Here is a 57671-nt window from a genome sequence, read left to right on the forward strand (position 1 = left end):
TTCTGGGCAATGGTTTGTTCTCCCGTCACGACGGGACCGCAGTCAAAATCTATCACATCCGACATTTTTTGGGCCAAAGTAGAGTTGGTTGCCACTTTCATGACAGGACAAATCGGATTGCCCGTCGGCGTTCCCAAACCAGTTGTAAACAGAATCACCGTGGCACCGGCGGCTGTTTTACCAGTAGTGGCTTCAACGTCATTGCCGGGCGTGCAAACGAGTTGGAGGCCTTTTTCGGATGATATTTCAGTATAATTGGTTACGTCCTGAATCGGAGCCGAGCCACCTTTTTTGGCCGCACCCGCTGATTTGATGGCGTCGGTGATGAGTCCGTCTTTGATATTGCCCGGCGAAGGATTGAACGCAAAAGCCGACCCGACCGCATCGGCCTTGCCCGAATAATCGCGCATGAGCCGCTCAAACTTGGCCGCCTTTTCTTCCGTAACACAACGGTTTAACAATTCCTGCTCTACGCCGTGCAGTTCAGGGAACTCAGCCAGTAAGGTTTTTCCTCCAAGGGCTACCAAAATATCCGAGACTTGCCCTAAAACGGGATTAGCCGAAATGCCCGAGAAACCGTCCGAGCCGCCGCATTTTAAGCCCACGACCAGCTCGGTAATGGGCACCTCTTCGCGCTCGTATTTGTCAGCTTTTATCAAGCCCAAAAACGTCTGCTTGATGGCCATCGACATCATTTGCGCTTCCGTACCCTGCTGTTGTTCAAAAATGTACAACGGTTTATCAAAATGAGGGCTGCGCTTATGAATTTCGTCCATCAGAATCTTCTCTTCGGAGTTTTGACAACCCAAACTCAACACCGTAATTCCGGCCACATTGGGGTGAACAGCATACGATGCAAACAACGAGCATAGGGTATGCGCATCCTGCCGCGTACCGCCACAGCCGCCTTCGTGCGTGAGAAATTTGATGCCATCGACGTTTTTGAAAGGTCTTTTCGTCATGCCAGAGGCTTCTGTACTTGGAGCAGCAACGCTAACAAAAGGTTCTAGTTTCTTGATGACATCCATTTGCCCGTTTTGGTACAAGTGCAAAAGCTCCCGTACTTGGTCGCGGTACAGGTCGGGTTGAGCATAGCCCAGTTCACGCTCAAAAGCATCTTTCAGGGTCAATACATTTCGGTTTTCGCAAAATACCAATGGTATTACCAACCAATAATTATACGTCCCCACCTTACCATCCGAGCGACGGTAGCCTTTAAACGTTCTACCTATCCACTTGCTTACGTCAGGCGGCGTCCAGCTGTAGGGTTGGCGCTTGGCCGTGCTGTACGGCTCAGAATCATGCTTTAAATTATAAGTAGTAACTGGCTCACCCCGCTTGATGGGTTGCGAAGCACGACCCACCAACACACCATACATCATGACGGCATCGCCGATGGCTAGGTCGTGGGTCACAAATTTATGTTTGGCATAAACGGTATACGGCAATACGTAGCTTTCTCCCTCAAAATCAACCACTTCCCCCGCAGACAAATCGCGCAGGGCTACAATAACGTTATCATTTGAATTTACTTTTAAGACTTTATGTAACATACCAATTAAGTTATGGGAAAAAGCGATAAATCTCTTTTCGGGGCAAAATTCGGGCAAATACGAGTACATCGCCTTCTAAATAAAGGCCAATGCGGTATTCTCCTATCCTGATTCTGTAGGCATTTTTATAACCCGAAAGTTTTTTGAGATTGGGGATATTTTGAAGTGTTTTGGCTTCTCTGACTGACAATACCACGTCTTGAAGCAATAACCTTAGGGCTTCAGGCAACTTTTTGGCATCTCTCAAATAGGCATTCTCATAGTCGTATTTCATACTGTTATTTCTGAAAAAGCCATTTTTCAAAGTCTTCTTTCTCTTTCTCAGTAGCTCGCCCCTCTTTCTTTCCCTCCTCCATTGCCAAATACAGGGCAGTATCCTCTTCTTCTTCCGTAAGCTCGCGTTGCTTTATTTCAATATCCAATGCTTTAAGTACACTCATCAAAGCCTTCTTTTGTTTTGGAGTTACCTGTATGTCCAGCATAAGGCGTTGTTTTCGGAGAGTTGCTGTTGCAGCCATTGCCTTTTGTTTTTTTGGTAAATTTAGAGAGATTATGATTTCTATCAAAAGCGATTCAGCGTTTTGTGTTTACTTTTGCGCTACCAATCTTGATTAAGATTCCCATAATCTCAAATCCAATCAACCACAATAATGGAATACCGTATCGAAAAAGACACCATGGGCAAAGTAGAAGTACCAGCCCATGTGTATTGGGGCGCACAGACCCAGCGCTCTATCATGAATTTCCCGATTGCGCAAGATATTAACAAAATGCCCAAAGAAATCATTCGGGCGTTTGCCTATCTCAAAAAAGCCGCCGCCATCACCAACTTTGAGGCAGGCATTCTTCCCGAAGACAAGAAAAACCTGATTGCCCAAGTATGCGACGAAATTTTGGATGGCAAACTCAACGACCAATTTCCGTTGGTGGTGTGGCAAACTGGCTCCGGAACCCAGTCAAACATGAACTGTAATGAGGTGATTGCCTACCGTGCGCACGTCATCAATGGTGGGTCGCTTTTGGATGAAAAGAAATACCTAAACCCCAACGACGACGTCAACAAATCGCAATCTTCAAATGACACCTTCCCGACGGCGATGCACATTGCGGCGTATCAGATTCTGACTGAGGTAACCATTCCCGGCATCGAAAAACTCCGTGATACGCTCCAAGCCAAGTCGGAAGCCTTCAAAGACGTGGTAAAAATCGGTCGCACCCACTTTATGGATGCTACGCCGCTGACACTCGGTCAGGAATTTTCGGGCTATGTTTCGCAATTGAATCACGGACTTCGCGCCATTAAAAACACCTTGGCGCACCTTTCAGAATTGGCACTGGGCGGTACGGCCGTAGGTACAGGAATCAACACGCCCAAAGGCTATTCGGAAAATGTAGCAGCGCACATTGCTGCTTTGACGGGCTTACCTTTTATCACGGCTGAAAATAAATTTGAAGCACTCGCCGCCCACGATGCCATCGTTGAAGCCCACGGTGCGCTCAAAACAGTGGCCGTAAGTTTGATGAAAATTGCCAACGACATCCGGATGTTGTCGTCAGGCCCGCGCGCGGGTATCGGCGAAATTCACATTCCCGACAACGAACCAGGCAGCTCTATCATGCCGGGCAAAGTAAACCCTACGCAGTGCGAAGCCATGACCATGGTGGCTTGTCAGGTGATGGGCAACGATGTTGCTATCAACATTGGCGGCTCCAACGGTCATTTTGAATTGAATGTATTTAAGCCAGTAATGATTTATAACTTCCTGCACTCAGCGCGTTTGATTGGTGATGTATGCGTGGCGTTTAACGACCATTGCGCAGTTGGTATCGAGCCATTGACCGAAAATATCCGCAAGCACGTCAACAATTCGTTGATGTTGGTAACGGCCCTTAACCCCAAAATCGGGTATTACAACGCCGCCGCCATTGCCCAAGACGCACACAAACGCGGTATTACGCTCAAACAGGCTTCTCTCGAATTTGAACTCAAAGGCTTAGATTTCACGCACATGACCGAAGAGCAATTCGACGCGTGGGTACGCCCCGAAGATATGGTGGGAGGTTTGAAGTAAATGCTTATTTAGAACCGAGAAACGTTAAATGTAAAACCGAGAAATATAAAAGCTCGGTTTTACAACCTAAGGAAGTCGGCTACCAACGTAGCCGACTTTTTTTGTTTTAGCAGTCGCTCGGCTCTGACGACGCGGCGGCCTGAGCCATGACGCCTATTCACACGCCTCTGGACTTACAGTAATTTACCTTGATGATGTACGGTTTTAAATGACCTGCCGCTTGCCTCGCATCCTTTTCATTATTTTTTTGGTGGGGATGATGGCCCATCTGAACGTTCTTGAATATCGACGATTGGTAGGGTATTTGCGGTTGGGCGTGAGGTTGTTGAAAACAAGCGCCACCGCCAGAAGTATAAACACTCCCGAAGCCACGGGCGTTAGCACAAACCAATAACCAAGGTCTTTTATTTTTTCAGAACCAATGACGGCTATCAATGCCGTAGCACCACCCGGCGGATGCAGCGTCTTGGTGATTTGCATACTGATAATGGACAACCCTACCGCCAATGGGGCGGTAAGCCAGATAATATTAGGGAAAAGTTGGTAAATGGTCACACCCAGCAGCGCAGAAATAAGATGCCCTCCCACGAGATTACGGGGTTGGGCCAACGGACTTTGGATGGCACCGAAAATGAGTACAGCAGACGCTCCAAACGAGCCAATCAAGAACAAATTGTCAGTTTCGGAAAGGGCGCTTTGTAGAAAGGCAATCAATCCTACCCCCAAAAAAGCACCTACAAATGACCAAAAATTCTCTACCGAATCAACGAGCGTTTCTTTATAAACGATGTACTTGGCTATCCTGTAGCCTCTTCTAATTTTTGACTTTACCATTTTTGGAATACAGCTTCTCGCGCGCCTCTCGGTGTGTGGAATAGGGCAGATACGCGATTTGTACTACAAATATCCAAAAGTTATACCGTATTTTCAGCGTTTTTTGATAGGAAAGATACGTAAAAACAAAGGAGGCTTTTCTCCGCATACAGGCCGTCGTCCCGCTCCAAGTGGTAAACCTACCGCCTCAGGGTTATAGAACCGCACTTGAGTTTTTCTTTTTGGAAAGTAGACACGTAACAAAATAGCTTTGTGTAAACAATACAAGTTTTTAGTACTAATGCTATGAACGTCTTCGGAAACCTCGCACTTCTGTTAGCCCTTATTGGGTATTTTAGCCTTGCATCTATGGCGGGCAAACCCACCCCAGGCGGGGACTACGGCGTAGGGCACGCGTTTGCACTGCTATTTGCGTACGCCGCCGTGGCCGTGGGCATCAGCATCGCCACCGCCATTGTCTTATGGAAAGGGGGCTTTGACTGGGTAACCGAAAAAACCACTTTACGCAACACATTCGTGATTTCGGGTTTAATTGCGCTGTTGATTTTCAGCTTTTTTGCCGCAATGATCAACGGCGGCGGCGCACCTTGGGTCATGCGGATTTTAGGAAAACATACCATTGTTTGGGCCTTGCCCCCGTTGTTGTTGGCAGGTTTTGTATTGGTCAATACTTCACTCCAAACCCTCGTACCCGCTGTGATTTGGCAATGGACACTGAAAGGCGTCGTGCTGATAAGCGCGGTAAGTTGCGTTTTGATGTTGGGCGAATGGCTCTTCAATATCCCGATTGCAGCAGCACAACATGCCGAAATGAGAGACGCAGAAGACGCGCGCCGTCAACAAGAATTTTTGGACCAAATTGAAAAGAATAACCCCAAGACTGAAATGGTCTTGATTCTGGTTTTTACCACCAAGTACCAAGACAAAGCCGTGCGAGAGGCCGCCCTTGCCAAAATAAAATCAAACCCTGAATGGCAGCAATATCTCGTTAGTCGTTTGGAAACACCGTGGGCAGGTGAGGTTTTTCCTTTTTTGGCCGACAATGACGTTGAAGACCGACGGCTTTTTGCCGAGCCTATCAAGGCAGGTATTTTGAAGATGGCCGAAAAATTTAAGGACTCTATGGAGCGCACCCACACTTTCTATGACGGTCAGTTTTATTCCGAAACGCAATCCATCCTGCAAACCATCGCCAAATTTCAAGACTTAGGCATCGACTACGCACCTGCCGTACGAAAACTACGAAAGGCGCTGGATACCCCGCTGAAAAGCTACCAGCAAGCGGCCAATTTAAGATGTATTCCCGTGTTAGACAGCTGGTTAAAAAAACATGAAAAAGAGAAATAGCCCTACCATCCCAGACACCGAGCGCTTTGCCGATAGAGGCGTTGCTTTGGGAGATCTCGCCACTCACTTTGTAGTCCATTGCCCCAAATGTCAGGGAAAAGCACAAATCAACCCCACCAAAGAGCCCGCTTCAAAAGCAGACTTTCGACTCATTTGCCCTGATTGTTTCCACGTCGAGAGCACAGGCCATTGGTATGGGGCCGCAACCGCACACGTTTCGGTCAAATGCCGGGAATGTTACCAACCGCTGAGCCGCTCGGCTCCGTGGAATGGGATTTGGAAAAAACTCGCCATGCACTGTACGCACTGCGGCGACAACTGCGAGTACGAAGCAAGTATCTCATACGGGTATTTTCACGAAAGCCGGATGACCGACCCCATCTTCGGCCTGCCGTTGTGGTTGCAAAAAGACTTTCGCGGTGAGTTGCTTTGGGCCTACAATTACGAACACCTAGAAATGCTCCGGGAATACATTACCGCAAAACTGCGCGAACGGGGTATTGACCCACGAAACACCATTCGTAAAAACAGCTCGATGGTCAGCCGGTTGCCGATGTTTATCAAAAAAGCATCCCATCGGGAGGAGCTTTTGAAATTGATTGCGACAATGCAATGAACTTTCGGCCAGTGGTACCTTCTCTATTTCTTTACACCAAAATAAGAAAAATACAGACCTTTTGTTGGTTCAGAATAACTCACCGACAACACTTTGGAAGTTACTTCTTTGTCTTTCGTATCGTCATACCAGCGGTCGTCCTGATAGCTGCCTATTTTGGTTTGTCCGTAGTATAGCTCAAACCCTTTTGTGGTGGTTTGGGCGGTAACCCCTTCCAGTTTTTGGGTTGATTGCTGAGGAATGTAGTTGGTCCTCAACAAGTTGAATGTGCCGTCACTTTTTTTGGTTATTTGTAGACTTGGCAGCTGATTGTCGTCCGTAATAGCAATGCAGAGCGGGTCCAAAAAAGCATTGGTACGGTAGATGCCTTCCAGTACGTTGGGGTCTTGGCTGATTTCGTCTTTGTTACAGCTCCAAAAGATACAGAGCGCAAGCAGAAAAATGGAGAGCTTTTTCATAGCAACAGTTGGATGATGGTTTTGTACAAAGACGCTCACTCATTCTCAATGGTTGGAATGAAAAACCAACTTCCCAACACTCCTACATGCCAAGAGCGCCCAAGGAATCTATCCCTAGGCGCTCTTGGTATATTTACTTGATTTACAAACTATACGTCGCAGATAAGGACGCATTTTTTGAGGGATTCCAACATTCCCGCTTTGTCTTTGGCTTTAGGCACAAATTCTTGTCCGATGTAGCCTTTGTAGCCCGTGGCAACGATGGCTTTCACGATAGCTGGGTAATAAATTTCTTGGGTTTCATCAATCTCATTACGCCCCGGATGTCCTCCCGTATGGTAGTGGCTGATGTATTTTCCATAACGCTGGATATTGCGAATATGGTCACCGCTCATGCTTTGCATGTGGTAAATATCGTACAGCATCTTGAATTTTTCGGAACCAACCATTTCACAAAGTACCGCACCCCACTCAATATTATCGCATTGATAATCAGGGTGGCTGGCGCGCGAACTCAGCAATTCCATGGTGAGAGTTACGCCGTATTTTTCGGCCAAGGGTATCAATCGTTTAATGCCTTTTTGGCAATTGAGCAAGCCCTGATAGTCACCCAAACCGTTGCGATTGCCCGAAAAGCAAATGACGTTGGTCACACCCGCCGCTTGTGCCTGCGGCAGCAACTCTTCGTAACATTTATAGATGGCATCATGGTTTTTGGGATTGTTGAGGAAGCTCGTGAGTCCTGTTTTTTCAGGCCAAGGATCGGCCCAGCCCATGGCGGAAGTGAGTCCGTATTTTTTCATTATTTCCCATTCCTTCGGGCCAGTGAGCTCTATGGACTCAATGCCCATGTCTTTGGAGGCTTGGCAAAGCTCCTCAAACGGAATAGAGGCATAGCACCAACGGCTGACGGAATGTTTGATATTACCTTTTAGTTTAAGCGGTTCGGCGGCCATGGCTTCATTCGTTAAAGCGGTAGATAAGGTTGCCGCCGACGCACCAAGCGTTTTGATGGCATCGCGGCGTGAAAGAGTTGGTTTCATTGGAGATATTATTTTTCTGTTTTAACAAAGGCACAACTTACTTATTTATAATGATTTTTGAAATTGTTCTTTCAATCCCAAAACAAGGAGGTTCCAAATAAAGACAGCCACCTACGCGAATAGATGGCTGTCTTTTTATTCAAATTATGGATTAACTCTCCCGCCCGACCAAAAACTCCGCAAATTCAATCAATGGTTTTTTACGGTCTACTGGCAGCGGCAGGTTTTCCAACGCCTCAAATCCCTTGGCGAAATACGCATCGGCCATCGTTTGGGCGAGCACATCAAGGCCGAGTCGGGTATAAATTTCCGTCACAGCAGCTACTTTTTCCGACGTGTCGTAGGTCCCTTGTTCGAGGCTCAGCCAGTAGTTCAAATCGTCTTTGGTTTTTCCTTCGGCCAGTAGCAGCGCTTCGATGAGCATGAAGGTTTTTTTATTGGCAATGATATCGCCGCCCACCTGTTTGCCAAACTTTTCGGGGTCGCCGTATACGTCTAATAAGTCATCTTTGAGTTGAAAACCTAGCCCCATATTGACGCCCGCGTCGTAGAGCAATTGGGTGGTAACTTCGTCAGCCCCCGCAATCATCCCCCCCAATTCCATCGCAAAGCCCAGCAGAACCGAGGTTTTGAGGCGAATCATGCCGATGTACTCTTCCTGCGACACGTCGGTACGGGTTTCAAAATTCATGTCTAGTTGTTGGCCTTCACATACTTCGGCGGCGGTGCGATTGAAGCGACGGATGACGCGCGGCAACTGCGCAGGTGCCACATCCAACAGCAATTCATAGGCATTGACCAGCATCACATCTCCCGACAAAATAGCGGTGTTAGCATTCCATTTTTCATGTACCGTAGGCTTGCCGCGTCGCAGCGGCGCACAGTCCATGATGTCGTCGTGCATGAGCGTAAAATTGTGAAAAACTTCAACGGCAATCGCAGGTTTGAGGGCTTTTTGCCAATCATCAATAAAAAGATTGGCCGATAAAACCGTCAGTAAAGGCCGTAAACGCTTGCCTCCCAAAGACATAATATAACGAATGGGCTCGTACAATTCGGCAGGCTCCTCGCCGTAAGCAGTATGTTGAATTTGTTTTGAAATTGCTTCCAGATAGGGTTGAAAAGTCATCAGAATTTCGGGTTGTCTGTTGTCGGTCTTTTGTTGTTGGTTATTATACGTTGATTAATAGAACTTTGCAAATAACGGGCAACAAATAATGATTAATTTTAATGGGTTTCGAGCCAAAAATAATGGAACTTATGGGTATAAACGGTCAGCCGGCGAAAAAGTTTTGAGTATCTTGCGCGAAAAGCCCGACTCAACCCATGCTCCTTATCATTTAAACCTTTATACAACTTCATCTTCCCACTACCCACAATCCTTAACCTCATGTTGCGCTCTTTACACGCTTACTTTTTTACCTTTTGCGGTTGTTTTTTACTGATTAGTTGTGCGTCTTCACAGCCCAAAACAGCCGCACCAACGCTTCAATCCACCAACAAATGGCGTGATTTAGTGGCCAATTCGCCCGTTTTTCGCCAAAGCCATGCAGGTTTTGCACTTTATGACCTTGAAAAACAAGAAACCGTAGCCGAGTATCAATCTGACCGTTATTTTGTCCCCGCTTCCAATACCAAATTGTTTACGTTATACGCAGGGCTGTGCCTTTTGGGCGACTCTATCCCCGCCCTACGGTACACCACCACGGGCGATTCCCTGATTTTTTGGGGCACGGGCGACCCCAACTTACTTCATCCAGACATGCCATCAAGCGGGGTTTTTGACGCGTTAAAAAACTGGAACGGACACCTGCTTTATTACCCGCACAACTACATCGGTAAGCGGCTCGGGCCGGGCTGGTCATGGGGTGATTACGCCGATTATTATCAGGCCGAACTCTCTGCACTTCCATTGTACGGCAATGTGGTGCGTTTTACCAATAGCAACGTCAGTCCACGGATTTTTAAAGATAGCCTGCGCACGGCGGGCTGGTCAGATGAGTTTAAACTGTCGCGCGATGAGTTCAACAACTCATTTTTTTCTACGGGCTGGCCCACTAAATCATTTACGGAAGATGTACCTTACCGAACTTCGCCAGGATTGAACGCTCGGTTATTGGCCGATACCCTAAAGAGAGAAGTGAGATTAATTCATAAGCTACGGCCCGGTGTTTCGTATCGCACTTTGAAAGGATTACCGATTGATACCCTCTACCGCCGCATGATGCACGTCAGCGACAATATGTTTGCCGAACAGGTGATGTTGATGTGCGCTTCGCAGTTGGATACCAACAACATCGGCTTTGAAAGCAAACAAAGCATTGACTACGTCAAAAAACAACTACTGATGGATTTGCCCGACGAACCCATTTGGGAAGATGGCTCGGGATTGTCGCGTTATAATTTATTTACGCCCCGTTCGATTATCAAATTATTACAAAAAATCTATGATAAAGTACCTGACCAACAGCGTCTCTTTGGGATGATGGCCGTAGGTGGGAAAGCGGGCACCATCAAAAACCAATACAAATCAAAAGAGCCGTTTGTTTTTGCCAAAACAGGTTCTTTATCAAATGTTTACTGTCTGAGTGGTTATTTAAAAACCAAAAAAGGCAAGATATTGCTATTCAGTATGATGAATAATAATTATATCGTTAAAACCGCCGAAATTCGTCGGGAAGTAGAGCGTATTTTAACAGAGATACACGAGAAATATTGAGTAAAACAAATAATCACGCAAAGGCGCGGAAACACAGAGGCTTCGCCAGAAAAATCATCCATAGAATCAGATACGAAAATGACGACCATCGAACAAATAAAACAATACAACGCAGGCCGAAATGCGCTGCTGTTGGCGCACAAATACGAGCGCATGACGGGAGATTTATATCGTTTTTTTCGGGCAACGGGCCATTTGTTTTACAATGATTTTGCGCAGCACTTTTCGACCGTCGATACCTCGCGGGTATGGGGGTGCGGTGATTTGCATTTGCAGAATTTTGGCACCTACAAAGCCGAAAATCGGCTGGTGTATTTTGATTTGAACGATTTTGATGAGGCCATGCAAGTGCCTGCCACCTGGGAGTTGAGCCGGATGCTGGTGAGTATTCACTTGGCCGCCGAAGAGCTGGACTTGGAAGAAACCGAATGTAACCTGCTAGTCAAGGCGTTTTTAAACAGTTATACCCAAACACTTTTGAGTGGGAAACCCATTGACATTGAGCGTCGTACGGCCACGGGAATGTTGCAGGCATTCATGGAAAAACTGGAAAAACGCCGAAGAAAAGACCTGATTAAAGAGCGCACCGTAAAAGTCGACGGCGAACGAAAGCTGAACGTTGACCACGAAAAGGTGGTGGGTATTTTGCCTGAACAAAAAGCAATGGTGGAGCAAATGGTAATGGAGTGGCAACAACAACACCCCAATCCGTTCTTTAAACGCATCTGTGACGTGGGTATTCGGGTCACGGGCACGGCGAGTTTGGGGCTAGAGCGCTACGTTTTGTTGGTAGAAAGTCCCAACGAAAAGTTGTATCTGCTCGACCTCAAAGAAGCACGACATTCTATTTTAAGTTCACATATTCAGTTGCCACAACCCCTTTGGGAAACAGAAGCCCAACGTATTGCAGAAATCCAAAAGCGCGTAAACAATGTACTTCCTACCCTGCTCAACTCCATTGCCAACGGCACCAAATCATACATTCTGAAAGAATTACAACCCGAACAGGACAAATTTGACTTTGAATATTGGGACGGAGAAATGGAGAGTCTGGAAAACCTGATTCGGACCATGGCCATGCTGACCGCCTCTGGACACCTGCGCAGTGCAGGGCGGCAGGGGTCGTCTATTGCCGATGAACTCATTGCTTTTGCGCAGGAGACCCAATGGCAGCAGGATTTAATTTACTATTGTAAAGCCTATCCCACCAAAGTACATCAGGATTATTTTGATTTTTGTGAAGCCTACGAGGAAGGTTTTTTTGAGGAATAACCCGGCAAGCAGGACATACCAAAAACCTCTTGCCTTTCGTTGGATGATAGCAAGCATACAATTCCTTCTTGAAAAAAAGTATTTTCGATTAAATTTGTTTTACTGCAAACAGAAAACGTAATGGATAGTACAGCAAGACAGGTAGGGAATCAGCTAAAAAAAGAGTTATTTCAACTTTATGGCAATAATCTGGCCTCATTGATTCTTTTCGGTTCTCATGCACGAGGTGATTTTGATGAAGAATCTGACATTGACTTTGCAATTGTTCTTCGTGACGAGACCATATCGCCTACGTCCGAAATTCTCCGTATCACACCTTTGTCTACGCCAATTCAAATTGAAAACAATGTCTTAATCTCTCTGCTACCTGTTTCAGAAAAACGGCTCCTAACCTCCCAACAGCCTGTTTATCAATCTATTCGATCTGAAGGCATAAAAATATGAGTCAACCGTACGAGGCACAACAAGCGCTTGACAAAGCAAAAGACTGTTTGGACGATGCCGCCTACAACTTAAAAGGTGGACGAACAATTGTGTGCGTTAATCGCTGTTATTATAGCTTTTATTATTGCCTTTGCTGTCTGTTATACCTTGAAGACATTACTGCCAAAACCCACAAAGGCGTTCAGCAAAAGTTTAATGAAGTTTTTGTCAAAACGAATCGTTTTCCCGTATATACTGCTAAATGGATAAGTGATGCTTTTAATCTTCGTCAGTTCGGAGATTATGATTTAGAAGCCGTCATCCCTGAAAACGATGCTCAACAACTCTTGCAACAGGGAATGTCCTTTCATCAAATGACACACAGGTATTTTGAAGATTTTATACGCCGCTAATCGCCCGCGCCATGATTTTTTACCGAGTATTATTGCTATTACTATTGGGCACTTCTGCGTTTGCGGGAGGGATTCGAGGCGTTGTTACAACCACAAAAGGCGAGCCACTCGCCTATGCCGCCATTGCCGTAAAGGGCACAAATTTAGGAACAATGGCCAATGCCGAAGGACGTTATGAGTTGACATTACAACCCGGACGGCATGAAATTATATTTCAGTATTTAGGGTTTAAAACCATTCTCAAAGTCGTTGAAATAACGGCAGATTTTCAAACCCTTGATGCTACTCTCGAAGAACAGGCGCTCAACATAAACGAAGTAAGAATAGGCTCCAAAAGCGAAGACCCCGCCTACACCATCATGCGGAGGGCCATTGCAAAATCACGTTTTCATGCCTTGCAGGTGGCTTCTTACAGCGCCCGCGCTTACATCAAAACGACGGGAGTAGCCACCCAAATTCCTTTTTTTGCCGAAAAAGCACTCAAAAAAGAAGGCATCGAAGAAGGACGCCCCATCCTGAACGAAAGTGTGAATGAAATTACTTTTCGGCAACCAAACAATTACCAACAACGCATTATCTCTACCCGTAATAGCCTGGATAACAGCGCACCTAGCCCCAATGCCTTTGTGTTGGCTAGTTTCTATGACCCTACCGTTGGCGATGCCGTGTCGCCGCTGTCGCCCAAGGCCTTTGGGTATTATAAATTTGAATACGAGGGTTCGTTTCGCGAAGGAGATTTGGAAGTAAACCGCATCAAAGTCATTCCGCGCTCCTACGGCGAAGGGGTTTTTAAAGGTAAGATTTACATCATCGAAAATACGTGGGCCATTCACAGCCTCGACCTCCAAACCACGGTTCAGAGCCTCGACGTAGACGTCAAGCAGGTCTTTAATCCCGTGCAGCAAGTGTGGATGCCCACCAACTTGCAGTTTCGGTTTGGCGGCTCTATGATGGGTTTTTCGGGTGAATTCAAGTACATTATTTCGATGACCTACAAAAACCTCATCGTCAATCCCGCCTTTAAGGAGTCGGTGACGGTATTGGACGAAAAATTTGAGAAACCCACCAACGACCTAACCAAAAAAGACCTGCGCACCAAGAAACTCAACGAGTTGGCCAAACAGCAAAAAGAAGTTTCGACCCAACAGATGCGCAAAATCATGAAGGAATACGAAAAACAAGAACGACAAGAGCGCAAACAACAAAAGGAAGACCTCAACGTAGTGCGGAATGATTCCATCATCATCGATTCGATGGCCAACAAACGCAGCGATACATTTTGGAATGAGATTCGCACGATTCCGCTCACCGAAATCGAAACAAAAAGCTACAAACATTCTGATAGTCTGCGGATTGTAAAACAAATCGAATATAAAGCAGACAGCACCAAGGCCAAGAAAGATTCTTCCAAAGTAGACTTTATCAGCATTCTGACGGGGCGCTCATTTCGGCTTTCTAAGAAATGGGTGCTGGACTATGAAGGGCCTTTTCAACCCCAAAATGCCACCTACAATACCGTCGATGGCTACGTGTTGGAAAGCAGTTTTAATTTCAAACGGCAATTCAACCGCGACAATACCTATTACATCAAACCGCTCGTGCGCTATGCCTTCGGCCGACAGGCCGTTTCGGGAATCATGACCACAGGTTGGGCGGGACGCCGGCGCGGTATTTCGTTGACGGGCGGGCGGTACGTGTCACAATTCAACGCCGACAATCCCATCAGTGCCAACGTCAACACGACTTCTACGTTGTGGTTCGAGAATAATTTTATGAAAATTTACGAAAAGGATTTCGGGAAATTATCTTTCAACTACGCCCGCTTGGCCGACGTTTTCAGCATCAAAGGAAACCTCGAATACGGTCGCCGCTACGAGCTAACCAACCTCGAAAACGCCCGCCCGTGGATTCGATGGAATCAATTTGCTTTTTCGCCCAATGCTCCTTTTAATCAAGAATACAGCAATAAATTTGCCGCCAAAGAATTGAATTACCGCTTCGAAACCCACGAAGCCCTCACTTTTGACCTTTCAATCACGTGGCGACCGGGCCAGCAATACCGCCTTTACAACGGCCGTAAACGTTATCTAAACAACAAAAACCCGTCGGTCATTTTGAAATACTCGAAAGGAATTCCAAACATTGCCAACAGCGTAGTAGATTATGATTTGGTGGAGCTGAGCCTTAAGCAGGATTTGCAGACGGGCGTGCGGAGCGAGCTGCATTATATTTTTTCGGCGGGTACTTTTCTCAACAATCGTAGTGTGTATTTTATGGATTATAAGCACTTTATGGGCAATCAGGCATTCGTGCAATACGGCGATGCTTTTGCGCAGTTCCGTGCCTTGAATTATTATCGATACAGTACTTCCGAGCGTTTTCTGGAAGCCCACGTCATCAACGAGTCGCGCCGCCTTTTGCTGACCCGCATTCCGTTTGTGCGCTTGGCAGGTTTGAAAGAAAACCTCATGGTGCATTACCTGCATACGCCCACTCTCCCCCATTACACCGAGCTCGGCTACGGGCTGGATGGTTTGATTCCAGGTTTTCCGTTTTTCAGGGTAGAAGCCGTGGCCGTATTTCAGGATTTCAAATACCAACGTACCGTTTTTAGAATCGGAACGACGTTGAAATTTGGAAGGCAGTAAGCACAAACCTCCCAGTTTGAGATGCTTACCGCATAACACATTTATTGGCTACTACCGCCATTACTTTCTCCGTAGCACCCGCATTTTTCTGCACGTAATCGCGGCAAATATCAGCTTTGTGTTTTCTTAACTCCTCATTTTCATACACTTCTGCAAATACCTTGGTAAATTCATCGGCATTGGCCACGGTCTGCGCGCCGCCAAGTTGAAGTAAATCCAGTGCTTCCTGAAACTTCTGATAGTAAGGTTGCCCGAAGAAAATCGGCATACCAAACACCGCCGGTTCCATCGTATTGTGCAATCCATCGCGGTAGCCCCCACCTACAAATACAAAATCAGCGTAGCGGTAAATAGACGAAAGCATACCCACGGTATCGAGAAAAAGAAGCGAAGAAGAATCCAAAGCACCTTGTGAGAAACTTCCGTTCTCCGTTTTCCTTTCTTCCTGCTCAAACAACTGACTGTAAATAAGCGATTTGACCGTCACTTTTTCTTGCCAACTTTTAATCTGTTCGGGGTTGATTTCGTGCGGAGCTACAATTACCTTGAGCGGTTGGTTAAAGTTATTCAGGAATGAAAAAATCACTTCTAAGTCATCGGGCCACGCGGAGCCGACGATGAGCAGCGGCGTATTGGATTTGAATTGTTCAATCAGCGGAAAAGTTTTGGCTTGTTTAGATATTTGTACTACTCGGTCCAAACGCGTATCACCCGCAAGCGTAACCTGCTTATAATCAATTGATTTAAGCAAACGCTCAGACTCCTGATTTTGCACTAAAATATGGTCGAGACAAAAAAGTACGTTTCGGTAAAAACTGCCGTAAGCTTTAAAAAACAATTGATTGGGTCGAAAAATGGCCGAAAACAAGATGGATGGGATGTTACGTTTTTTGAGTGCTGAAAGGTAATTTGGCCAAAATTCGTACTTGATAAAAAGCGCCATATCGGGCTTAACTAAGTCCAGAAAACGGGCAACATTGGAGGGAGTATCGGCGGGCAAATAGCAAACTACATCTGCTTGGTCGTAGTCTTTTTTGTTTTCATAACCCGACGGCGAAAAAAATGTCAGGATGATTTTGGCGGTGGGATATTGCTTCCGACACGCCTCAATCACGGGCCGCCCCTGTTCAAACTCACCCAAAGAAGCCGCATGAAACCAGAATGTGGGGGCAGATTTTCGAATGGCGATTGGTGATTGGTGATTGGTGATTGGTGGTTGTCGTTTTCCGTTCTCCGTTCTCCGTTCTCCGTTTTCCGTTCTCCAATCTCCAATCAACGTCCACGTCTGTTCCTGCCCTTTGACCCACAGGCGGGTTTTGGCGTGAAAAAGAGCGACTAATTTGGCAATGCCCTGCGCAAGATAAATTCCAAGGGTATAGATGAAAGCGAACAATTTTTGGATGAGTTACGTTATTTCCGTAAAAATAATCACTCAATCACTAATTTGCTCATAAATAAATGAATTGGCATCCACTCAATGACAGTGCCCAGTTGGAGGAAATCAAAAAAGAATCCCACCATTATCCCGTTTTGATTTTGAAACACAGCACCCGCTGTTCTATCAGTTCCGCCACGCTCGGGCGGTTGGAGCGCAGTTGGAAAAACGAGGAAGTAGGCGATTTAAAACCTTATTTTTTGGATTTGATTGCGTATCGCCCTATTTCAAATCAAATAGCCCAAGAATTTGAGGTAGAGCACGAGTCGCCGCAGGCGCTCATCATCCGCAACGGTGAAAGTGTCTATGACGCCTCCCATTTTGACATCTCTTTTGACGACCTCAAAGCGCAAGTAGCGGCTTTGGTCTAAGCCGTCCGCTTAATTACACAGAAAACCAAAGAAAATGACGGAGCGCCACGGAAAAAGCTGAAACACTTCTCCGTGACGCTCTTTTTATCTCTGAGGCCTCTGTGTCACTGATTTACAAATCACTGCTCTATCGCCGCAAAATACTCCTTGATTTTTTGGGCCTTGTCTTTGCCCACAAACTGCGCAATTCGCTCAACGTCTGCCTCGCGAATGGCCTTTACACCCCGAAATTCTTTGAGCAAATTAGCGGCCGTTTTTTTTCCGATTCCTTCGATATTTTCCAGCTCACTCACAAACGCATTGCGACTGCGTTTATCGCGGTGGTACGTGATGGCAAAACGGTGCGCTTCGTCGCGAATTTGTTGAATAAGGCGCAATGACTCTGATTTTTTGTCGATGTACAACGGCAGCGTATCTTCTGGAAAATAGATTTCTTCCAACCGTTTGGCAATGCCCACAATCGGAATTTTGCCGTAAAGTTTCAACGCCTTGAGCGCATCACAAGCCGCGCTGAGTTGGCCTTTTCCACCGTCCACTACAATCAAATCAGGAAGTTCGGCCTGTTCTTCGAGCAAGCGCGTGTAACGGCGCGTCACCACCTCGTGCATACTCGCAAAGTCGTTGGGTCCAATCACCGTTTTAATGCTGAAATGTCGATAATCTTTCTTCGACGGCCGTCCTTCCTTAAAACACACCATCGCCGCTACGGGATTGGTACCCTGAATGTTGGAGTTGTCAAAACACTCAATATGCCGCGGTAGGCTTTTGAGTTGAAGGTCGGCTTTGAGCTTAATCAACACCCGGTCGCGGCGGTTGGTGGTGGCGCTCGATTCAATCATCTGCCGCTCCGCTTTTTCTTTTCGGAAAAAGTGCACGTTTTTAAGCGCCATGTCTAGCAAACTGCGTTTATCGCCAATTTTTGGAATGGTGATTTCAGCTTTAAAATCGGTGGTAATATCAATATTAGAAATGATTTCTTTGGCGTCGCTTTCGTACGTGGTACGCATTTCAAACAGCACCAACGCCAGAATTTCATCGTCGGGCTCGTCGAGTTTTTTCTTCACTTCGAGCGTTTGAGCGGCCATGATGTACCCGTTCACGATTTTGAGGTAATTTACGTATGCTGCATCTTCATCAGACACAATCGCTACCACATCCACGTTACCGATTTTAGGATTGATCACCGTTGATTTGGACTGGAAACTTTGCAGCGTTTCTAGCTTCATTTTCCATTCATGGGCTTTTTCAAACTCCATTTTCTCGGCCGCCGCAATCATATTTTCCTTAAAATAGTTTTGCGGGATGCTCAGTTGTCCCTTCAAAATCTGGTGGATTGAGGCCACTTCGCGGTCATAATCTTCCAACGACTGTCGGCCTTCACACGGCCCTTTACAGCGCTTAAGGTGGTATTCCATGCAGACTTTAAACTTACCCGCTTCGATATTTTCGGGGGTCAGATTAAGGTTGCAAGTACGGAGCGTATACAACTCCCGAAACATATCGAGCAGGTTGTACATGGAGCGCGCATTGGCAAACGGCCCATAAAACGTCCCCGTTTTTTTATCAAGCCGTCGCGAAGTCTCCACCCGTGGAAACGGCTCATTAAACACCTTGATAAAAGGGTACGTTTTATCGTCGCGGAGCAAGATATTGAAACGCGGCTGATAGCGCTTAATGAGCTGGTTTTCGAGCAACAGCGCGTCAAACTCTGTATGTACAATGGTGTATTCAATGCGCCGAATCTGGCTCACCAAGCGTCTTGTTTTGCGGTCGGGATGGTTTTTAACAAAATAACTACTGACGCGGTTTTTGAGATTTTTGGCTTTCCCAACGTAAATAATTTCCCCTTCTTCACTAAAATAACGGTACACGCCCGGCTCAGTCGGGATTTTAGCTAACTCTGCTTTGGCTTCAAAAACGGACATATTGGCTCAGTTTTTACTAACGACAAAGTTCGCCAAAGTTTGGGGAAAGAAAAATTGGGGAAGACACATATCAGTCAGCATCTTTTGTAAGGCAAGCCCTTCGAGAAACTATTAATACGGTTGAATTATCTTTTCCCAGTTTTCAATAATCCTTTTACTACGCTTGTTGGTATTCGAAAAACCTAAATTAGCAACTACTTCTTCCTCTATAAAAGGCCGCTTTAAAAGTTGGGTTATTTCGTTGATGAGGTAGGACTGTACTTCATTGTTAGCTTGGAAAATATCTTGAACAATCGTTGTACAATTGTCGAAAATATAGACAATATCCTCAAAATCGCTATTGAAGCGAAAGTCGGCCCCATGCCGTTCCGATTTTAGTGCCTCTGTTTTAGAGGCCAGGAAATAAGGGGCACTAAAAATTTCAATGACAACTTTCTCCTCCAAAAATGCAGGGATTGTATTATTTATCCCTGCTTTGTACCAACGATTGGTAAACCCTAAGATTTGGGCATCTGTGGGCATAATGTCTACAATAATGTCATTGTATTTAAAACGGCAGTTAATACCTGATTCTATGTCATGACGAAAACCAATCTGCCGTAATTCGTATTCCAAATCAGCGTGTGAACCTCTACTTAAAATTTCAACCACGACATCAATGTCATCCGTAGGACGGGCCTCGCCTCTGGCAGGATCATCACAGTACAATTCAACCACCGAGCCACCCACAAAAACTACTTTTTGGCGCAATTGTGCCAGTGCCTCCGCTACAGTTTTGAGCGCTGCAAGGTTTACATATCTCCCCATGACGACAAGATTCGTTTTTCCAATTCTTCGGATGCTATACTTTCTATTCTGGCAGAACCAGTCCGAATGGCATCTGCCAAAGCCAATAGTTCATACAAGTTAGCGTCATTTTCTACAATACTCGGAAGGGTTGGGTAAAGCGGTTCAATTAATTGACCGCGAACAGTTCCTTCTTCGTATTCCCATACATAATGTTCTTCCGATAAAATGATGGTATTGAGAGGAGGTGCTGATTGTGCAGTAGGTACCCCTCGAACCAAAGCTCCCGGACGGGCAGGAAAGGCGTATTTCAGGCCATAACGCATAAAATCAAAAACTGCCTTTTTGTTGATAAGCCTTTTTGTTGCATCACGTATTAAACCCGCATAAGCAGACCTACGAAGTGATTCAGACACTTCTGACTCACTGATTCGGAGCGAAGAGGCAATGGTTTTATTGGTGGGCGGAAAGAGCCTTAAACTACTAACAAGTGAAGGTTGACTCTCTTCTACCCTATTTTTCCAAGCCCCCGGCCATTTTGAACCAGCTATAATTTTCAGAATGATAACGATATCCTGAGGCCTCATTCCACTGTGCTTTTTCATGACAATATAGATTTGCGATTCGCAATTTGCAAATTGCGAATCGCAAATCCAAACAAATTTTTCTACCTCTTTTTACTTTTATCACTTACTTTGCGTCTTCGTTCAGTACTAATTTCAATAATCAGTTTTCAAAACACAACAGCCAATCAAAATCCAGTATTATGAAAAAGTCTCTTATTGTCTTTCACTTCTTACTTTTCGCTTTCGGGGCAATTGCCCAAAACCAAGATTATCAGAACGTTGTTAGCGTTCAATCGGGCGTAAGTCTCTTTTCTCCCTTCCGGGGCACCATCACGGGTTCACAAGAATCGTCGGATACAACCGTCTCTTTTTCGTCGGGAAACGCCAGTAATTTCCCGCAAATCAACATCGCTTACGACCGTGGCATCAACAAGTGGTTTTCGATTGGCGGTGCCGTTAGTTACAATAAAGGCTCAATGGATTTGAAGAATGTAGTCTATAAGAAAACCGAAAACCTCGGCGATGTCACACTCAACGTATCGCGCATTACCATTGGAGCCCGTGCGTTGTTTCACTACGGCAACGCCAACCGCGTAGATATGTATTCGGGCGTTCGGTTGGGCGTCGGTATTTGGGGCGTAAACGCCAGTTCAAGTGCCGTCGACGGTAAACTTGACGAGGTTTTCAACGAAGCGGGCGGAAGCGGCATCTGGCGTACCGTACTTGGCAACAAGCTTAGAGGTGGATTTGTAATGCCTCAGGTACAGGTAATTCTATTTGGTCTGCGGGGCTACATTACCGAAAGTATCGGCCTAAACGGCGAACTCGCCGTAGGCAGTCCTTATTTTGCCTCGATTGGCATCAATTATCGCTTCTAATTAAAAATTCTGGCGTCAGACGGTTTAAAAACCGTCTGACGCCAGAATTTCACTGAGTTATTTTTTACGCCAAGCGGTTGATAAATTTACAACGCCTCCTTATTCTAATGAGAAACGAATAGGTAAAAAGTATCCAACGCGCATGTTTTTTCCACTTTGACGACCCGGTTTCCATTTCGGAAATTCATTAACAACTCTTAATGCTTCTTCATCACATCCGTATCCAAGACCGCGTGTGATTTCTGCGTTAGTGATACGACCATCTGCCTCTATTATAAATCTCAGATGAACCACTCCCTTAATTTTTGCTTCACGCGCCGCAGCAGGATATTTTAAATGGTACTTTATAAACCTCATCAAGGAATCTTGACCACCCATAAATTGCGGTGGTTCTTCCACAAGTACAAAAACCATTTCTTTTTCAGTTTGCTGTGCCCACCCTGACAAAGAAAAAAACAGCAGCGTTAATAGATACCATTTTTGATGTTTCATTGAGGAGCGAGTTCTCATTAATTATTTATTGTAACTACCTTAAAGTTGAACTGTACCTAAGTATCGGACGATTTAGACTAACACTTACTATTTACTCCAGTGCAAATACAATCGGCATCGTAAATTTTACTCGTACGGCCCGTCCAGATTGCTTGCCCGGTTTCCATTTGGGCATCAATTTCATCACGCGAATCGCTTCTTCGTCGCACCCAAAACCAATACCCCGAATCACGTTGATATTGGACAACGAGCCGTCTGGCTCTACCGTAAACGTCAGGTACACCCGCCCTTGGATGTTGCTTCGTTGCGCGGGGCTCGGATAATGCAGGTTTTTCATTAAAAAGGTCCGTAAGCCCTCATTACCACCTGCGAATTGCGGGTCAATTTCTACTTTTTCAAATATTTCAGGTGCTTTGGCTTCCACCTCGGCAGGTTTTGTATTTTCAGAAACTGGCAAATCTTCGGGAGGCGCTATGATGGCTACTTCCTCCGGGCCCGCTCCTTCAATGGTTTCCTGACCCGGGTTGGCTTTCGCCAAGTCTTCAACGGGAGGCGGCAGCTCTTCATGCGGAGGGTCTTTGAGCACTTCCAACATTCGATAACGCACGGAGGTCTGCTTCGGGAGTTCTTTGGGTTTCTCCAATTCAGGAAGCGGCTTTTCTTCTTTCGGAACAGGTTTTATGTCCATAACTTCGAATTCACTCATGGAATATTCAGTCTCCTGAGGGGCCAGACTTCCGTAGAGTATTGGCCCAATAAACAGCAACAGAAACAGGCCAATGCCCAGCAAAACGGCTTTTCGAAGCACTTCAGGATAAGATTTTCGGAGATCATACGCGCCGTAAGCACGGTGACGATTCATAAAAACGATGTCGTCCAACGTCATAGCTTCGCTACTCTCAGCCAAAGCTGGGAAGGGGTGTTTATAATTACTCATGGCTATTTTTAGTTTAGAATTAGTATTTTTCAGTTCTACAGAAAATGGCTTTTTATACCTAGCCCCTCATAATCATTTGATTTTCAACAACTTTAAACTTTAAAAAACGAGACATTGAAGAAAAAACTCTCTTGTATATACGCAGACGATTTACAGCTTTTGACAACGTATGTATTTTAGGTATAAGAACCGAGCTAACAAAGGAGTAAAAATGAAGGATAAAGTTACGAGCTATACGAACCAATGGCACAACACCTCGTGATTGGCGCAAGCAGGGCACTCAAAAAAAAATGATGGCTGTTAAAAGGCAATGCTACGCTAGAAAAGCCAAAATGGCTTTCTCATTCAGCGAAAAAAAGCTGTTTAATTCTAAAATAGATGGTGTACGCTATCAGGCAGGCACCGCATACCGATGGGGCGATTTCCTGAAAAACCACGTCCCCAATGAATACGCCACCCCGCATACGCCCAGCATCCACATCATTCCGGCAGTGGAAAGAAAACTCCACGACCCCTGCGCCATGCCCGACAGAAATGCCATCAGCATCATAAACAGCCCGACGCCTAATATCAGCGCACTGCGCAGGGCAAATGGATAAGATTGACGGAGGTCATAGGCCCCGTAGGCTTTGTTACGAAACTCAAAAATAATATCGTCCAACGACGCATTTTCGAGTTGTTCGTCGGTCATGGCCACTTCGTGTTGGTACGTTTCGCGTAGATATTTAACCGCTTTTGTATTGGCTTCCTGGGTGATTTTTTCCAGTGCTAAATCAAAGTTATACCCTTTCCAGAGGTATTCCTCGGCTTCGCAGGCTAAATGATCAAGCAATTCAGTAATCAGGGCGTCGTTGGTACTGTTGCCGAGAAGGTGGTTGTGCAACCTGCTTAATTGTTCGGGAGTTAGCTTTTTCATCTCAAAAAGTCGTTGGGTATTAGTCACTGATAATCATCCAATTTGTTAGGCCTTAACAACAAATTGAATAAAAAAATTGATTATTTCTTAACCTATTGACAGTCCTTGTTGGGGTTGAAGCAAAATTTGCATCGCTTCCACAAAACGCTCAAATTCAGAGACTTTTTGGATGGCAGTTGCGCTCCCGCTCGGTGTGAGGGTGTAGTACTTGCGCAACCGCCCATCTACTTCCTCTGATTCGGTTAGCAAAAAACCTTCCTGCTCCAATTTGTGTAATACCGGATACAACGCTCCGAAGGTCAGAGTGATTTCGCCGTTGGTTCGCTCCTTTACTGACTGGGTAATTTCGTAGCCGTACATACGTCCCTGCTCGGCCAACAATTTTAACACAATTGTCTTCAGAGTTCCCCGTAAAAATTCGTTACTTGTTGCTTCCATAAGATTTAAAGAGTGATTTATGAGAACAAATATATATAAGTTTTTTATATATTAAAATTCTACACTGATTTTTTTCAAATTTAATTTAAAACCTAACGAAAACTGCATCATTTTGATTTCATCCCACGTTATTATGATATAGGAGGGGAAAACTTTAACGGTCGTTTTCTCATACCACTCGAACAAAGAAAACAGGAAACCGTAAAAATTATGAAAAACATACTGCTGTACACAACAGCCGTCACTTTGCTGGTTCTGACTCAATCCTGTCACTCAAACCCCGACCCCACCGAGCTAAATTCACTCACCTTGGCGTTTGACCATCGCGTTGGAGATAAGGCACTTACGTTAGGAACAGACACGTATCAAAATACGTTGGGAGAAGACTTTTCGGTGACAACGTTCAATTATTTTATCAGCAATATTTCGCTCAAAAACGCCGAAGGCTCCACTTTTGTTTATCCGCAGGATTCGAGTTATTTTCTGGTAAGAGAAACATTTCCTGCGTCCAAACAAATTACGTTGAAACGAATCCCCGCGGGTGATTATACAGCCATTACCTTCACGATTGGCGTAGACAGCCTCCGAAACACGCTGGACCTCAGCCGCCGAAAAGGCGTACTGGACCCGGGCGATGCTTCGCACGAGGGAGATGGCATGTATTGGTCATGGAATTCGGGCTATATTTTCTTAAAAATAGAAGGCAACTCCTCCAAAATCACCCCAGACCCCGCCGGCAATCAGAAGTTTAGGTACCACATTGGGGGGTATGGAGGCTACAACGCCAAAACATTCAACAACCTCCGCACCGTGACTTTGCCGCTCGGAAACATTCCCGCCAAAGTTGGCCCCAACCAGCAGCCAGTTGTCACTATCACGACGGACGTATCGAAGTTGTTTGACGGAGCGCAGAAAATCAGTTTGGCTACGACCCCTACGGTTATGTTTTCGGACTATTCTACCACCGTTGCCAACAATTACGCTGCCATGTTTCGGGTTTCGGCGGTCAAAGAATAAAGGAAGTTGTTCATGAAAAAAACATTCATCATCGGGTTGTCGTTGGGTCTTTGGGGATGGGCCGCGTGTAATCGTACCAACGAACCTCCCACCCCAACCGACCCTGACCCCTCCACGGATAAAATCGAAGTTCCTCAGCCGAGTTATTTTCCTAACAAAGTGTACGATTTATCCTCCAATCCTGTAACATCCGCTGGGTTTCAACTGGGAAAATCATTGTTCTACGACGGAATTTTATCGCGCAACGGCACCATTGCCTGCGGCACCTGCCACCAACAAGCGGCCGCTTTTACCCACCACGGGCACGACCTCAGCCACGGCATCGACGACCGAATCGGGGCCCGAAATGCACCTGCCATTCAGAACTTGGCTTGGACCAAAGCATTTTTTTGGGACGGCGGCGTGCCACATTTGGATTTATTTCCAATCGCGCCCATCGAAAATCCCGTTGAAATGGACGAAAAATTACCTAACGTTCTGCGAAAACTGCGCGAAAGCAAAAACCCCAATTATCCCGAACTTTTCAAAAAAGCCTTTGGTAGCCCCGACATCACCACCGAACGATTTAGCAAAGCCCTCTCGCAGTTTATGTTGCTTATGGTTTCCAACAACTCCCGCTACGACATCTACTTACGGGGCACCACCAACGCACTTACAGCCACTGAAAAAGAGGGGCTTACGATTTTCAAACAGAAATGCAGCAGCTGTCATACGGGAGAACTATTTACGGATCAAAGTTACCGCAACAACGGGTTGAGCACCGACCGAAACCCCGACCAAGGGCGTTTTAATATTACCCAAAACCCCGAAGACCGTTACAAGTTCAAAGTTCCAAGCCTGCGAAATATAGGCTACACAGCTCCTTACATGCACGATGGCCGATTTACGTCATTGGAGCAGGTGCTGGATCATTATTCAAAAAATATAAAACAAACACCCAACCTTGATGGTTTACTTCAACAGGATGGAAAATTGGGCATAGCACTTACGGAAGAGGAGAAGCAAAAAGTCATTGCCTTTCTGAAAACACTATCTGACGAACAGTTTGTTCAGGATACTCGTTTTTCAGACCCCGGCTTCGGACATTCTTTCTAATCCCCAACCTATTGAGCGGATTATCTACAATCTTCAATTGTTCATTTATCCCCCCAAAACAGTTTTTTTGAGTTTTATTTTTTGAATTAAACAGTTAGTAAAAATGTATTCTACGTCTGCTTTTGCCAACATGATACGAAAGTCTTACGCCAAATCGGAGGGTGATTCTCCGCTGTTTTGCTGGGACATTGTTCAGCTGTACCGGGCAACGTCAACCAATACCCAACACGATGTTTCTACGTTGAAAACCCTTATGGCAACGCAGCAATGGTCATTGGACCTCAATTTTGATGAGTTGTTGAAAAATGAATATACAATTGTTGTCACCGATACGCGTCAAACCATCCAGTGGGTAAGCTCATCGTTTCAGCAAATGACTGGGTATAGCAAACACGAGGCCATTGGGCAAAAACCGAGTTTTTTGCAGGGTGCAAATACCAACCCACAGCAACTTGCGTTTTTAAGAGAACAACTCACGGCTGGTAACAAAACCCAGACCGAAGTGGTAAACTATCGCAAAAACGGCGAAGAGTATTTATGTTGGATTGAGGCCTTGCCCGTCATGAATCGCAAAGGCGAATTAGTCAATTATTTGGCCATCGAAAAAGAAGTAAAACAAGTTGGATAATCTTTCAACGCATCCCCTTCATTCTTGTCCCCGCTGTCATCGGTCGTTTGCATGTACGCCCTCATCGGCGGCGGGATGCGTGTGTTTTCAGTTTAAGATTCCCCCTCAGGTGGCCGAATATATAAAAGCGAATTTCGACAGTTGTCTGTGTCCAGCGTGCCTTACGGAATTGATTGAGGCGTCAATCCCCAATTAAACCATTTCGTGGAAGAATTGTCTCATTAGCAGCTTTCTGGAAAGTAAAAATAACGTATCTTCGACCGGTAAAATAGCCCTGCATCTGAATGAAGACCTTCAACACTTACTACGCCACATTATTGACTGCCATCACAACGGCGTTATGGGTAGGTTCCTGCCAAACCAAAGAGACCGACGTGCTTGAAGAAGGTTCCTTTAAACTCATTCAGACGCAAATTTTTGATAAATCTTGCGCCACGTCAGGCTGCCACGCTTCGGAGCAAGACGCCTCCTTCCGTCAACACGGACTGGTGTTGACCGCCGATGTTTCTTATACCAATTTGATTAATAAATTTGCCAAAAACACCGCTGCCAACGCCGATTCCATGCGTTTGGTGATGCCCGGCAACGTATCTAAGAGCTTTCTTTACACCAAAATCAATTGCAGCGCTGCGTCGCTTTTGGCGGGAAAACAGTACGGAAATCCCATGCCGTTGGGAGCCAACGGGCTTTCAGTGGGCGAAATAGAATTTATCCGTAAATGGATTGAGTCGGGAGCCGCGCGTTCAGGCGGCTCAGTCGACGCCTCGTTGATTACCAATTCGGTGCCGCTGTGCGGCTCTGGCTTCGGAAGTACATTTACGGCCCTCGCTCCGCCCAAGCCAAGCGAAGGCCTACAACTACATTTAGAGCCATTTGAGGTAGCCAACACGTACGAGCGTGAGATTTTTGTGCGTAAGCCCGTCGGCAATGCGTCCGAGCTTTACATCAATCGGGTTCAGACGCGTATGCGGCCCGGCAGCCATCATTTTATTTTATATAACTTTAAGAATACTACCAATTTACCCACTGAGGGGCAAGTTCGTGACCTCCGCAATTCCGATGGAACCAACAATCTGCTTACTTTCTTAAGTATGCAAAACCACGTTTTCTGGGCCGGAACGCAAACACAAGAGCACGATTATCAATTTCCCGAAGGTGTAGCCCTTCGTATTCCCGCCAATTATTCGTTTGACTTCAACTCTCATTACGTCAATAAAACCGCAGGAAAAATCCCCGGTGAAGTCTACGTAAATCTCTACAAACTAGAGAAGGAGAAAGTGAAAATTGTGGCCAATTCGCTCAATTTAGGCCACGAAAGCTTTAGCCTACCCGCAGGACAGCGCACGGTAGTGACCAAAACGTTTACCTTTTCTAAACCCACCAAAGTGCTGATGTTGACTTCGCATACGCACAAATTGGGCGAGAAATACGTCATCAAAATTGTGGGCGGTCCCCGCAACGGAGAGATTGTCTACGAAAGTACCGACTGGGAACACCCCCTTATCAAAACGTTTGTGCAACCCCTCGAATTTAACAAAGGCGAGGGCCTGATGTCGGAAGTGACCTTCAATAACACTACCACCAAAACCGTCAAATTCGGCCTTACCAGCGAAGACGAAATGGACATTATTTTCGGATATTATTACGAACAGTAATTACCCGAATCGAGACCTTATTTCCATCCAAGCGGTGCTCTCATATACCGTTGGTTGATGCACTGAATTTCGACTACGAAAAGCAACAAATATTTTTGCCCGTATTGTTGGGGAGGTTTGTGTTTAAACGCTCTTTTTGAGTTATTAAACAAAATCCTTACCAGCATACACCATGATCAATCGTCGTACTTTCATTCAAAGCACTGCCGTCGGAACGGCTGCTACTCTGTTTTCTCCCTACGGAATCGCCGCGCCACGCGCCACCAAGTACCGTACGGCACTCATCGGTACGGGTTGGTGGGGTATGAATATCCTACGGGCCGCCATAGCCGCAGGGCAGTCGAAAGTAGTAGCGATGTGCGACGTCGACCAAAATCAAATCGGCAAGGCCACGGCGGAAGTAGAAAAACTAAACGGTGATAAACCCAAACAATACCGCGATTTTCGGGAACTACTAGCGACCGAAAAACCCGAAATTGTGATTGTGGCTACGCCCGACCACTGGCATCCGCTGATTTGCATCGCGGCGGTGCAAGCGGGCGCACACGTGTACGTCGAAAAACCCATCAGTCACACCATCAACGAAGGGAAAGCCATGGTGGCGGCGGCCCGCAAAACTGGCAAAGTGGTACAAGTAGGAACGCACCGCCGCGTATCACCGCACAACATCTCGGGTCGGGATTTTATCCGTTCAGGCAAAGCCGGCAAAATCGGAATGGTGCGCACGTTTGTACACTATGGCGGCGGCCCTGGTCAAGTAACCCCCGATAGCGAAACCCCTCAAGGAATGGATTGGGACATGTGGTGCGGGCCCGCACCGCTCCGCCCCTTTAATACCAAAATTCACCCGCGCGGTTTTCGTCAATACCTCGACTACGCCAACGGCACGTTGGGCGACTGGGGTATTCACTGGCTCGACCAATTGTTGTGGATAATGGAAGAAAAATACCCGCGTAAAGTGTTCTCTGCTGGTGGACGCGCCATCAAAACCGACAATACCGACGCGCCCGACCATCAAGTGGCCGTGTATGAATTTGAAAACTTCACCGCAACCTGGGAACACCGCCAATTTGCGGGAAATAACGCCGAAAAAACCCACCCCCAACAGGCCGTAGGTTGCTATTTCTACGGAACAGAAGGTACTTTTCACATGGGCTGGCTTGATGGTTGGACATTTTACCCAACCGACTCCAAAAAACCCGTTATCCACGAAGATGCCAAACTTGATATGCCTGACCAGCAAAACATTGCCAACCTTTGGGCTGATTTTCTGGACTCCATTGAGAAAAAAAGAACTCCTGTTTGTGACATCGAAATCGGCCATCGCTCCAGCAACATGGCACTGCTTGGTATGCTCTCCATGAAGGCAGGACGAAGCATAGAATGGGACGGAGAAAAGGGAATCATCAAAAACGACCCGGAAGCCAACAAACTTCTAGAAAGAGCGTATCGGAAGGGTTGGGAATACCCGAAAGTGTAGTTGTTTTCAACTGAAAAACAGAGCAATAAGCAATGTAAAACCGCAAAAGTGACCGTCATTCTTTTGCGGTTTTACTTTTGAAGAAAGTATCCTAAAAAACTTTACAATTACTGATGAAAAAAATCCTTTTCTTCTTTCTATTCCATGTCTTTGCGCAAGCCCAAACCTTCAAAAACCCGCTGCTCCCCGCGGGAGCCGACCCGTGGTCGATTTACAAAGATGGCTTTTATTTTTACATGCATACCACTGGCAAAGATTTGACCATCTGGAAAACCAAGGATTTGTCGCAACTCGCCACGGCTCAAAAAACGGTTATCTGGACTCCACCCGCCACGGGCCCTTATTCAAAGGAAATCTGGGCACCCGAACTGCATTTCTTACAAAATAAATGGTACATCTATTTTTCCGCCGACGACGGTCGAAACCGCAATCACCGGCTGTACGTATTAGAAAACTCCTCCCCTGACCCGACCCAAGGCACTTGGATGATGAAAGGGCAACTCAAAACACCCCAAGACAAATGGGCCATTGATGGTTCGGTCTTTGAGCACAATGGCCAAATGTATCTTACATGGTCGGGCTGGGAGGGCGACGAGAATGGTCGCCAGGATATTTATCTGTGCAAAATGAGCAATCCGTGGACCTGTGTCGGCAAGCGTATCCGCATCGCTGACCCCCAGTTTGAATGGGAACACCACGGCTTACTCACTCGCCCCGGGCCTGACGATAAGCCCATTGTATTGGTCAATGAAGGCCCCCAGTTTCTCAAAAGTCCAAACGGCAGAATCAACATCATTTTTTCGGCAAGTGGCTGCTGGACAGACTATTATGCTTTGGGTATGATTCACGCTGCTCCCACTGCCGATTTAATGAATCCTGCGTCTTGGAAGAAGCATCCAACCCCCGTATTTTGGGCAAACAATATATCAGGAACTCATGCCGCTGGGCATAATAGCTTTTTTAAGTCGCCCGATGGAAGCCAAAATTGGATTCTTTACCACGCCAATTCGGAAGCGGGCCAAGGCTGCGGCAAACAGAGAGCGCCCCGTATGCAGCCCTTCACCTTCACCGCCGACGGCGTTCCTGTTTTTGGGAGTCCGCTCTCACCTGAGGTAGAAATGTCGATTCCGAAAGTAAATTGATCTAAAACAAAATAGGGGTGAGTAAGTCAAGCCTTATCCACCCCTATTTACGTCCCCCTACTTCACTGCGGGGGGTGTATAAAACTTCCAGTTTGACTTATAGTCTCGGCTTAGTTTTTTATTGGTCATCACGGCCCTGACCATGTCTACGGGCAGGGAGTTTTGTTGCATCACGGCGTCGTGAAACTCCTTGTATGTCATTTTTTTGGTATCGACCAGTTCCTTTTTCAACGCATAAAACTGAAACGCGCCCGTCATGTAGGCCAGTTGATACAGCGGCTCATAGCCGCCCACAAACGACCGACGCACTTCCCCTTCGGCATTGGCGCGCTCGTGGCCTACGCGGTCCACGAGGAAGTCAATACACTGCTGCGGAGTCCATTTGCCGAGGTGGTAGTTGAGCGAGAAAATAATCCGGGCGCAGCGGTGCATCCGCCAAAACAACATCCCAACGCGGTCTTCGGGCGACTGAGGAAAGTTCATATCCCACAAAATCATCTCCCAATACAACGCCCAGCCTTCGGTCCAAAACGGAGTGCGGAAACGGCGATAGGTTTTGTAACGGTTGTTCATAAAACCCTGTAAATGATGCCCTGCGATAAGCTCATGGTGAACCGTAGCGCGCGAAAAATGCGGGTTGTTGCCGCGCATACTCATCAGCTTATCTTCGTGCGACATGGCCGCCGTAGGGTACGAGATCAAAATCGTTTCGCCGCCCAAAAAGAACGGGCTAAACTTCTGCCGCTCGGCCGACATCATGGCCATGCGCCAGGTTTCTTCGGCAATGGGCGGAATCGTGATTAGGTCTTTTTGTTTCAAAAACGACACCGATTCGTTGTAGAGCCGCAAAATCATTTCGGGCTGTTTTCCCACTGGCACCATCGAGTTTTTGACTTTTTCCTGTGCTTTTTTCCAATCATCGCCAAAGCCCATCTCACGGGAGGCTTTCAGTAATTCGCGGTCGCACCACGCAAATTCTTTGTTGGCAATGTCGATGAGTTCTTCGGGCGTATAGGAAATAAACTCAAATTCCAATTGACGAATGAGCTCATCGCGCCCTACCGCTACCCCATTGATACCGCTGCCGTCGTCTTTGAAAGGAGCGCCAGACTTGGCTTTTTTTGCAAACAGATTGGCATACGAAGTCAACAGCGTATCCACTTTTTTGTACGGCTCAGGCATCCACCACGTAAAGTTGGGGTCATAGGCGTTGTAAAACTCAAAGACACTTTTCAGGGCGGATTTCAGTCCCGTAGCGGTGCCAGCGGCCCGTTCGGCCAACACTGGGTCGATTTTGTCCATTTTCGCCACGGCTTTACGCGCTTCGGCTATTTCCAGACCAAGGGCATTAAATTCCGTGGCCATCTGCTCTCCATTAACGGCCGCACCGCGGCGACGTGATTTCTCCAACGCATAAATCTTCTCCGCAAACGGAAACCAAGGCTGAATCTGCCCCACTTCCACCGCTTCTTTACCCAATTCTCGAATATCGACCTGTAAGTTTCGTTGAAACAATACATAATCCACTTGGCTATCAACGGGTAATTTGTCAAAGTCCATTTTTTGGAGCTGTCCCAGATAATCACTGGTCAATTTTTCCAGTCGCTGGCGGCGTTCGGGGGAGTTTTCGACCACGTAAAACCGCGTCAGACTGCCCCGGTCGGCGGCATAATTGGTCATCAAATGGTGGACTTCGCTCGTTTGTTTATACAACGAATTGGTGGGGGAAGGTTGAGCATACGCCGCAGACAAACCTGAAAAGGTCAGTACTGCACTCACCAAATAGTGTTTGGGGAATAGCATGAAATCAAAAGGGTTAGTTTCGAAATGAAAGGGTTTACGCGCGCTCATTGAAGTGGTATTTATCACCAATCCTGCACGTTAACAAAAGTAATCAAATTGTAACAAATGCCTTACAGCATCGTAGTCAGAGTTTTCTCTTCTTTGTAAATCCCTAAATAAAACGCCCCTTCCACAGAAGTCAGCGCATTTTGTTCTTGAGTCAGATAAACTTTTGGTTTATTTTATCCGTATATAACAAAACCCAGGCAATCTCATTGTTAATAAATAAAATATCCAAAAGAGACAAAGACGTCATTTATCGTACGGTATACAACTGTTAGAACATTCAGCTAATTTTACCGTTTGTAAATAGAGAGTAACTTTCAAAGACAAAAAAAGTCTCAACGAAAGAACTCTTGAACTGAAATCGAAAAAATGAGACTGAATTTTATATTAAAAAAAACGGCATTTTTCATTGTTACACTGCTTATCTCTGCATTAAACAGCACTGCACAAGTTCAATCTGGCTTTGTCGATGAATCGTTTAGGGGGATTTGGAATGGCACCTATTCTGAAGCTATCGTTGGGATTACATTTGACGCAAATGGACGAACTTTCGCGTGGACCAAAGACGGAAAAGTATTTGTATTGCCGTATGTACTGCCCAACACAAATAAAAATAATTATTCATGGTCGCTGATGCTTGACATTCGAGGCGATGTCAAAGGTAATTTTGATGGAGGAATGTTGGGTTTTGTGCTAGACCCTGATTTTTTTACCAATGGCTTTTTTTATGTGTATTATTCAAGTCACATTGTAGGGGGCAGCAGCGAAGATGCCGCCATTGGGAGGGTCAAACGCTTCAAAGCCAACAACCCAAATCACCCAACCCTTTTGCCAACGACCGATTATGGTAGTTCATTAAATAAAATCCTCATTGGCGAAAGCAACTCCACGGGAATACCCATCACAAAGCTATCGCACATGGGGGGTACGTTGGTGTTTGGAACCGACAATTCGCTCATCGTTTCGACGGGCGACGGCGCTTATTACTCCAACGATGATAATGGTTCACACCCCGAAACCGCCTATCAGGAATGTCTGAATAGAGGCGTAATGACCAACGCCGAAAACATCGGAGCGAATCGCTCTCAACTCCTTAGCTCTCATAGCGGTAAGCTCCTACGTATCGACCCCAATACGGGAGACGGCCTACCCTCCAATCCGTACTATAACGCCGCCAGCCCACGCACCGCCCAGTCCAGAGTTTGGGCGAGCGGATTTCGAAACCCTTTCCGAATCATGCACATTCCCCTCACCGGAAATCACACCGACGACCCTGGAGATTTTTTGGTGGGTGATGTAGGACAAGGTGATAAAGAAGAATATAATATGGTGGTAGAAGGCGGGCAAAACTTTGGTTGGCCACGTATTGAAGGAATGAATAAAACCCATAACCGCCCCTCCGCTTACTGGCCAGCCAATCCTATCAAACCCATTATAGACTACCGTACCACTCCTGAAAATACGCCAGGTCGCGCTATCAAAAATGACACTATATTTAACATCGGCAGTGCACAGGTACCTGGCATCAACCCCATGCAGGGCAACTCAGCCGTAGCTGGTGTGTATTATAATAAAGATACCTATCCTCCCGCGTACAAAAACACTTATTTTGTGGGTGATGCCAGCGGGATTGTTTATAACGTAAAATTAGATGCGAACTACAATGTCCAATACGTCAATCGTTTCAATTATAACATTGGCGGGGGTATGGTATGTATGGCCATTCACCCCATAGAAGGTACTATTTACTACGTTACGTATGGAAATCTGGAAATTCGTCGAATGCGCTATTCGCCTTTCAATCAACCGCCTATTGCCAAAATTAAAGCTGATACCACGGCGGGCAGCAGCCCTTTCATCACGGCTTTCTCGGCCCTAGACTCCTACGACCCCGACAACCAAACAATTACTTATCAGTGGAATTTTGGTGATGGTAGCCCCGTAGAAACCACCCTCGCCCCTCATCACGTTTTTACGAATGCGGGCCAAACATCGTACAAAGTAAAACTCACCGTAACCGACCCCAACGGCGAAAAAGGCTACGATTCTCTCTACGTAAGCCTCAACAACACCCCTCCCGTCATCGACAGCAGCAGTATTCACTCGCTAAATTCTATCGCGGCCAATGCCGCATACCCTATCACCCTCAGCGCCTTTGCCTCCGACGACCACACCGACAGCGCTCAACTTACGTACGTCTGGAAAATCATGCTCGCTCACAATGACCACGAGCACCTTTACACAACCTACACCAACAACGACCAGAACATCTCTCTCCCTTCTTTGGAGTGCGAAAAGGGAGTGGCTACGTATTGGATTCGGATTTATCTCATCGTCACCGACCAGCAGGGGTTATCAACAACTTATACCAAAGACATTAACCTCAATTGTGTCGGTTTACAACAATCCATTACTTTCCCCGCTATCCCCGACAAACTAACGACGGCTTCGGCGTTTGCCCTAAATGCTACCGCGAGTTCTACGTTGCCTGTTTCCTACTACTTGGTTTCGGGCCCCGCAACCATAGGCGGCTCAACCGTCACTTTAACGGGAAAACCTGGACAAGTAACAATTCGGGCTGCTCAACACGGAAGCACTCTCACTAACTATAATCAAGCCCCGATTGTGGAGCGGACTTTCAACGTCACGCGGCCCATTACGCAACAAACGGTTACGCTGGATTCTGTCCCGCCCAAGCTAATCACCTCACCTGCTTTTACGCTCAATGCCACTGCTTCTTCGGGGTTTGCCATCAAGTATTTTGTGGTAAGCGGGCCCGCCACCCTTTCCAATGGAAACCTCATCACGCTTACTGGGCAAGAAGGAACGGTACGGGTACGCGCCGTTCAGGCGGGGACTTATACCACCAACGGCGCGTTTGCCGAGCGTGAGTTTACCGTCACGGATCCTTGCCCACCCGCCCGCACGTTGACCCAAACCCTAGCGAACGGTGAACCCATGACGATTCAGGCGGGGCAAACCATCCAAGCCGCCAACCTCATTCAAAGCGGAGCGAATGTTGTTTATCAGGCAGGAGCTGCAATTGAATTAAACCCAGGGTTTCAGGCCGAAGCTGGTAGCGTATTTAAAGCTCAAATTCAGGGATGCAATTAAGAGAACGGGAAGAGCTTTGAGCAAAACTTTATAGGCTAAAAAAAACAAAGTGCCTTAAACGGGCACTTTGCTGAATAAAAACCATTATTTTTTCAAACTATCATTACTTACTTCAAGTATCTAAAATCCTCATCTCCTTTCAATTGCACCAACACTTCGTACATGAGGTTAATGACATTCTGCACGTCCTCTTTATGAACCGTTTCAACGGTGGTGTGCATGTATTTGAGCGGAAGTGAAATTAAAGCCGAGGCCACCCCTTCCGTTGCGTACGCAAAAGCATCGGTATCTGTTCCAGTAGAACGGCTGACGGCTTGGCGCTGAAACGGAATTTTTTTCTCTTCGGCTACCTGAATCAGCATATCCAATACGTTGTTTTGCACTGCTGGACCGTAGCACAACACTGGGCCGCTTCCGCATTTCAAATCCCCTTGCTCTTTTTTCTTATACATCGGCGATTGGGTATCGTGCGTTACGTCTGTACAAATGGCCAAGTCAGGTTTCAGACGACGCACAATCATCTCCGCGCCGCGCAGGCCGATTTCTTCCTGTACCGAGTTGACAATGTAAAGCGTAAAAGGCAGGTTGATGGCATTTTCGTCCAACAGGCGAGCTACTTCCGCAATCATAAATCCACCAATGCGGTTGTCCAACGCCCGTCCTACAAAATAACGGTTGTTCAATTCAAACAGGCCATCCGAGAAAGTAGCCACCGTTCCGACATGAATCCCCATGTCCAGCACTTCCTGCTTTGTGGTTGCGCCTACGTCAATCGTCAGGTCAGCCACTTTAGGAGCGGTATCTTTGGCGAGCTCACGCACGTGGATGGCAGGCCAGCCAAAAACGCCTTTGACAACACCTTTTTTGGTGTGTAAATTAACCCGCATGGAAGGCGCAATGACGGCATCAGAGCCCCCGTTGCGGATGACGTAAATATAACCGTCGTCGGAAATGTAATTGACAAACCAAGAAATCTCGTCGGAGTGGGCTTCAATCACGACTTTGTAGGGTTTTCCTTCATTGATGACGCCCACGGCGGTTCCGTAGGTATCCACAAAATAATCATCAATGTAGGGTTTTAAATAATCCAACCAAATTTGCTGTCCCGACGATTCAAAACCAGTGGGCGAAGCATTGTTGAGGTAGGTATACAAAAATTCGGTGCTTTTTTCGTTCATTTTTACTTTCGTTTATAAATCCGCGCGCCCTTTGGAGAACCATCATTTACTTGGGCTATCAGTTGATAATGTTGTTTTACAAAATTAGCAATCGGCGGGAAATACTCATGTTGGTGCTCGGTTTTTCCTTCCGTATTTATCAAACTCCCGTTCAAATCCACAAAAATGACGGGTTGATTTTGATTCACATCCGCCAAAAAGTCTTTCACCCGAATGTCATGCTGGGCGCTGGGCCAATAAATTCCGATGGTGTGCGGCCAGCGGTAGCCCATCGGCAGTCCCGTATAAACATAAAACCGATCTGCGTAGCCCCAGATAACCAGATGGTCAGTAGGTTTCGTATTTTCTTTGATAATTTTCACCACCTGTTGGTCAATTTCATCGTATCCAAGGGGCTCCAGCGGTTGGCGGTTGGTAAGGTTAAAAATCCCCTGCCCTATGGCACTTACCAATACAATTCCATATACCCAATTTTTCAGCGAGCTCCATTGGAGTGCTGAAGGGCGGCTCAACAGCACCCCGATGAGAAAAGTAAGCGGCATCGGTAGAAAGAGCGTGTAATGCGTGTAGGGGTTTCCAGATTGTAGAATTGCGTAAAAAGTAACCACCAAAAAAGTAACCGCAAACAGCAACAGGCGATTAGAACGGTCTAAACTTACTTTTTTTACGGTGCCTAGAAAGCCCACAAGCACCGCCAAACACCACCCGCCAAACACAAAACGGATGGCGTAGCTTTGCCACATCAAACTCCCCACCCGCCAAGGGCTGAAGCGTTTCCATACAGGTAGTTTAGAAAATTCGTCCGAATACCCGTAATAAAAATAATACCAAAAGTAGTTGTTCCAGAACGTATCTAGCTCTCCGCGCAGGGCAAAATAAACGTTGACGACTAAAGTGGGCATAAACCCTCCAACCACCAACCAACCCAGGCTTTTCCAGCCTTTTTGGATGATAAGTTCGTAGGCAAGAAAAGCGGCAATAATCAAGCCCATTGGCACATTTTGAAACTTAGCATAGACCAGCAAGCCCAACCCAATTCCCAAACTTAGCCAAAACACAACCGAAAGCTGACGATTGCCCGCGGGTAAATCTCGCCGATGAAACGCATAAACGTACGCACTGATGCCAGCGGTGAGCATCAATACACTCACTGCTTCTGAGTTATAGGCAATATGGTCGTGGTAGGCGGTGGTTCCCAGCCAAGTCAGCAACGGCAATATCACCGTCAACGCTCGTAAAGCTGATCGAGAAAGCCAACGAAGTGTTTGATATAAAATAACGAAGGTAAACAACCAACAAATAATCCCGACTCCTTCGGCCACGGGGTAAGTGGCGTCAAACCCCAGTGCACTGGCTATGAGCAACGGCACAACCGTGAGGGGGCGACCGTCGGTATAATTGAGCCAAGTCCAAATCGGGTCGGAGGATTTATCAATCGAAATAACCCCCGCCAACCACGTACTTGTATCAATATTAGGCTCGCGCGGGCTCATATTGCTCCACCTAAGCAGAAACACCCCCACCATCAGCCCTATTAAAAGCCAATTAACTGTTTTAATTTTATGCATTTATCTTACTCCTTTACCTGACTGGCAGGATTCATTACTGTAAAAAGGGAGCTCCCGAACGATGCCCGGGGTAAAACCGCCTCTTCCAGCTTGACAAGCCAATAAAGGGGAATATTAATAAAAAAAGGAGGTACTGCCACATCAGAAGCTTGTTTTGACAAATCTATCCATCCCCGACGCAACTGAAAACGTTGCCACGCTCGAACCGCCATAATAAGGGGGGAAAGGAAAAAACTCCAGTAAGTCCAATAAGAAATAGATAAGCCTGCCCTATCTACCAATCGTTCCAAATCCTCTTTGATAAAACGTTTTTGGCCGCCTACCACAATATCATGTATTCCCGAAAAAGCCTCGTGGGAATTATTGTTTGTAATAAAAATCCCCCCAGGTTTAAGTTTAGTACGAATACCCATTACGATTTCCTGAATCACGGCATCGCTGAAATAAGTAAAAACATCGTTGCAGATGATAACATCAAATTGCTGCCCAGGCTTGTAGTCGGCAATTTTTGTGAGGTTATGATGGGTCACGGCCAAACCTCTCATTTGTGAAAAAGCAACGCCATCTTCCGAAAAATCAAACCCTTCAATATTCGAAAACCCCTGCTCAAGCAAGTGCATCAGCATTCCTCCAGTGCCACAGCCAGCATCAAGAATTGAAATATCAGGGCGGTTTGGGAAGTGTTTTTTAATACTCCTTGTCACCTTCTGGTGCAAAACCCGGTACCACCACAAATGGCGTTCCGCATCATACATCCGTTTATATTCGTCGTATTTACCTATCATGGGTTCACAAAAATATCACTAGTTCGGAAAATATGTTTTGGCATTCATTATTTAGAAACACTTTTCTCGATATACTGCGGCAGCCCGCTTTGAGCCATATAAATCCGGCCAATGTACTCTCCCACCACCCCCAAAGCCGTCAAAATCATTCCACTAAAAAAAATAAGTAAAATAAGGGCAGAATTAAGAATAAAAAACTGCGCACGAAACGCATAAAGTATTACATCAACCAACGCCGAAACAAATGACAATCCCATAAACAATAAACCCGCCGCCGTGAGTAGCCGCAGGGGTTTGAGGGAATAACCAAACAGAATCGTCAAAAACAAAGACGTCAGTTTTCGCAGCGTATAGCCCGACTGCCCATCTTCGCGTTTGTTATGAGATACCTGCACCCGCCCCACGTTGCGCGTTACGCGGAAAATCAATCCGTCAATATAAGGATAAGGTCCTTTGTATTTGATGATTTCTTGCACTACTGGCTTCGAGATAAGTTTGAAGCTCGACAAATACAGGTCCTTGGGTTTTTCCAAAAGCCAAGTAGTAAGGCGATTGACGAGCATACTACCAAAGTTTCGAAACAATGAATGTTGTTTTTGACCATAAAACGAAAAAACAACGTCATACTGATGGTCTTGGGCAGTGGTCATTAATTTCAGAATTTCGGAAGGAGGGTTCTGAAAATCATCGTCAATCATCACACAGTAATCTCCCGAAGCATGGTTTAGCCCGCACATGACCGCATTAAACTCCCCAAAGTTTCGACGAAGCGAGATGAACTTAACTTGCTCAAAACGACGCGCCAACTCTGTACAGACCTTTTCGGATTCGTCGCGGCTACAATCGTTGACCAAAATGATTTCTACCGTATTTTTGTCCAACGTTTCCAGTACATGTTCAACCAGCCTGCCGATGGTCCGGGCACTATTATATACCGGAATAATAACCGACAGTAGCATGAGCTTGAAAAACGGATTGATTGATGGTTTGAACAATATACGCGGCCTCTTCGTTGGTCAGCGCAGGATGAAGCGGCAGACTCACCACTTCGTTGTGAATTTGCTCCGTAATGGGCAAACTTAAGTGATTATATTCAGCGTAAGCTCTTTGTTTATGAGGCGGAACGGGATAATGAACCGTGGCCTGAATGCCATTGTCCATTAAATAGTCGATAAATTCTTCTCTTTTAGGATGCCTGACCACAAAAAGGTGCCAAGCGTCTTCGTACAGCGTTTTCGCGTTTGGCAGTATTAAATCAGGATTTTTGATTTCGGATAGAAAATAACGGGCCAATTCTCGGCGGCGTATGTTTTCGGCATCCAAATACCCCAACTTTACGTTCAAAATCGCCGCCTGCAATTCATCCAATCGACTGTTGGTACCTACGTGGTCGTTGTAATACTTGATGGTGGAGCCATAATTGCGCAGGCTTGATATTTTGCGCGCCAATTCGGCATTATTTGTAGTCACGGCACCAGCATCTCCCAAAGCGCCCAAATTTTTGGTTGGATAAAAACTAAATGCCGCAGCATCCGACAGATTACCCGCTTTTAGTCCAGCATAAGTTGCTCCGTGGGCTTGGGCCGCATCCTCAATAATTTTCAAATCATAGGTTTGAGCAAGCTCCCAAATGGGTTTCATGGTGCAACATTTGCCGTAAAGATGCACGGCCAAAATAGCCTTGGTTTTTGGGGTAATTTTCCGCTCAATTTTTTTGGGGTCAATGTTATAGGTTTTGGGGTCAGGCTCTACCCACACGGGTTTTAGTCCCAAATTCGTTACCGAAAGTATAGAAGCAATGTAGGTGTTGGCAGGCACAATCACCTCACTTCCTTCGGGGAAATCGAAGGCTTTAAATATCAATTCCAACGCATTGAGGCCATTGGCCACTCCAATACAATGCGAAACACCGCAATAAGCAGCCCAATTTTGCTCAAAAGAAGCGACCTCTCTACCCAACACATACCATCCCGACTCCGCCACTCTTTGCATAGCTTCGGCAATTTCAGCCTGATACGGCCGATTGATTTGCTTTAGGTCTAGGTGAGGTATCATGGTTTTTGGTATACGTAGTCTTCTTTATCGTAGTATTCGTTAGACAAAACCAGTAAGATAGCATCCGATGAAAACTCGTCCATGATGTGCCAATCTCCTGGCTGAATAATTAGACATTGTGCTGGATGATTTAGATAAAAAGTCTGCTCACCATCTTTCGAAGTAACAATGATTCGGCAACTTCCAGCTACTGGAATAAGGGCATTCCATGTTTTTTTATGTCCATGCTTGGCTCTTTGCTCTCCAGGAGGGACTCCGTAGATATAAAAGGCTCTTTTAATGTCACCAGGAAGAATTTTTTCAAAAACGGTAAGCTTTCCATTGGGGTCACCAAAGGTACTTAATTCAATCAGTTGGGGCATATAGGGTAAGATAACGCTGTTAGAAACGCGAAAAATTAAAATTTTCCTTAAAGAAAAGAAAAAAAAACAAGTTTTTCTGCCTGTTTTCAGCGGTTTTAAAGAAAATAAAATTTAGCGACTGAGCCGCGAAAAAAAATTAATCAAAATTTAATATATAAAATAAGTAATTGTACAAATCTAATTTTGTACCAAAACAACAAAAAGAGACATCAAAAACCCACAAAAACATTCCTATAAGTCGAAATCTTTACAACAAAAAACCCCGCCAAAGACGGGGTTTTTTAGTGCTATGTATTCCAAAAATCAGATTTTCACGCCTTTAACGGTCTTGATAATGCGAGCCGCTACTTTATAAGGATCGGCAGCCGAGTTGGGACGACGATCTTCCAAATATCCCTTCCAGCCTCTTTTTACCGCTACAATTGGGATACGAATAGATGCTCCACGGTCAGATACACCGTAAGAGAATTGGTCAATTGATTGTGTTTCGTGCTTACCAGTTAAACGTAGGTGGTTATCCGCACCATACACCGCGATGTGCTCAGCTACTACTGGCGCAAACGCTTGACAAATTTTATCGAAAGTTTCTTTATTACCTGCAGTTCTCAAAACAGTGTTTGAGAAGTTGGCGTGCATACCCGAACCGTTCCAGTCGGTAGCACCGAGTGGCTTACAGTGCCAGTTGATACCTACGCCGTATTTTTCACCCATACGCTCCAACAAATAACGCGCTACCCAGATTTGGTCACCTGCTTCTTGGGCACCTTTAGCGAAAATTTGGAACTCCCACTGTCCTGTTGCTACCTCGGCATTGATACCTTCCACGTTCAAACCTGCCTGAAGACAATACTCAAGATGCTCTTCGATGATGTCACGTCCAAAAGCGTTTTGAGCACCTACTGAGCAATAGTATGGACCTTGTGGAGCAGGGTAACCATTGGCAGGGAAGCCTAGGGGTTTATTAGTTTCGAGATTCCATAAGAAATACTCTTGCTCAAATCCAAACCAAAAATCATTGTCACCATCTTCGATAGTAGCTCGGCCATTAGACTCATGTGGAGTACCATCAGAGTTTAGCACTTCGCACATCACCAAATAAGCAGGCGTACCTAATTTTGAACGCTCTGGATCGGGGCAGATAAAAACGGGCTTCAATAAACAATCAGACGAACCGCCTGGTGCTTGCTCTGTTGAAGAACCATCAAACGACCACATATCGCAATCTTCCAATTTACCTGAGAAATCGTTCTCAATTTTGGTTTTACTACGCAAACTTTGGGTGGGCTTGTAGCCGTCCAACCAGATGTACTCTAATTTAGCCTTTGCCATTGACATGTATGATTTTAGGTGGTTGAATAATTCACTTGGTGTTGTTGTACTTTTTACGGATTCAAAATTAATGTGTTTTTATTAAATCACCAAATAAAATTTTATATTTTTTAACATTAACCATTTTTTATGGAAGAAAAAGGCCGTAAATTATACTAACAAGGTAAATATTTGTACAAAAACAAGATAGAGCCAATTTTGCCAACTTTTGCAACAAAGATGTAAAATATGGAGAAAGTAAGATTAAAAACAATACTCAGAAAAGAATATTTATAGAGAATTGGCAAAAGTTTGAAGAAGCAAAAAGCCACTAAAATTGGGCTAAAATAGGATTTATCCCTCTTTTAAACTGTTTTTTTCTCTCTTACGAACCCTAAAAACAACCTATTTTTAGATTAAAAGCACTTTTATTCTGCCGTTTGGTATCACGTGGGTCAACCATGAAGTTTATTGTAATTTTGTGCAGTATTCAAGGCTTCTCAATTTTGAAAACGCAGCGTGGACCAAAGAAAAACCCCGTATTTCTCAGGCAAGAAATACGGGGCTAAGTAGTCAGATAACTACCAATTATTTGTTATTTATCTTTACGTTCAATCTCACGCAAGTTTTCCATTTTCTTGTTACGCAAAAAACCGTTGATGTCTTCCAAGTGTTCTTTGACGCGCTTGTTTCCAAACTCAAACACCTTCTCCGCCAGCCCGTCCAAAAAATCACGATCGTGCGAAATCAGAATGATGGTTCCTTCGAAAGCCTTGAGAGCATCCTTCAGAATATCTTTTGTTTTGAGGTCGAGGTGGTTGGTAGGCTCATCCAGAATCAAAAGATTGACGGGTTCGAGTAGTAGTTTAATCATGGCCAAGCGAGTACGCTCTCCACCCGAAAGCACGTTGACCTTCTTGTTAATACTCTCGCCGCTAAACATAAACGCCCCCAAAAGGTCTTTGATTTTGGTGCGAATATCACCCACGGCAATGTTATCAATCGTCTGAAACACGGTCAAATCTCCATCCAACAAAGCGGCTTGATTCTGCGCAAAATAACCAATCATGGAATTGTGTCCGAGTTTCATTTCCCCCTCGTACTCTATCTCCCCCATGATGGCCTTGACGAGCGTAGATTTTCCTTCGCCGTTTTTGCCCACAAACGCCACTTTCTGGCCGCGCTCAATGGTCATACTTGCATCTTTAAACACCAAGTGGTCGCCGTAGCTTTTGCTCAATTGCTCCACAATGACGGGATAATTGCCTGAGCGCGGTGCAGGCGGGAATTTCAGGTTGAGCGCCGACGTATCTACTTCGTCGACTTCCACAATCTCCAGTTTTTCCAGCATTTTCACCCGCGACTGCACCTGCAAGGTTTTTGAGTACGTTCCTTTAAAACGCTCAATAAACTCGGTGGTTTCGGCAATCATTTTCTGCTGGTCGTTAAACTGCTTTTGCTGCTGTTCGTGGCGCTCTTTTCGGAGTTGGAGGTACTGCGAGTAGTTTACCTTATAATCATAGATGCGCCCCATGGTGATTTCAATGGTGCGGTTGGTGATGTTATCGACAAAAGCCCGGTCGTGCGAGATAACGATGACGGCTTTGGCGGTATTGATCAAAAACTCCTCCAGCCACTGAATCGATTCAATATCGAGGTGGTTGGTAGGCTCATCCAACAAAATCAAATCGGGCGTCTGCAACAGAATTTTGGCCAACTCGATTCGCATCCGCCAGCCACCGCTGAACTCATTGGTTTTCCGATCAAAATCCGAGCGCAGAAAGCCCAGCCCTAAAAGTGTCTTTTCGATTTCAGCGTCATAATTGACTTCTTCGGTCGAATAGTACTTCTCGCTCAACTCCGACACGCGCTCAATGATGGCCATATATGCGTCTGATTCATAGTCGGTTCGTGTTTCTAACTGATGGTTTAGTTCATCTAGTTCGGTTTTCATTCCCAACACTTCGGCAAACGCCTTGGCGGTTTCTTCAAAAACCGTTGAATCATCCTGCGTCAGCAAGTGCTGTGGCAAGTAGGCAATCACGGCATCGTTGGGAGCGGAGATTTTGCCGCGTGTGGGCTTGTCGGCACCCGCTATGATTTTGAGCAGGGTGGACTTCCCTGCTCCATTTTTGCCCATGAGGGCTATTCTGTCTTTTTCGTTGATGTTGAAGGTTACATCACTAAACAAGGCCCTTCCCCCAAACTCTACGGTTACGTTATCTACTGAAATCATTCAATTCGGTTTTTGAGCCGCAAAGATAAAGGGAAAAGGCCTGTTTTACGCCCTATTATACTAATCAAAAGAATTAAAAGTACAAAAGTAAGGGTTGCCCATTTGAGACGAGTGAATATGGCAATGACTTTAAATGGATATGTAATACCTTTAAGAAGCTGTTCCAAAAGGATAGTTTCGGTTATATCAGCCAAGAACAAAATAGCGAGTACCAACAAACAGCACCTGAGTAGGGTATTGGTCCAAAGCAATATTTGCGCCTGCATTTCACGATATACCCAGATTCCAAGCAAAAATGGATAACAAATGAGGTACCAATAGTCGAGATGAACGACGTCGAGAAGTTGGCATTTTTGGATAGAAGTAAGCAACTTAAACTGCTCCTCTAAACACTCAGCAGTGGGCCAGAAGTTACAGCAAGGGTCTAAATTTCCTTGAAAAATAGCCGCCATTGTAAAAAATAGGTACGCAGTTAAACCACCAACAACGATAAATAGGAGTGATGAAATTTTCATAACTTTTTTGGTTGGTAATTGACCGAGCGATAGACATGCTTATAAGTAGCAGCCTCTCCGTGAATACAGGCAAGGTAAGTTTGGGCAATAATTCTGAACTTATGGGGTTGAGGATGAATCTCGTCCGTCCATTCATGGGCCTGCACCAACCCACGCGAGTCGATGTGAAAAAGGCGTCCTTTGGCCGTTGGGTGAAGCTCCATAAATTTCTCTTCGAGTTCAATCATCATTTCATTAAAGAAATACATGCACGCATAGAGAATATCCAGTTGCAATTCTTCATCAGATAATTCTTTAAAAATCAACGGTTTTTTCAGCCACCAACCATGCCCAATCCAACGAAGGATGGGAATATACCATTTTAACGGGTTGACACCCCAGCCATTATTGTCGGAAGGTACCAGAAAATCGTAGCCTTGGGTAATGATTTTTAGGTCGGGAAATTTTTCATTACCGCTTACCAACAGACTATGAAAGAGCGAGTAATACTGCAAACGAAAGAGCATCATCAACGCAAAAAAGTCTTTAGATAAATAGCCAATGGCCCTGTTCCACCTTTTTTCGGTTGGTTTTCGAGCATCCAAACTTACTTCGTTGCGCAATAGGTACGGTTTTTTGTGGGCATTTTCGATAAGATGTTTTGCCCAATCACTGTAGTGCAACTCCGAGGTTGTATTAGGCCTATGCGTCACCATAAGCGCCATGCGACTCATTCCTCCTACATCATTACCTCCGCCGCTCATCAGAAAAAAATCGGGCTGATGGACTGATAGCCCATTGACATACTCCCTAGATGCCAGAATATTGACCAGCCAATCGGAGGCCGAAGCAAGGCTGAAAACAGCCGTGTTTTTGTCCATACTAATCCAGTCGAGAATGTCCGTGAGAATAATCGGATAGTTGAACCAAGAATCACCTTCGGCTACCACTTTTTTGAGCTCATTGCGGGGCGAATGTTGAATCTTCTTAACATACAGGTCTTTACGGCGGTCGTTTTTAAGGCTATTGAGCCATCGCGTAGCCCCTTCCACTGCCGACCGCTCAAGCAAGGTCGCTTCGTCCATGTCAAAAACCGATTGAGTGATGGACTTTAGGTCGTCGGCAGTCGCCATTGTCATCAGTGTGTTCAACTCACTGTGCGCGATTCGATTTTTGGTAAGTTTTCTTATCAGACGCGCCTTCATTGAGTTGTCGTTGGTTAGTTTCATGTTGCTTGAAGGTTAAGCTACCCGCGAGATGGTTTTGTTTTGAAATGAAAAACTAACGGTAAATTGGAAAGTTGCAACTGTCTATACAAAAATAGACTCCTGTTGTTGTAAAAGTTTTAAAGCTCCAATGGCATTCACTCGGTCGTTCTCATGATTTGCTGTCATTAATATCGCATTCCTAATTTTTTGAACGGGGACATGAGGGAAAGCACTCATCAACAATGCGCAGATACCCGATACTTGCGGTGCTGCAGCAGATGTATGGTGAAACATAGCATATGAATTTGTATTGTTTGTACTCATTATATCTCCATAAGCATAAACAACATCCCGCCCGAAGTTCGAATAAGATGCTTTTTGGTTATTGCCATCTAACGCCCCGACTTTCAAAACATTAGGAAGTTCATTCAGAAAAGTAGTGCTAATATCAATCCTATTTAAATCGTTATCAGTACCATTCCCGCTTGAAAAGACAAACAATATAGTGTCGCTAAGGCTATTGATACAACGTTGAAATTCTCTTTCAGCATCAGTATTTCGAAAACTTGATTCAATTCCAAAAGAGCAGTTCATTATTCTTATTTTATCCTGTTTAGCAGTATTGATAGCGGTCTGTGCCTGACTCATGAATTCTTCGGTACCTCGAAGAAAAAGTTTGTGCATTTGTACCAACGCCTCGGGAGCGGCTCCTACAATGCCAATACCGTTGTTACCGATACCTCCAATTATACCTGCTACTGGTGTGCCATGTCCAGCAGTATCTTCCATTCTTTGGCTATTTGGATAGGTATATCCCACCTGAGTACCTCTTTTCCAAAGATTCTGTGCTATATCTGGATGGGTTGTAAGAACTCCCGTATCAATCACTCCAACAATCTGACTTGTACCTCTCACAAAGTCCCAACATTCTTCTACACCCAACTGATCATATATTTTACGTTGTGTTTTGATAAACTCGGGGTCATTGGGCGGGGGGGCGTGGAGATAAATGAGACCGTCTTCATACAATAATTCTACTTTGCCTTTTTGATTTTCGCAACTATCCATCACTTTCCTAAATTCCTCTTCATTGGCACAATCAATCTTGAAGGTTCGGTAAGTTTCTTTGTCCATTTTGCCGAGTTTATGATAAAATGGTGCGTTGTAATGCTCTTTTTCAGGAATATCATTCTTTTTCGAAAACGGGTCTAGATGGCTATTAGCATTTTCGTCGCCCTCAAACTGACCTAATGCTTCGGCCTTGAAGGTTATTTTGTCAGAACTCAAAAGGTCTGACAACGCATGCCCTTCTCTCATTTTAACAATAATTCGCCTCGTTTTCATCGTTATTTGATGTCTTTTGTTTTAGTATATGGGCTGTACTCGTACATCGCATCTGCCTGAATTAATACAGACTCCGCATCAAAAAGTTGATACTCCATTTCTACAAATCCAGAATGTTTGAGTGTAGTCCTCCATAAAAACTTCTTGACTTTATTCGTTCCCTTACCCTTCGCACTCAGTCTAAGCGTATAAGCACCACTTTTTAAAACATCCAAAAGGGCTTCGGCTCTTAATAAAGAGTTCAATAATGTAGTTTTAGTAGTAGAATCTTTCTCAAAAAGCTCTTTTCGTAGTCTGTCATAGATTGTATCGGTGCTTGTTTTGTCATTATCAAATTTATTTCCAGCTAAAGGAATTTGCTTTTCTATTTTTGCAATCTCGATTTTCAAGCTATCAATAATTTTTTGTATTTGAGGTTTTATGGAGGCAGAAGCCTCCGAAATCTTTTTATCTTGTTCTGCTTTCTGTTTTTCCAAACCCTCCTTTTTGTTTGTTAGTTTTTCTTTCTCATCTTGCTTAAACGTATTGATTTCCTTCTCTAATTGAGCCTTTACACTATCTATCTTAAAAATAATACTCAGCAAAGGGCTTTTTTTAGATGCGACCAAAGGCATTATAGTTGGGTAGTAGTATTTTCTTAAACAGCAGGTGTCTCTTTGTCTTAGCATAGACACCAGTGAACTCTCACTAATTTCCTCATCATTGATTCTAAAGTCGGTTTCTGTTCGAAACATCGTTGATAAGGAAAGAAGCGTTTTCAAAACTTCATTGCCTACTGAAATTGCTGTTAGAGGGTTATTAACCGCCCTATTTTGAACTTTATTTAGTTGAGTTTCATAACTTTTTAAAATAAGTTCTATTTCTTCTATCAATGCCATGTAATTTGGCAAAGAATTATAAAGAGAAGCATTATGGATGACAATTTTAGAGGAATCATTGCACTTCAAAGGGGTACACTTGGTGTCTGATATTTGTTGCAAGTATTTCTTGATCAATAAATCTAAATTCTTGTAAATGAGTACTCTTGTTTCAGCAAGGGCGTTTTCGTTGTTGCTAAAAGTAATATTTCCTGTAAGAGGTGTTGGCAACGATGCTCCCAATAAATCTTTTATTGCCTTTGCATCCGCTAAGTCCTGTTGTTTTGCTGCCTCCGCGGCTGTTTTTTCGGCTGTAACCGGAGCGTCTTGTGCATTTGTCAAAGCATTCTGCGCCTCTACGATAGCTTTATCGAGTTGAAGTTTTTTCAAGCGCAAGCTGTCTGCTTTAATTTCTTCTGAAGTTTGTCCCCAAAGGGTAGTAACATAAAGTAATAGCAAAATGCTAAAAATGGAAGTCTTCATTATAGTATGTGTTTAAGTGAAAAAATCATTATTCCTTCCCTATCGTCTTCATCTTCAGCGCACTCCTAATATTCATCACCTTCTTGAGCATATCAAACCAAAACGGTGCGCCTGCGCTTACGGCGCCAATACTGATGATAAGTCCTGCTAATTTGCGTAGCCAGTATCCCAACAACGCATCGCCCGTGGGTATTTCCTCCGTTTCCCAGCCCATGGGTATCGTAGTGCCTTGTGCCAGTTGGGTTCTCAGCCGATTGGTTAATGAATCTATTTGTTGCTTGGCTTCAGTTATTTGTAATGAGTCCCCGTTGGATAGTTGTTTTTTGAGGGAGTCAAGTACAAGTGAATTGCTGGAAGTTTGTCGAACAATAGCATCAGCCGCCTTCACATAAGCTGCGCGTGCTTCGGGGTTTTGCCACAGATATTGAGAAATTTTGAGGGTGTCTATGTTAAGTACCGTACAAAAAATAATTCCCGACAAAAACGTCCATAACTGTACTCGGCGCTTATACCAGTCGGAGGTACGTTCCATAGATTCATCAAACCATTTGTCTAGGGCAGTTTGAAAGGCGTTCATACAGTCGGTGGCTTCTTTGGTATTTCGCTTCACCTCGCTAATGATGGTTTGAAGTTGCTCTTTGATGTCGCTATCGGGAAGTTTATTGATACCATCTTCTATTTCTTCAAATGTGCCATCGACATTTATAGGGGTGCTTTGTACTACATTTTTTAGAATATTGAGCAGTGTTTCCCTGAAAGTACGGCTAGAGATATAAGTAGGCTTGTCTTGGCGTGTAAAAAGACCATAATTGGTATCACGCTCTAAACTTTTAACCATTGAGTGATTGAAAAAATCGTCTCCAAGTGATTTGCCATCAATGGTTGATAACATCTTGACAATGCCCTTACGAAGTTGTGCTGCGCGTACGTGAAGTGTAGCATCTATCCACTCATTGATAACAGTACAGGCCAAGCCTAGCACCAAATAGATAACAATAAGTCCAATGAGAACATCGAGAGAGTTGAGTATATTCATCGCGTTGTAAGGTTTTAGTGAAACAAAGGTTGCAAATATTTTCCCTGCATTCTATGGGAAACTTCCCGTATTTTATACCGTATTTTTCACGTATAAAAATGAGGGTTTTCACGTAAAAAAACAGGTATTTTTTAAAGACATTTGTAACGACATCGAAAATATGCACTTTCGGGTGCTATGTTAAATATCTGTTTAAACCCTATAAATATTTAATGCTATGCCTCTGCATTTTTATTTCAATCTTAGAGAAGAGTTAAAAGTCCCTTATTCTCCACAAAGTTTGAGTATGACCTTCAAAAAGTGGGAAGATATTACTTTAAACAAATTTGATGAATTACGCTTTGAACAGCTACTACTCTTACGCAATTTTATTCAGGACAAAGAAAAGTTTGATTTTCTTGTTATGAATTTTTTGAGCCGTTTTGATGGAGGTGGTGTTGATTTTCCTCAAGCTAAAAACTTATTTACTGATTATGATAACTGGAAAAACAATAACCCAACAATAGACTTTTCCCAAGATGCTGATTATTTTGTAGTTGACAGAAGTTTATTGGAGAATTATATTTTACAAAACCTTGTCGGCAAAGAACTTATCATAAAATTTGGGTGCAATAACAATGGCAGTAGATATGCCAATCTTAGCATTTTCATTGCAGGAATGGCCAGAAAAGACTTAACTTTCACTTCTTTAACAGACTATATTGAGTGTAATTCTCAAACAGTATCCCCTACCCAACACAATAAAATAGACAATAATTTCAGGACAAAAACTGGTAATTTTAGCGGCAGAATAGGAGGAGGAAGTATCACTACAGTAGGAGTATCTCACAATATTTATAAAAGAGGACTGGAAGATGGATTCTTGAGTGAATTTCTTGCTAAAAATCCATTAGCGAAAACTATTTATATTCATCCTGCTTTTGATATAAATCATCAAGGGAGTCTGACTGTTGTTTTTTCAACAATCCCTGATATTAGATTAACCCCTATTGGCGATTGGGAAATTAGTAAAGTATACAATTTCGGCTCTGGTTGCTGCCCACCTCAATAAATAAAATATGAGCAATTTGGAAAAAATAGTTATTGTCATTTATCTATTGATTATACTAATATGCGTTTTTATTGGAGTATATTATAAAGTTACTTCAAAAAAAGAATTTTGGCCTCTGATTTTACTTCTGACAATTACTTTGATAGTAGAGTCGCTGGGATACTATAATTTGTTTACAGCGCATAAAATAGCAGGCTGGCTTTTTCCAATATTCTTACCAGCTCAGTATTGCTTAATGGGGATTTATTTCAAATACATTATCAAAAGCAGACAAACTCAAAAATGGATAATTATAAGCATTCCAATCATGTTAGGTTGGAATGTTTACAATTCCATTTTTTTGCAAAATCTGAAAATGCTCAATACGTATGCTATATTATTGGCTTGCATCTTATATTGTGTATGGTCTATTGCCTACTTTATTGAATTATTGAATTCTGAAACAGATGAACATTTAGCTCAAAACCCCCATTTTTGGATTTGTACGGGAACCTTATTCTTTTATTCCAGTTCCTTTTTTATAATCGCATTTATACTAATTATTGATACTGGTGATAGAGAATTAGCATCAAAACTTTGGTTTCTTGTTAGATTATTTAATATAATATTGTACGGCCTTTACGCTTACGGTCTAATATGCCAAATCAAGCATCAGAATTCTTCTATCTTGCGTTAGCAGGCACCATATTAGTTTTGTTACTGATACTTTTCATTGTGTCTTTTTTTTACATATTCCAACGCCGCCAAACCCAAAACCGCCAGGAAAAAGCCGCCCTCCACGCCCAATACCAACAGGAAATCCTTCAATCTCAACTCGAAATCCAGAATCAGACCTTACAGCACATCAGCGGTGAGTTGCATGATAACATCGGGCAGCTGCTGTCGGTGGCGCGGCTCCAACTGAATATGCTGGAAGACGAAGAAACAGCTACCCCCGCCCAAATTCGCGAGGTAAACGACGTCATCGACAAAACCATTCACGAACTACGGGCTCTGAGCAAGAGTCTGGACGGCGATTTTGTCAAAGATTTTGGCCTGATGGAGAGCCTTTCGCATGAGTTGCAACGTATACGCGCTACGAGTAAGTACCAAACCGAGATTATTACGGAGGGCGAACCGTATCGGTTGGAAGGCCAAAAAGAAATTGTGCTGTTTCGCGTGGTGCAGGAAATTCTCAACAACACTCTCAAACACGCCGCCGCCAAAAATATCAAAGTGACACTTCAATATGAGCCAACTCAGTTTAGCCTCACGGTTCAAGACGATGGCAAAGGCTTTGATTATGAGAAGCTAAGGAACCGAGAAATGACCGAATCGGGGGCTGGCCTGCGCAATATCAAACGCCGCACCGAACTCATCGGTGGCAACTGTCAGTTGGAATCTACCTTGGGTATCGGCACTAAAATACGGCTTCAATTGCCCGTTGTTTCCTAAAAACCGTAAAACACCCTCCCTAAAACGGGAATTCTCCCCTTTCGCTCCCCATTCCATCCTTTTACTTTCGTACTATTCCGATCGTATCGGTCGTTTTATTGGTCATAATGTATCAAAAAAACAGCAGTGAGCATGGCAGAAGGGACAGAGTTAAAACAAACTAAAAAATTAATGGAGTATCAACATGAAGTGCTTGAGTCGCAGATAGAAGTGCAAAAACAGGCATTTGAACGCATCGAAACCGAATTGTACGACAACGTAGGCCAGATGCTGGCCGTCGCCAAGATTTATCTATGTACGCTAGAAGAAAGTGCATTGGACGAAGAGCAACAGAATTATGTCAAACAAATCAATGACATTGTGGGCAAGACAATTCTTGATTTACGCACATTGATTCGAAATCTGGACGCCTATCTTTCCACCAATTTCGATTTAAGCAGTAGTTTGTCTACCGAAATTCTGCGTATTCAGAAAACAACCCGCGTCAACATTGAATTACAGATTTCGGGCACTCGGTATTCGTTAGGCTATGAAAAAGAAATTGTGTTGTTCAGAATTGTGCAGGAGTTAATCAACAAACTGTGGAGTACGGGCAATGTTTCAAACATTAAAGTTATTCTGAATTATACACCTACGTTGTTCAGTATTTCAATTCAGTTTCAGGGAAAAAACGTCAAAATAGAGGCAGATAATCTCCACCGACGTACCGAATTGATGGGCGGAAAGTATGTATTTATCAACAAAAAAAAGAAGGAAATACTCATTGAGCTACCCGTTAAGAATTAACTCATTTTATAAAAAAGCTAAATTCGTATAGACCACCATTGCACCCACAAATTCAAGTGCTTTTTCTTTTTATTTTACCTAAATCCTTGATACATTTAGGCAAACTGCGCAAACTTTATTTTTACTCATTACACCCACTCTCCTACCTCATGAAAACCTCTATCGCTATTGTTGATGACCACGAATTAATGGCCAAAGCCCTGTCGGGATTGGTTCAAAAATACGAAGAATACGAAGTCATCTACGAGGTCGGCAATGGCAAAGAATTGATTAAGTACATCCAGCTCAATATGGTGCCCAACATAGTTTTGCTCGACATCAATATGCCCGAAATGAATGGGTACGAAACGGCGTTGTGGCTCAAAAACAATTATCCCAAAATAAGAATTTTGGCCCTTTCAATGAATGATAAGGAAGAAGCCATCGTCGAGATGCTCCGCAACGGCGCGCACGGCTACTTACCCAAAGGCTGCAAGCCGTATGAACTCAAAATGGCCTTAGATTCACTGGTGGCGAAAGGTTATTATTATTCTGAATTTGTGACGGGAAAACTCGTCAAAAGCCTCAACCCCGACACCATTTTGAATCCTGTCGAGGCCCTAAATCTCAACGACCGCGAAACCGAGTTTATTAAGTTGGCTTGCAGCGACCTCACCTACGTCGAAATCGCCGACAAAATGTGCGTCAGTCCACGTACCGTCGATGGCTATCGCGAGTCAGTGTTTCAGAAAATGAACGTCAAAAGTCGGGTGGGAATGGTGATTGAAGCCATTCGACTTAAAATAGTAGAATTATAAACCTAACTCATTAGCAATCAACATATTTCTACAACAAAACCAGGCAAAATAGTGACAAATTAAACGCCACAAATACGATTACATATCATATGTAGCCAAAAGCCTGCTACCTTTGCGGCATGAATTACCTTTCAGCAGAAAATATTTCCAAGTCTTTTGGCGACAAGTGGTTGTTTAAAGACTTGACCATCGGCCTCAGTCGCGGCGACAAAATGGCCCTCATCGGCGCCAACGGAACGGGCAAAACGACATTAATGACCATCTTGGCGGGCGTTACGCCCCTTGACCAAGGCAACGTTAGCGTTCGCAAGGACATTCGCGTGGGCTATCTCGAACAAGCGCCAGATTTTGACGGACAACTTCCTGTTTTGGAAGTTTTGTTTTCAGGCAATAATCCCGTGGCAAAAGCCGTCAAAGAATACGAAGAAGCACTTTTATCGGGCGATGATAAACGATTTGCGGCCGCCATTGAAAACGTAGACTCGCTGCAAGCTTGGGATTTTGAAGCCCGCGTTAAAGAAATTTTGGGGAAACTCGGCATTCCCGACGTTTCGGTCAAAATAGGAACCATGTCGGGTGGACAACGCAAACGCGTTGCCCTGGCCAAAGTACTCATTGAAAGCCCCGATTTATTGATTCTGGATGAGCCCACCAACCACCTTGACTTGAGCATGGTGGAATGGCTCGAAAATTACCTCAACACCCAAAACACCACGCTCCTGCTCGTGACCCACGACCGGTATTTTCTGGATACCGTCTGTAACGTGATTGTGGAGTTGGACAACGGCACGCTCTTTACCTACAAAGGGAATTACGCCTATTTTCTGGAAAAGAAAGCCGAGCGCGAAGCCATCGAAGCCTCCGAAGTAGATAAAGCGCGCAACCTATACCGCAAAGAACTCGACTGGATACGCAGGCAGCCCAAAGCACGCGGAACCAAAGCTAAATACCGCGTAGACGCCTTTGAAGACACTAAAGAGAAGGCGAGTCAACGCAAGTTTGACAATCAAATAGAACTCAACGTAAAGTCGGCGCGACTGGGTAGCAAAATTGTTGAACTCCACAGCGTGGGCAAACATTTTGGCGGCAAAACCGTCGTTGACAATTTTTTATATACCTTCAAAAAAGGTGATAGAATTGGAATTGTCGGCAAAAACGGAGCAGGGAAATCTACATTGCTCAACATGATTACGGGAGAGCTACGCCCCGACAACGGCCAAGTGGTGCGTGGTGATACGGTTCAGTTTGGTTATTACAAACAAACCGACCTTGAGTACAAACCCGGTCAGCGGGTGGTAGACTGGGTAAAAGATGTGGCTGAGGTCATTCGACTCGGCACGGGCCAGACTGTTACGGCTTCGCAATACCTGAATGCCTTTCTGTTTCCCCCCCATAAGCAGGGCACACTCATCGAAAAACTCAGCGGGGGCGAAAAGCGACGCCTTCAACTGCTCCGTATTTTGATGGCCGAGCCTAATTTCTTGATTCTGGATGAGCCGACCAACGACCTCGACATCACGACCCTCAACATTCTGGAGGAGTTTTTGATGAACTTCCCGGGTTGTTTGATTATCGTTTCCCACGACCGGTATTTCTTAGACCGCCTCGTCGACCACTTGTTTGTGTTTGAAGAAAGCGGCGGCATCCGCGATTTTCCGGGAAACTATACCGATTACCGCAACTTTCTTTCTGAAAACAACGACCTAAAATCCGAGACCAAAACACAACCTGCGGTCGCACCCGTCAAGGCCGACACGCCTGCAGCGGCACCAAAACGTAAACTAAGCTACAAAGAGCAGAAAGAACTGGAAGGGCTAGATGCTGAAATGGCCGCTTTGGAGAAACAAAAACAAACTTTTATTGAGAAATTAAACGCTGGCAGTGGCTCGCACGAAGACCTCATTCATTGGGCGCATGAAATTGAAAATATCACTGCCCAAATCGAAGAAAAAGAAATGCGCTGGCTGGAGTTGAGCGAACTGGCCTGAGCACCTCCTCTGCGGCACTATTTTCAGAAAGATAATAAACAAAGCAAGACTTATTCGGTGGGTTATTTCACCGTGAGCCAGAAGTTGTGTAATTTTGAGCATGGATTCAATTACTGACTTTTTCCAATACCTCGTTAATTCTGAAGAAATTATCCGTACTGGTGGATTGGTGCTAATAACGCTCATCATTTTTGCCGAAAACGGTCTATTCTTTGCGTTCTTTTTACCGGGCGACTACCTTGTGTTTTTGGCGGGGGTTTTCTGCGCGTTGAAAATTCTGGATGTCCCTATTTTTCTACTTTTGGGATGTCTTTTTGGAGCTGCTATTATAGGCTCACTGACGGGGTATCTTACCGGTCGTTTTTTTGGCGACCGGATTCAGAATCGGCCCGATTCTATTTTTTTTAAGAAAAAGCACATCGAAACTACCCGCATTTATTTTGCAAAATACGGCAGTCGGACGCTCGTAATCAGTCGTTTTTTGCCCGTAGTACGCACTTTTGCCCCTATTTTGGCGGGATTGGTCAAAATGAAATGGCCTGGGTTTATGCTCTATAATGTGTTAGGGGCAGGATTATGG

53 protein-coding genes (2 of these 53 cut by a window edge) are annotated in these 57671 nt (G+C 44.9%); 24 read left to right on the forward strand and 29 right to left on the reverse strand.

Translation table 11 applies throughout. From position 1 onward, the window contains the following. The 3 genes in view from NCI00_RS03650 to NCI00_RS03660 are tightly spaced (at most 10 nt apart) and all read right to left on the reverse strand, a layout consistent with a single transcriptional unit that may run on beyond the window. On the reverse strand, window positions 1–1553 hold the 5' portion of the coding sequence (locus tag NCI00_RS03650; RefSeq protein WP_253525110.1) for a UxaA family hydrolase. It extends 112 nt beyond the left edge of the window; the window shows 1553 of its 1665 coding nt (coding positions 1–1553); its start codon is at window positions 1551–1553; the stop codon falls past the left edge of the window. A 10-nt stretch (window positions 1554–1563) separates the two neighbouring features. After that, window positions 1564–1827, reverse strand: coding sequence for a type II toxin-antitoxin system RelE family toxin (locus tag NCI00_RS03655; RefSeq protein ID WP_166557158.1), 264 nt, complete (start codon window positions 1825–1827; stop codon window positions 1564–1566). Between the two features lie 4 nt (window positions 1828–1831). Continuing rightward, a complete protein-coding gene (locus NCI00_RS03660; RefSeq protein WP_253525113.1) occupies window positions 1832–2119 on the reverse strand; it encodes a hypothetical protein in 288 nt (95 codons plus the stop codon). 84 nt (window positions 2120–2203) lie between these two features. On the opposite strand from NCI00_RS03660, the gene fumC reads away from it, so the two are divergent. Then, window positions 2204–3625 carry a class II fumarate hydratase gene (gene fumC, locus NCI00_RS03665; RefSeq protein ID WP_253525115.1) on the forward strand — a complete coding sequence of 474 codons (1422 nt, stop codon included), beginning with the start codon at window positions 2204–2206 and terminating at the stop codon, window positions 3623–3625. A gap of 204 nt (window positions 3626–3829) precedes the next feature. On the opposite strand, the gene NCI00_RS03670 is transcribed toward fumC, so the two are convergent. Beyond that, window positions 3830–4459, reverse strand: a complete 630-nt coding sequence (locus NCI00_RS03670) for an HPP family protein (RefSeq protein ID WP_253525117.1) — start codon at window positions 4457–4459, stop codon at window positions 3830–3832. 285 nt (window positions 4460–4744) lie between these two features. Here NCI00_RS03670 and NCI00_RS03675 point away from each other — a divergent pair, with 285 nt between their 5' ends. Together NCI00_RS03675 and NCI00_RS03680 are read left to right on the forward strand one after the other, a co-directional pair. After that, window positions 4745–5806, forward strand: coding sequence for a hypothetical protein (locus tag NCI00_RS03675; RefSeq protein ID WP_253525119.1), 1062 nt, complete (start codon window positions 4745–4747; stop codon window positions 5804–5806). Beyond that, the gene (locus NCI00_RS03680; protein WP_253525121.1) at window positions 5790–6422 is read left to right on the forward strand and encodes a hypothetical protein; all 633 of its coding nucleotides are present in this window, start codon (window positions 5790–5792) and stop codon (window positions 6420–6422) included. Before NCI00_RS03675 ends, NCI00_RS03680 begins: the two co-directional genes overlap by 17 nt. A gap of 23 nt (window positions 6423–6445) precedes the next feature. Here NCI00_RS03680 and NCI00_RS03685 read toward each other — a convergent pair whose 3' ends face one another. The 3 genes from NCI00_RS03685 to NCI00_RS03695 all read right to left on the reverse strand — a co-directional run bounded on the left by NCI00_RS03685 (window position 6446) and on the right by NCI00_RS03695 (window position 9052). Continuing rightward, window positions 6446–6880 (reverse strand): hypothetical protein, encoded by a 435-nt coding sequence (locus tag NCI00_RS03685; RefSeq protein WP_253525123.1) that lies wholly within the window; start codon window positions 6878–6880, stop codon window positions 6446–6448. A 149-nt stretch (window positions 6881–7029) separates the two neighbouring features. Beyond that, on the reverse strand, window positions 7030–7923 hold the full coding sequence (locus NCI00_RS03690; protein ID WP_253525127.1) for a hydroxypyruvate isomerase family protein: 894 nt from the start codon (window positions 7921–7923) through the stop codon (window positions 7030–7032). A 151-nt stretch (window positions 7924–8074) separates the two neighbouring features. After that, window positions 8075–9052: a polyprenyl synthetase family protein gene (locus tag NCI00_RS03695; protein ID WP_253525129.1), complete on the reverse strand. Its 978-nt coding sequence runs from the start codon at window positions 9050–9052 to the stop codon at window positions 8075–8077. Between the two features lie 261 nt (window positions 9053–9313). Between NCI00_RS03695 and NCI00_RS03700 the strand changes: the two genes are divergently transcribed. The 5 genes from NCI00_RS03700 (at window position 9314) to NCI00_RS03720 (ending at window position 15398) form a co-directional block, all read left to right on the forward strand. Continuing rightward, on the forward strand, window positions 9314–10642 hold the full coding sequence (locus NCI00_RS03700) for a D-alanyl-D-alanine carboxypeptidase/D-alanyl-D-alanine-endopeptidase (RefSeq protein WP_253525132.1): 1329 nt from the start codon (window positions 9314–9316) through the stop codon (window positions 10640–10642). Window positions 10643–10720: 78 nt separating this feature from the next. Continuing rightward, window positions 10721–11914 carry a DUF2252 domain-containing protein gene (locus NCI00_RS03705; protein ID WP_253525134.1) on the forward strand — a complete coding sequence of 398 codons (1194 nt, stop codon included), beginning with the start codon at window positions 10721–10723 and terminating at the stop codon, window positions 11912–11914. Window positions 11915–12034: 120 nt separating this feature from the next. Continuing rightward, entirely contained in the window at window positions 12035–12358 is a 324-nt protein-coding gene (locus NCI00_RS03710) for a nucleotidyltransferase domain-containing protein (RefSeq protein WP_253525137.1), read from the forward strand. Then, window positions 12355–12750, forward strand: a complete 396-nt coding sequence (locus NCI00_RS03715; protein ID WP_253525139.1) for a HEPN domain-containing protein — start codon at window positions 12355–12357, stop codon at window positions 12748–12750. The genes NCI00_RS03710 and NCI00_RS03715 overlap by 4 nt, the downstream gene beginning before the upstream one ends. An 11-nt stretch (window positions 12751–12761) precedes the next feature. Next, entirely contained in the window at window positions 12762–15398 is a 2637-nt protein-coding gene (locus NCI00_RS03720; protein ID WP_253525141.1) for a DUF5686 and carboxypeptidase regulatory-like domain-containing protein, read from the forward strand. Window positions 15399–15423: 25 nt separating this feature from the next. On the opposite strand, the gene NCI00_RS03725 is transcribed toward NCI00_RS03720, so the two are convergent. Next, window positions 15424–16791, reverse strand: a complete 1368-nt coding sequence (locus tag NCI00_RS03725; protein WP_253525143.1) for a 3-deoxy-D-manno-octulosonic acid transferase — start codon at window positions 16789–16791, stop codon at window positions 15424–15426. A gap of 65 nt (window positions 16792–16856) precedes the next feature. Here NCI00_RS03725 and ytxJ point away from each other — a divergent pair, with 65 nt between their 5' ends. Then, window positions 16857–17204: a bacillithiol system redox-active protein YtxJ gene (gene ytxJ, locus NCI00_RS03730; protein ID WP_253525145.1), complete on the forward strand. Its 348-nt coding sequence runs from the start codon at window positions 16857–16859 to the stop codon at window positions 17202–17204. 119 nt (window positions 17205–17323) lie between these two features. On the opposite strand, the gene uvrC is transcribed toward ytxJ, so the two are convergent. From uvrC to NCI00_RS03745, 3 genes are all read right to left on the reverse strand, one after another. After that, a complete protein-coding gene (gene uvrC, locus NCI00_RS03735) occupies window positions 17324–19129 on the reverse strand; it encodes an excinuclease ABC subunit UvrC (protein ID WP_253525147.1) in 1806 nt (601 codons plus the stop codon). A gap of 111 nt (window positions 19130–19240) precedes the next feature. After that, on the reverse strand, window positions 19241–19936 hold the full coding sequence (locus NCI00_RS03740; protein ID WP_253525150.1) for a hypothetical protein: 696 nt from the start codon (window positions 19934–19936) through the stop codon (window positions 19241–19243). Beyond that, window positions 19921–20520, reverse strand: coding sequence for a hypothetical protein (locus NCI00_RS03745; protein ID WP_253525151.1), 600 nt, complete (start codon window positions 20518–20520; stop codon window positions 19921–19923). Before NCI00_RS03745 ends, NCI00_RS03740 begins: the two co-directional genes overlap by 16 nt. A gap of 161 nt (window positions 20521–20681) precedes the next feature. Here NCI00_RS03745 and NCI00_RS03750 point away from each other — a divergent pair, with 161 nt between their 5' ends. Continuing rightward, window positions 20682–21359 (forward strand): hypothetical protein, encoded by a 678-nt coding sequence (locus NCI00_RS03750; protein WP_253525153.1) that lies wholly within the window; start codon window positions 20682–20684, stop codon window positions 21357–21359. A gap of 99 nt (window positions 21360–21458) precedes the next feature. Here the strand turns inward: NCI00_RS03750 and NCI00_RS03755 are convergent, their stop codons facing one another. The 4 genes from NCI00_RS03755 to NCI00_RS03770 all read right to left on the reverse strand — a co-directional run bounded on the left by NCI00_RS03755 (window position 21459) and on the right by NCI00_RS03770 (window position 24142). Further along, window positions 21459–21851 (reverse strand): energy transducer TonB, encoded by a 393-nt coding sequence (locus NCI00_RS03755; protein WP_253525154.1) that lies wholly within the window; start codon window positions 21849–21851, stop codon window positions 21459–21461. Window positions 21852–21942: 91 nt separating this feature from the next. Further along, window positions 21943–22788 (reverse strand): energy transducer TonB, encoded by an 846-nt coding sequence (locus NCI00_RS03760; protein ID WP_253525156.1) that lies wholly within the window; start codon window positions 22786–22788, stop codon window positions 21943–21945. A 391-nt stretch (window positions 22789–23179) separates the two neighbouring features. Beyond that, the gene (locus tag NCI00_RS03765) at window positions 23180–23704 is read right to left on the reverse strand and encodes a hypothetical protein (RefSeq protein ID WP_253525158.1); all 525 of its coding nucleotides are present in this window, start codon (window positions 23702–23704) and stop codon (window positions 23180–23182) included. Between the two features lie 87 nt (window positions 23705–23791). Further along, on the reverse strand, window positions 23792–24142 hold the full coding sequence (locus NCI00_RS03770) for a PadR family transcriptional regulator (protein WP_114067082.1): 351 nt from the start codon (window positions 24140–24142) through the stop codon (window positions 23792–23794). 210 nt (window positions 24143–24352) lie between these two features. Between NCI00_RS03770 and NCI00_RS03775 the strand changes: the two genes are divergently transcribed. From NCI00_RS03775 to NCI00_RS03800, 7 genes are all read left to right on the forward strand, one after another. Further along, a complete protein-coding gene (locus NCI00_RS03775; protein ID WP_253525160.1) occupies window positions 24353–25159 on the forward strand; it encodes an MbnP family protein in 807 nt (268 codons plus the stop codon). A 12-nt stretch (window positions 25160–25171) separates the two neighbouring features. Continuing rightward, complete coding sequence (locus NCI00_RS03780; RefSeq protein ID WP_253525162.1) at window positions 25172–26254, forward strand: cytochrome-c peroxidase; 1083 nt, start codon at window positions 25172–25174, stop codon at window positions 26252–26254. A gap of 103 nt (window positions 26255–26357) precedes the next feature. Then, complete coding sequence (locus tag NCI00_RS03785) at window positions 26358–26882, forward strand: PAS domain-containing protein (RefSeq protein WP_253525164.1); 525 nt, start codon at window positions 26358–26360, stop codon at window positions 26880–26882. Next, on the forward strand, window positions 26875–27078 hold the full coding sequence (locus tag NCI00_RS29555) for a cysteine-rich CWC family protein (protein ID WP_374758830.1): 204 nt from the start codon (window positions 26875–26877) through the stop codon (window positions 27076–27078). The genes NCI00_RS03785 and NCI00_RS29555 overlap by 8 nt, the downstream gene beginning before the upstream one ends. A gap of 88 nt (window positions 27079–27166) precedes the next feature. After that, a complete protein-coding gene (locus tag NCI00_RS03790) occupies window positions 27167–28537 on the forward strand; it encodes a monooxygenase (protein WP_253525166.1) in 1371 nt (456 codons plus the stop codon). Window positions 28538–28712: 175 nt separating this feature from the next. Continuing rightward, on the forward strand, window positions 28713–30017 hold the full coding sequence (locus tag NCI00_RS03795; protein ID WP_253525998.1) for a Gfo/Idh/MocA family protein: 1305 nt from the start codon (window positions 28713–28715) through the stop codon (window positions 30015–30017). Between the two features lie 113 nt (window positions 30018–30130). After that, the gene (locus NCI00_RS03800) at window positions 30131–31159 is read left to right on the forward strand and encodes a glycoside hydrolase family 43 protein (RefSeq protein ID WP_253525168.1); all 1029 of its coding nucleotides are present in this window, start codon (window positions 30131–30133) and stop codon (window positions 31157–31159) included. 57 nt (window positions 31160–31216) lie between these two features. On the opposite strand, the gene NCI00_RS03805 is transcribed toward NCI00_RS03800, so the two are convergent. Then, a complete protein-coding gene (locus tag NCI00_RS03805) occupies window positions 31217–32962 on the reverse strand; it encodes a DUF885 family protein (protein ID WP_253525170.1) in 1746 nt (581 codons plus the stop codon). 414 nt (window positions 32963–33376) lie between these two features. On the opposite strand from NCI00_RS03805, the gene NCI00_RS03810 reads away from it, so the two are divergent. After that, window positions 33377–36121, forward strand: coding sequence for a PQQ-dependent sugar dehydrogenase (locus NCI00_RS03810; protein WP_253525172.1), 2745 nt, complete (start codon window positions 33377–33379; stop codon window positions 36119–36121). Between the two features lie 107 nt (window positions 36122–36228). Here NCI00_RS03810 and NCI00_RS03815 read toward each other — a convergent pair whose 3' ends face one another. The 13 genes from NCI00_RS03815 to NCI00_RS03875 all read right to left on the reverse strand — a co-directional run bounded on the left by NCI00_RS03815 (window position 36229) and on the right by NCI00_RS03875 (window position 51035). After that, window positions 36229–37299 carry a M42 family metallopeptidase gene (locus NCI00_RS03815; RefSeq protein WP_114067103.1) on the reverse strand — a complete coding sequence of 357 codons (1071 nt, stop codon included), beginning with the start codon at window positions 37297–37299 and terminating at the stop codon, window positions 36229–36231. A 2-nt stretch (window positions 37300–37301) separates the two neighbouring features. Then, the gene (locus NCI00_RS03820; protein WP_253525174.1) at window positions 37302–38867 is read right to left on the reverse strand and encodes a hypothetical protein; all 1566 of its coding nucleotides are present in this window, start codon (window positions 38865–38867) and stop codon (window positions 37302–37304) included. A 5-nt stretch (window positions 38868–38872) separates the two neighbouring features. Then, entirely contained in the window at window positions 38873–39652 is a 780-nt protein-coding gene (locus NCI00_RS03825) for a class I SAM-dependent DNA methyltransferase (RefSeq protein ID WP_253525177.1), read from the reverse strand. A gap of 47 nt (window positions 39653–39699) precedes the next feature. Next, window positions 39700–40611 carry a glycosyltransferase family 2 protein gene (locus NCI00_RS03830; RefSeq protein WP_253525180.1) on the reverse strand — a complete coding sequence of 304 codons (912 nt, stop codon included), beginning with the start codon at window positions 40609–40611 and terminating at the stop codon, window positions 39700–39702. Then, complete coding sequence (locus NCI00_RS03835) at window positions 40580–41707, reverse strand: DegT/DnrJ/EryC1/StrS family aminotransferase (protein ID WP_253525183.1); 1128 nt, start codon at window positions 41705–41707, stop codon at window positions 40580–40582. The genes NCI00_RS03830 and NCI00_RS03835 overlap by 32 nt, the downstream gene beginning before the upstream one ends. Further along, on the reverse strand, window positions 41704–42069 hold the full coding sequence (locus tag NCI00_RS03840; RefSeq protein ID WP_253525185.1) for a sugar 3,4-ketoisomerase: 366 nt from the start codon (window positions 42067–42069) through the stop codon (window positions 41704–41706). The genes NCI00_RS03835 and NCI00_RS03840 overlap by 4 nt, the downstream gene beginning before the upstream one ends. Before the next feature lie 303 nt (window positions 42070–42372). Next, entirely contained in the window at window positions 42373–43398 is a 1026-nt protein-coding gene (locus NCI00_RS03845) for a glutamine synthetase beta-grasp domain-containing protein (RefSeq protein ID WP_253525187.1), read from the reverse strand. A gap of 574 nt (window positions 43399–43972) precedes the next feature. Next, on the reverse strand, window positions 43973–45613 hold the full coding sequence (locus NCI00_RS03850; RefSeq protein ID WP_253525189.1) for an ABC-F family ATP-binding cassette domain-containing protein: 1641 nt from the start codon (window positions 45611–45613) through the stop codon (window positions 43973–43975). Then, window positions 45610–46128 carry a hypothetical protein gene (locus tag NCI00_RS03855; protein ID WP_253525191.1) on the reverse strand — a complete coding sequence of 173 codons (519 nt, stop codon included), beginning with the start codon at window positions 46126–46128 and terminating at the stop codon, window positions 45610–45612. The genes NCI00_RS03850 and NCI00_RS03855 overlap by 4 nt, the downstream gene beginning before the upstream one ends. Then, window positions 46125–47336: a hypothetical protein gene (locus tag NCI00_RS03860; protein WP_253525193.1), complete on the reverse strand. Its 1212-nt coding sequence runs from the start codon at window positions 47334–47336 to the stop codon at window positions 46125–46127. The genes NCI00_RS03855 and NCI00_RS03860 overlap by 4 nt, the downstream gene beginning before the upstream one ends. 81 nt (window positions 47337–47417) lie before the next feature. Next, window positions 47418–48659 carry a S8 family peptidase gene (locus tag NCI00_RS03865; RefSeq protein WP_253525196.1) on the reverse strand — a complete coding sequence of 414 codons (1242 nt, stop codon included), beginning with the start codon at window positions 48657–48659 and terminating at the stop codon, window positions 47418–47420. Window positions 48660–48661: 2 nt separating this feature from the next. Next, entirely contained in the window at window positions 48662–49999 is a 1338-nt protein-coding gene (locus NCI00_RS03870) for a hypothetical protein (protein WP_253525199.1), read from the reverse strand. A 28-nt stretch (window positions 50000–50027) separates the two neighbouring features. Next, the gene (locus tag NCI00_RS03875) at window positions 50028–51035 is read right to left on the reverse strand and encodes a hypothetical protein (RefSeq protein WP_253525202.1); all 1008 of its coding nucleotides are present in this window, start codon (window positions 51033–51035) and stop codon (window positions 50028–50030) included. 217 nt (window positions 51036–51252) lie between these two features. On the opposite strand from NCI00_RS03875, the gene NCI00_RS03880 reads away from it, so the two are divergent. The 6 genes from NCI00_RS03880 to NCI00_RS03905 form a co-directional block, all read left to right on the forward strand. Continuing rightward, window positions 51253–52086 (forward strand): hypothetical protein, encoded by an 834-nt coding sequence (locus NCI00_RS03880; RefSeq protein WP_253525206.1) that lies wholly within the window; start codon window positions 51253–51255, stop codon window positions 52084–52086. A 714-nt stretch (window positions 52087–52800) separates the two neighbouring features. Continuing rightward, the gene (locus tag NCI00_RS03885) at window positions 52801–53520 is read left to right on the forward strand and encodes a sensor histidine kinase (RefSeq protein ID WP_253525209.1); all 720 of its coding nucleotides are present in this window, start codon (window positions 52801–52803) and stop codon (window positions 53518–53520) included. 171 nt (window positions 53521–53691) lie between these two features. Then, the gene (locus NCI00_RS03890) at window positions 53692–54306 is read left to right on the forward strand and encodes a sensor histidine kinase (protein ID WP_253525212.1); all 615 of its coding nucleotides are present in this window, start codon (window positions 53692–53694) and stop codon (window positions 54304–54306) included. A 149-nt stretch (window positions 54307–54455) separates the two neighbouring features. Continuing rightward, entirely contained in the window at window positions 54456–55103 is a 648-nt protein-coding gene (locus NCI00_RS03895; protein ID WP_253525215.1) for a response regulator, read from the forward strand. Window positions 55104–55222: 119 nt separating this feature from the next. Next, window positions 55223–57091, forward strand: coding sequence for an ABC-F family ATP-binding cassette domain-containing protein (locus tag NCI00_RS03900; RefSeq protein WP_253525218.1), 1869 nt, complete (start codon window positions 55223–55225; stop codon window positions 57089–57091). 100 nt (window positions 57092–57191) lie between these two features. Then, on the forward strand, window positions 57192–57671 hold the 5' portion of the coding sequence (locus NCI00_RS03905; protein ID WP_166557112.1) for a DedA family protein. It continues 159 nt past the right edge of the window; the window shows 480 of its 639 coding nt (coding positions 1–480); its start codon is at window positions 57192–57194; its stop codon lies beyond the right edge, outside the window.

This window comes from Runella salmonicolor, assembly GCF_024158025.1.
Lineage (GTDB): Bacteria > Bacteroidota > Bacteroidia > Cytophagales > Spirosomataceae > Runella > Runella salmonicolor.

Bases quoted from the DNA above. Each gene is read 5' to 3' on its own strand.
- fumC (WP_253525115.1), top strand. From the start codon at position 2,204: ATGGAATACCGTATCGAAAAAGACACCATGGGCAAAGTAGAAGTACCA.
- NCI00_RS03860 (WP_253525193.1), bottom strand. From the start codon at position 47,336: ATGAAACTAACCAACGACAACTCAATGAAGGCGCGTCTGATAAGAAAA.
- NCI00_RS03820 (WP_253525174.1), bottom strand. From the start codon at position 38,867: ATGCATAAAATTAAAACAGTTAATTGGCTTTTAATAGGGCTGATGGTG.
- NCI00_RS03815 (WP_114067103.1), bottom strand. From the start codon at position 37,299: ATGAACGAAAAAAGCACCGAATTTTTGTATACCTACCTCAACAATGCT.
- NCI00_RS03865 (WP_253525196.1), bottom strand. From the start codon at position 48,659: ATGAAAACGAGGCGAATTATTGTTAAAATGAGAGAAGGGCATGCGTTG.
- NCI00_RS03880 (WP_253525206.1), top strand. From the start codon at position 51,253: ATGCCTCTGCATTTTTATTTCAATCTTAGAGAAGAGTTAAAAGTCCCT.
- NCI00_RS03670 (WP_253525117.1), bottom strand. From the start codon at position 4,459: ATGGTAAAGTCAAAAATTAGAAGAGGCTACAGGATAGCCAAGTACATC.
- NCI00_RS03825 (WP_253525177.1), bottom strand. From the start codon at position 39,652: ATGATAGGTAAATACGACGAATATAAACGGATGTATGATGCGGAACGC.
- uvrC (WP_253525147.1), bottom strand. From the start codon at position 19,129: ATGTCCGTTTTTGAAGCCAAAGCAGAGTTAGCTAAAATCCCGACTGAG.
- NCI00_RS03840 (WP_253525185.1), bottom strand. From the start codon at position 42,069: ATGCCCCAACTGATTGAATTAAGTACCTTTGGTGACCCCAATGGAAAG.
- NCI00_RS03770 (WP_114067082.1), bottom strand. From the start codon at position 24,142: ATGGAAGCAACAAGTAACGAATTTTTACGGGGAACTCTGAAGACAATT.
- NCI00_RS03755 (WP_253525154.1), bottom strand. From the start codon at position 21,851: ATGAAACATCAAAAATGGTATCTATTAACGCTGCTGTTTTTTTCTTTG.
- NCI00_RS03895 (WP_253525215.1), top strand. From the start codon at position 54,456: ATGAAAACCTCTATCGCTATTGTTGATGACCACGAATTAATGGCCAAA.
- NCI00_RS03830 (WP_253525180.1), bottom strand. From the start codon at position 40,611: ATGCTACTGTCGGTTATTATTCCGGTATATAATAGTGCCCGGACCATC.
- NCI00_RS03775 (WP_253525160.1), top strand. From the start codon at position 24,353: ATGAAAAACATACTGCTGTACACAACAGCCGTCACTTTGCTGGTTCTG.
- NCI00_RS03715 (WP_253525139.1), top strand. From the start codon at position 12,355: ATGAGTCAACCGTACGAGGCACAACAAGCGCTTGACAAAGCAAAAGAC.
- NCI00_RS03745 (WP_253525151.1), bottom strand. From the start codon at position 20,520: ATGAAAAAGCACAGTGGAATGAGGCCTCAGGATATCGTTATCATTCTG.
- NCI00_RS03765 (WP_253525158.1), bottom strand. From the start codon at position 23,704: ATGAAAAAGCTAACTCCCGAACAATTAAGCAGGTTGCACAACCACCTT.
- NCI00_RS03760 (WP_253525156.1), bottom strand. From the start codon at position 22,788: ATGAGTAATTATAAACACCCCTTCCCAGCTTTGGCTGAGAGTAGCGAA.
- NCI00_RS03810 (WP_253525172.1), top strand. From the start codon at position 33,377: ATGAGACTGAATTTTATATTAAAAAAAACGGCATTTTTCATTGTTACA.
- NCI00_RS03740 (WP_253525150.1), bottom strand. From the start codon at position 19,936: ATGGGGAGATATGTAAACCTTGCAGCGCTCAAAACTGTAGCGGAGGCA.
- NCI00_RS03680 (WP_253525121.1), top strand. From the start codon at position 5,790: ATGAAAAAGAGAAATAGCCCTACCATCCCAGACACCGAGCGCTTTGCC.
- NCI00_RS03710 (WP_253525137.1), top strand. From the start codon at position 12,035: ATGGATAGTACAGCAAGACAGGTAGGGAATCAGCTAAAAAAAGAGTTA.
- NCI00_RS03850 (WP_253525189.1), bottom strand. From the start codon at position 45,613: ATGATTTCAGTAGATAACGTAACCGTAGAGTTTGGGGGAAGGGCCTTG.
- NCI00_RS03870 (WP_253525199.1), bottom strand. From the start codon at position 49,999: ATGAAGACTTCCATTTTTAGCATTTTGCTATTACTTTATGTTACTACC.
- NCI00_RS03875 (WP_253525202.1), bottom strand. From the start codon at position 51,035: ATGAATATACTCAACTCTCTCGATGTTCTCATTGGACTTATTGTTATC.
- NCI00_RS03805 (WP_253525170.1), bottom strand. From the start codon at position 32,962: ATGCTATTCCCCAAACACTATTTGGTGAGTGCAGTACTGACCTTTTCA.
- NCI00_RS03800 (WP_253525168.1), top strand. From the start codon at position 30,131: ATGAAAAAAATCCTTTTCTTCTTTCTATTCCATGTCTTTGCGCAAGCC.
- NCI00_RS03900 (WP_253525218.1), top strand. From the start codon at position 55,223: ATGAATTACCTTTCAGCAGAAAATATTTCCAAGTCTTTTGGCGACAAG.
- NCI00_RS03685 (WP_253525123.1), bottom strand. From the start codon at position 6,880: ATGAAAAAGCTCTCCATTTTTCTGCTTGCGCTCTGTATCTTTTGGAGC.
- NCI00_RS03890 (WP_253525212.1), top strand. From the start codon at position 53,692: ATGGAGTATCAACATGAAGTGCTTGAGTCGCAGATAGAAGTGCAAAAA.
- NCI00_RS03690 (WP_253525127.1), bottom strand. From the start codon at position 7,923: ATGAAACCAACTCTTTCACGCCGCGATGCCATCAAAACGCTTGGTGCG.
- NCI00_RS03655 (WP_166557158.1), bottom strand. From the start codon at position 1,827: ATGAAATACGACTATGAGAATGCCTATTTGAGAGATGCCAAAAAGTTG.
- NCI00_RS03790 (WP_253525166.1), top strand. From the start codon at position 27,167: ATGAAGACCTTCAACACTTACTACGCCACATTATTGACTGCCATCACA.
- NCI00_RS03855 (WP_253525191.1), bottom strand. From the start codon at position 46,128: ATGAAAATTTCATCACTCCTATTTATCGTTGTTGGTGGTTTAACTGCG.
- NCI00_RS03835 (WP_253525183.1), bottom strand. From the start codon at position 41,707: ATGATACCTCACCTAGACCTAAAGCAAATCAATCGGCCGTATCAGGCT.
- NCI00_RS03695 (WP_253525129.1), bottom strand. From the start codon at position 9,052: ATGACTTTTCAACCCTATCTGGAAGCAATTTCAAAACAAATTCAACAT.
- NCI00_RS03780 (WP_253525162.1), top strand. From the start codon at position 25,172: ATGAAAAAAACATTCATCATCGGGTTGTCGTTGGGTCTTTGGGGATGG.
- NCI00_RS03720 (WP_253525141.1), top strand. From the start codon at position 12,762: ATGATTTTTTACCGAGTATTATTGCTATTACTATTGGGCACTTCTGCG.
- NCI00_RS03785 (WP_253525164.1), top strand. From the start codon at position 26,358: ATGTATTCTACGTCTGCTTTTGCCAACATGATACGAAAGTCTTACGCC.
- NCI00_RS03675 (WP_253525119.1), top strand. From the start codon at position 4,745: ATGAACGTCTTCGGAAACCTCGCACTTCTGTTAGCCCTTATTGGGTAT.
- NCI00_RS03750 (WP_253525153.1), top strand. From the start codon at position 20,682: ATGAAAAAGTCTCTTATTGTCTTTCACTTCTTACTTTTCGCTTTCGGG.
- NCI00_RS03705 (WP_253525134.1), top strand. From the start codon at position 10,721: ATGACGACCATCGAACAAATAAAACAATACAACGCAGGCCGAAATGCG.
- NCI00_RS03700 (WP_253525132.1), top strand. From the start codon at position 9,314: ATGTTGCGCTCTTTACACGCTTACTTTTTTACCTTTTGCGGTTGTTTT.
- ytxJ (WP_253525145.1), top strand. From the start codon at position 16,857: ATGAATTGGCATCCACTCAATGACAGTGCCCAGTTGGAGGAAATCAAA.
- NCI00_RS03845 (WP_253525187.1), bottom strand. From the start codon at position 43,398: ATGGCAAAGGCTAAATTAGAGTACATCTGGTTGGACGGCTACAAGCCC.